Source organism: Cyanobium sp. Cruz-8D1, from assembly GCF_024345975.1.
Lineage (GTDB): Bacteria > Cyanobacteriota > Cyanobacteriia > PCC-6307 > Cyanobiaceae > Cyanobium.
The window spans coordinates 1-54,721 of the sequence record NZ_JAGQCD010000020.1; the positions used below are offsets into that span (position 1 = coordinate 1).

The 54,721-nt window shown below is 65.2% G+C and carries 55 protein-coding genes, 3 tRNA genes and 1 other RNA gene; 29 read left to right on the forward strand and 30 right to left on the reverse strand.

Annotated features, from left to right (window positions below; genetic code table 11):
• Nucleotides 1-121: 121 nt before the first annotated feature.
• Nucleotides 122-820 carry a hypothetical protein gene (locus tag KBZ33_RS12690; protein WP_255011789.1) on the reverse strand — a complete coding sequence of 233 codons (699 nt, stop codon included), beginning with the start codon at nucleotides 818-820 and terminating at the stop codon, nucleotides 122-124.
• Nucleotides 821-1,388: 568 nt separating this feature from the next.
• On the opposite strand from KBZ33_RS12690, the gene KBZ33_RS12695 reads away from it, so the two are divergent.
• Nucleotides 1,389-2,231: a sulfotransferase domain-containing protein gene (locus KBZ33_RS12695; protein WP_255011790.1), complete on the forward strand. Its 843-nt coding sequence runs from the start codon at nucleotides 1,389-1,391 to the stop codon at nucleotides 2,229-2,231.
• Nucleotides 2,232-3,174: 943 nt separating this feature from the next.
• Here KBZ33_RS12695 and KBZ33_RS12700 read toward each other — a convergent pair.
• Nucleotides 3,175-4,047 (reverse strand): hypothetical protein, encoded by an 873-nt coding sequence (locus KBZ33_RS12700; RefSeq protein ID WP_254953496.1) that lies wholly within the window; start codon nucleotides 4,045-4,047, stop codon nucleotides 3,175-3,177.
• A gap of 835 nt (nucleotides 4,048-4,882) precedes the next feature.
• Between KBZ33_RS12700 and KBZ33_RS12705 the strand changes: the two genes are divergently transcribed.
• Nucleotides 4,883-5,020, forward strand: a complete 138-nt coding sequence (locus KBZ33_RS12705; RefSeq protein WP_254953497.1) for a hypothetical protein — start codon at nucleotides 4,883-4,885, stop codon at nucleotides 5,018-5,020.
• Between the two features lie 354 nt (nucleotides 5,021-5,374).
• Here the strand turns inward: KBZ33_RS12705 and KBZ33_RS12710 are convergent, their stop codons facing one another.
• From KBZ33_RS12710 to KBZ33_RS12720, 3 genes are all read right to left on the reverse strand, one after another.
• Complete coding sequence (locus KBZ33_RS12710; protein ID WP_254953498.1) at nucleotides 5,375-5,974, reverse strand: hypothetical protein; 600 nt, start codon at nucleotides 5,972-5,974, stop codon at nucleotides 5,375-5,377.
• A 107-nt stretch (nucleotides 5,975-6,081) separates the two neighbouring features.
• Entirely contained in the window at nucleotides 6,082-6,954 is an 873-nt protein-coding gene (locus KBZ33_RS12715; RefSeq protein WP_254953499.1) for a glycosyltransferase family 2 protein, read from the reverse strand.
• Between the two features lie 32 nt (nucleotides 6,955-6,986).
• Complete coding sequence (locus KBZ33_RS12720; protein WP_254953500.1) at nucleotides 6,987-7,757, reverse strand: sulfotransferase; 771 nt, start codon at nucleotides 7,755-7,757, stop codon at nucleotides 6,987-6,989.
• Between the two features lie 28 nt (nucleotides 7,758-7,785).
• On the opposite strand from KBZ33_RS12720, the gene KBZ33_RS12725 reads away from it, so the two are divergent.
• The 3 genes from KBZ33_RS12725 to KBZ33_RS12735 all read left to right on the forward strand — a co-directional run bounded on the left by KBZ33_RS12725 (nucleotide 7,786) and on the right by KBZ33_RS12735 (nucleotide 11,291).
• Nucleotides 7,786-8,655 carry a sulfotransferase family 2 domain-containing protein gene (locus tag KBZ33_RS12725; protein WP_254953501.1) on the forward strand — a complete coding sequence of 290 codons (870 nt, stop codon included), beginning with the start codon at nucleotides 7,786-7,788 and terminating at the stop codon, nucleotides 8,653-8,655.
• A gap of 580 nt (nucleotides 8,656-9,235) precedes the next feature.
• Nucleotides 9,236-9,958, forward strand: a complete 723-nt coding sequence (locus KBZ33_RS12730) for a hypothetical protein (protein WP_254953503.1) — start codon at nucleotides 9,236-9,238, stop codon at nucleotides 9,956-9,958.
• Nucleotides 9,959-10,112: 154 nt separating this feature from the next.
• The gene (locus tag KBZ33_RS12735) at nucleotides 10,113-11,291 is read left to right on the forward strand and encodes an aminotransferase class V-fold PLP-dependent enzyme (RefSeq protein ID WP_254953504.1); all 1,179 of its coding nucleotides are present in this window, start codon (nucleotides 10,113-10,115) and stop codon (nucleotides 11,289-11,291) included.
• Here the strand turns inward: KBZ33_RS12735 and aqpZ are convergent.
• The 4 genes from aqpZ to yidD all read right to left on the reverse strand — a co-directional run bounded on the left by aqpZ (nucleotide 11,258) and on the right by yidD (nucleotide 14,185).
• Nucleotides 11,258-11,980 (reverse strand): aquaporin Z, encoded by a 723-nt coding sequence (gene aqpZ, locus KBZ33_RS12740; protein WP_254953506.1) that lies wholly within the window; start codon nucleotides 11,978-11,980, stop codon nucleotides 11,258-11,260. The genes KBZ33_RS12735 and aqpZ overlap by 34 nt on opposite strands.
• A gap of 114 nt (nucleotides 11,981-12,094) precedes the next feature.
• On the reverse strand, nucleotides 12,095-13,627 hold the full coding sequence (locus KBZ33_RS12745) for a UDP-N-acetylmuramoyl-L-alanyl-D-glutamate--2,6-diaminopimelate ligase (RefSeq protein ID WP_254953614.1): 1,533 nt from the start codon (nucleotides 13,625-13,627) through the stop codon (nucleotides 12,095-12,097).
• A 55-nt stretch (nucleotides 13,628-13,682) separates the two neighbouring features.
• Entirely contained in the window at nucleotides 13,683-13,949 is a 267-nt protein-coding gene (locus KBZ33_RS12750; protein ID WP_254953507.1) for a glutaredoxin family protein, read from the reverse strand.
• Entirely contained in the window at nucleotides 13,949-14,185 is a 237-nt protein-coding gene (yidD, locus tag KBZ33_RS12755; RefSeq protein ID WP_254953616.1) for a membrane protein insertion efficiency factor YidD, read from the reverse strand. Before yidD ends, KBZ33_RS12750 begins: the two co-directional genes overlap by 1 nt.
• 135 nt (nucleotides 14,186-14,320) lie before the next feature.
• Between yidD and rpsD the strand changes: the two genes are divergently transcribed.
• The 3 genes from rpsD to KBZ33_RS12770 all read left to right on the forward strand — a co-directional run bounded on the left by rpsD (nucleotide 14,321) and on the right by KBZ33_RS12770 (nucleotide 16,561).
• On the forward strand, nucleotides 14,321-14,929 hold the full coding sequence (gene rpsD, locus KBZ33_RS12760; protein WP_254953509.1) for a 30S ribosomal protein S4: 609 nt from the start codon (nucleotides 14,321-14,323) through the stop codon (nucleotides 14,927-14,929).
• A 150-nt stretch (nucleotides 14,930-15,079) separates the two neighbouring features.
• Nucleotides 15,080-15,778, forward strand: a complete 699-nt coding sequence (locus tag KBZ33_RS12765) for a hypothetical protein (RefSeq protein WP_254953510.1) — start codon at nucleotides 15,080-15,082, stop codon at nucleotides 15,776-15,778.
• A 111-nt stretch (nucleotides 15,779-15,889) separates the two neighbouring features.
• Nucleotides 15,890-16,561, forward strand: coding sequence for a class I SAM-dependent methyltransferase (locus tag KBZ33_RS12770; RefSeq protein WP_254953618.1), 672 nt, complete (start codon nucleotides 15,890-15,892; stop codon nucleotides 16,559-16,561).
• Here the strand turns inward: KBZ33_RS12770 and KBZ33_RS12775 are convergent.
• The 7 genes from KBZ33_RS12775 to KBZ33_RS12805 all read right to left on the reverse strand — a co-directional run bounded on the left by KBZ33_RS12775 (nucleotide 16,533) and on the right by KBZ33_RS12805 (nucleotide 24,078).
• Nucleotides 16,533-18,380, reverse strand: a complete 1,848-nt coding sequence (locus KBZ33_RS12775) for a V-type ATP synthase subunit A (protein WP_254953513.1) — start codon at nucleotides 18,378-18,380, stop codon at nucleotides 16,533-16,535. The two genes, KBZ33_RS12770 and KBZ33_RS12775, sit on opposite strands and share 29 nt — an antisense overlap.
• Nucleotides 18,377-19,060 (reverse strand): hypothetical protein, encoded by a 684-nt coding sequence (locus tag KBZ33_RS12780; protein ID WP_254953515.1) that lies wholly within the window; start codon nucleotides 19,058-19,060, stop codon nucleotides 18,377-18,379. The genes KBZ33_RS12775 and KBZ33_RS12780 overlap by 4 nt, the downstream gene beginning before the upstream one ends.
• Nucleotides 19,061-19,067: 7 nt before the next feature.
• A complete protein-coding gene (locus tag KBZ33_RS12785; RefSeq protein ID WP_254953516.1) occupies nucleotides 19,068-19,769 on the reverse strand; it encodes a hypothetical protein in 702 nt (233 codons plus the stop codon).
• Nucleotides 19,770-19,851: 82 nt separating this feature from the next.
• Entirely contained in the window at nucleotides 19,852-20,304 is a 453-nt protein-coding gene (locus KBZ33_RS12790; RefSeq protein ID WP_255011791.1) for an ATP synthase subunit C, read from the reverse strand.
• Complete coding sequence (locus tag KBZ33_RS12795; protein WP_254953519.1) at nucleotides 20,301-22,109, reverse strand: V-type ATP synthase subunit I; 1,809 nt, start codon at nucleotides 22,107-22,109, stop codon at nucleotides 20,301-20,303. Before KBZ33_RS12795 ends, KBZ33_RS12790 begins: the two co-directional genes overlap by 4 nt.
• Entirely contained in the window at nucleotides 22,106-22,708 is a 603-nt protein-coding gene (locus KBZ33_RS12800) for a V-type ATP synthase subunit D (protein WP_254953521.1), read from the reverse strand. The genes KBZ33_RS12795 and KBZ33_RS12800 overlap by 4 nt, the downstream gene beginning before the upstream one ends.
• A 5-nt stretch (nucleotides 22,709-22,713) precedes the next feature.
• Nucleotides 22,714-24,078, reverse strand: coding sequence for a V-type ATP synthase subunit B (locus KBZ33_RS12805; protein WP_254953523.1), 1,365 nt, complete (start codon nucleotides 24,076-24,078; stop codon nucleotides 22,714-22,716).
• A gap of 382 nt (nucleotides 24,079-24,460) precedes the next feature.
• Between KBZ33_RS12805 and KBZ33_RS12810 the strand changes: the two genes are divergently transcribed.
• Complete coding sequence (locus KBZ33_RS12810; RefSeq protein WP_254953524.1) at nucleotides 24,461-25,363, forward strand: polyphosphate kinase 2 family protein; 903 nt, start codon at nucleotides 24,461-24,463, stop codon at nucleotides 25,361-25,363.
• A gap of 19 nt (nucleotides 25,364-25,382) precedes the next feature.
• Here KBZ33_RS12810 and trpC read toward each other — a convergent pair whose 3' ends face one another.
• From trpC to KBZ33_RS12835, 5 genes are all read right to left on the reverse strand, one after another.
• Nucleotides 25,383-26,267, reverse strand: coding sequence for an indole-3-glycerol phosphate synthase TrpC (trpC, locus tag KBZ33_RS12815; protein ID WP_254953526.1), 885 nt, complete (start codon nucleotides 26,265-26,267; stop codon nucleotides 25,383-25,385).
• Nucleotide 26,268: 1 nt separating this feature from the next.
• Nucleotides 26,269-27,756, reverse strand: coding sequence for a dihydrolipoyl dehydrogenase (locus KBZ33_RS12820; protein ID WP_254953527.1), 1,488 nt, complete (start codon nucleotides 27,754-27,756; stop codon nucleotides 26,269-26,271).
• Nucleotides 27,757-27,777: 21 nt separating this feature from the next.
• Nucleotides 27,778-28,602 carry an RNA methyltransferase gene (locus KBZ33_RS12825; RefSeq protein ID WP_254953620.1) on the reverse strand — a complete coding sequence of 275 codons (825 nt, stop codon included), beginning with the start codon at nucleotides 28,600-28,602 and terminating at the stop codon, nucleotides 27,778-27,780.
• A 32-nt stretch (nucleotides 28,603-28,634) separates the two neighbouring features.
• Nucleotides 28,635-28,883 (reverse strand): hypothetical protein, encoded by a 249-nt coding sequence (locus tag KBZ33_RS12830; RefSeq protein ID WP_254953622.1) that lies wholly within the window; start codon nucleotides 28,881-28,883, stop codon nucleotides 28,635-28,637.
• Between the two features lie 10 nt (nucleotides 28,884-28,893).
• Nucleotides 28,894-28,977 (reverse strand) — tRNA-Leu (locus KBZ33_RS12835).
• Nucleotides 28,978-29,148: 171 nt separating this feature from the next.
• On the opposite strand from KBZ33_RS12835, the gene murA reads away from it, so the two are divergent.
• From murA to KBZ33_RS12860, 5 genes are all read left to right on the forward strand, one after another.
• On the forward strand, nucleotides 29,149-30,456 hold the full coding sequence (gene murA, locus KBZ33_RS12840; protein WP_254953529.1) for a UDP-N-acetylglucosamine 1-carboxyvinyltransferase: 1,308 nt from the start codon (nucleotides 29,149-29,151) through the stop codon (nucleotides 30,454-30,456).
• A 30-nt stretch (nucleotides 30,457-30,486) separates the two neighbouring features.
• A tRNA-Leu gene (locus KBZ33_RS12845) sits at nucleotides 30,487-30,568 on the forward strand.
• Nucleotides 30,569-30,579: 11 nt separating this feature from the next.
• Nucleotides 30,580-31,758 (forward strand): aspartate aminotransferase family protein, encoded by a 1,179-nt coding sequence (locus KBZ33_RS12850; protein WP_254953531.1) that lies wholly within the window; start codon nucleotides 30,580-30,582, stop codon nucleotides 31,756-31,758.
• Nucleotides 31,759-31,773: 15 nt separating this feature from the next.
• Nucleotides 31,774-33,090: a folylpolyglutamate synthase/dihydrofolate synthase family protein gene (locus KBZ33_RS12855; protein ID WP_254953533.1), complete on the forward strand. Its 1,317-nt coding sequence runs from the start codon at nucleotides 31,774-31,776 to the stop codon at nucleotides 33,088-33,090.
• Nucleotides 33,087-33,638 (forward strand): pentapeptide repeat-containing protein, encoded by a 552-nt coding sequence (locus KBZ33_RS12860; protein ID WP_254953534.1) that lies wholly within the window; start codon nucleotides 33,087-33,089, stop codon nucleotides 33,636-33,638. The genes KBZ33_RS12855 and KBZ33_RS12860 overlap by 4 nt, the downstream gene beginning before the upstream one ends.
• A gap of 28 nt (nucleotides 33,639-33,666) precedes the next feature.
• Here the strand turns inward: KBZ33_RS12860 and KBZ33_RS12865 are convergent, their stop codons facing one another.
• From KBZ33_RS12865 to KBZ33_RS12875, 3 genes are read right to left on the reverse strand one after another with little or no spacing between them, the layout of a single operon-like run.
• Nucleotides 33,667-35,046, reverse strand: coding sequence for an FAD-binding oxidoreductase (locus KBZ33_RS12865; RefSeq protein ID WP_254953535.1), 1,380 nt, complete (start codon nucleotides 35,044-35,046; stop codon nucleotides 33,667-33,669).
• Nucleotides 35,039-36,316 carry an amidohydrolase family protein gene (locus tag KBZ33_RS12870; RefSeq protein WP_254953624.1) on the reverse strand — a complete coding sequence of 426 codons (1,278 nt, stop codon included), beginning with the start codon at nucleotides 36,314-36,316 and terminating at the stop codon, nucleotides 35,039-35,041. Before KBZ33_RS12870 ends, KBZ33_RS12865 begins: the two co-directional genes overlap by 8 nt.
• Before the next feature lie 35 nt (nucleotides 36,317-36,351).
• Nucleotides 36,352-36,786, reverse strand: coding sequence for a DUF4359 domain-containing protein (locus KBZ33_RS12875; protein WP_254953537.1), 435 nt, complete (start codon nucleotides 36,784-36,786; stop codon nucleotides 36,352-36,354).
• A gap of 42 nt (nucleotides 36,787-36,828) precedes the next feature.
• On the opposite strand from KBZ33_RS12875, the gene KBZ33_RS12880 reads away from it, so the two are divergent.
• Nucleotides 36,829-36,901, forward strand: a tRNA-His gene (locus KBZ33_RS12880).
• 14 nt (nucleotides 36,902-36,915) lie between these two features.
• On the opposite strand, the gene KBZ33_RS12885 is transcribed toward KBZ33_RS12880, so the two are convergent.
• Together KBZ33_RS12885 and KBZ33_RS12890 are read right to left on the reverse strand one after the other, a co-directional pair.
• Complete coding sequence (locus KBZ33_RS12885) at nucleotides 36,916-37,995, reverse strand: DUF1611 domain-containing protein (protein WP_254953538.1); 1,080 nt, start codon at nucleotides 37,993-37,995, stop codon at nucleotides 36,916-36,918.
• Entirely contained in the window at nucleotides 37,982-39,061 is a 1,080-nt protein-coding gene (locus KBZ33_RS12890) for a dipeptide epimerase (RefSeq protein WP_254953539.1), read from the reverse strand. The genes KBZ33_RS12885 and KBZ33_RS12890 overlap by 14 nt, the downstream gene beginning before the upstream one ends.
• Before the next feature lie 79 nt (nucleotides 39,062-39,140).
• Between KBZ33_RS12890 and miaB the strand changes: the two genes are divergently transcribed.
• From miaB to ftsZ, 5 genes are all read left to right on the forward strand, one after another.
• Entirely contained in the window at nucleotides 39,141-40,550 is a 1,410-nt protein-coding gene (gene miaB / locus KBZ33_RS12895; protein WP_254953541.1) for a tRNA (N6-isopentenyl adenosine(37)-C2)-methylthiotransferase MiaB, read from the forward strand.
• Nucleotides 40,551-40,576: 26 nt separating this feature from the next.
• Nucleotides 40,577-41,695 carry a D-alanine--D-alanine ligase family protein gene (locus KBZ33_RS12900; RefSeq protein ID WP_254953544.1) on the forward strand — a complete coding sequence of 373 codons (1,119 nt, stop codon included), beginning with the start codon at nucleotides 40,577-40,579 and terminating at the stop codon, nucleotides 41,693-41,695.
• The gene (locus tag KBZ33_RS12905; RefSeq protein WP_254953545.1) at nucleotides 41,692-42,102 is read left to right on the forward strand and encodes a hypothetical protein; all 411 of its coding nucleotides are present in this window, start codon (nucleotides 41,692-41,694) and stop codon (nucleotides 42,100-42,102) included. The genes KBZ33_RS12900 and KBZ33_RS12905 overlap by 4 nt, the downstream gene beginning before the upstream one ends.
• Nucleotides 42,099-42,965: an FtsQ-type POTRA domain-containing protein gene (locus tag KBZ33_RS12910; RefSeq protein ID WP_254953547.1), complete on the forward strand. Its 867-nt coding sequence runs from the start codon at nucleotides 42,099-42,101 to the stop codon at nucleotides 42,963-42,965. Before KBZ33_RS12905 ends, KBZ33_RS12910 begins: the two co-directional genes overlap by 4 nt.
• 227 nt (nucleotides 42,966-43,192) lie before the next feature.
• Complete coding sequence (gene ftsZ / locus KBZ33_RS12915; RefSeq protein WP_254953552.1) at nucleotides 43,193-44,284, forward strand: cell division protein FtsZ; 1,092 nt, start codon at nucleotides 43,193-43,195, stop codon at nucleotides 44,282-44,284.
• A 17-nt stretch (nucleotides 44,285-44,301) separates the two neighbouring features.
• Here the strand turns inward: ftsZ and ffs are convergent.
• Nucleotides 44,302-44,398, reverse strand: an RNA gene (gene ffs, locus KBZ33_RS12920) — signal recognition particle sRNA small type.
• Between the two features lie 44 nt (nucleotides 44,399-44,442).
• Between ffs and panB the strand changes: the two genes are divergently transcribed.
• A complete protein-coding gene (gene panB / locus KBZ33_RS12925) occupies nucleotides 44,443-45,288 on the forward strand; it encodes a 3-methyl-2-oxobutanoate hydroxymethyltransferase (RefSeq protein ID WP_254953626.1) in 846 nt (281 codons plus the stop codon).
• Here panB and hemW read toward each other — a convergent pair.
• Nucleotides 45,197-46,432: a radical SAM family heme chaperone HemW gene (gene hemW / locus KBZ33_RS12930; protein WP_254953555.1), complete on the reverse strand. Its 1,236-nt coding sequence runs from the start codon at nucleotides 46,430-46,432 to the stop codon at nucleotides 45,197-45,199. The two genes, panB and hemW, sit on opposite strands and share 92 nt — an antisense overlap.
• 93 nt (nucleotides 46,433-46,525) lie before the next feature.
• Between hemW and KBZ33_RS12935 the strand changes: the two genes are divergently transcribed.
• The 6 genes from KBZ33_RS12935 to cbiB all read left to right on the forward strand — a co-directional run bounded on the left by KBZ33_RS12935 (nucleotide 46,526) and on the right by cbiB (nucleotide 51,970).
• Nucleotides 46,526-47,689, forward strand: a complete 1,164-nt coding sequence (locus tag KBZ33_RS12935) for a PIN/TRAM domain-containing protein (RefSeq protein WP_254953556.1) — start codon at nucleotides 46,526-46,528, stop codon at nucleotides 47,687-47,689.
• Between the two features lie 31 nt (nucleotides 47,690-47,720).
• On the forward strand, nucleotides 47,721-48,392 hold the full coding sequence (locus KBZ33_RS12940) for an ATP-dependent Clp protease proteolytic subunit (RefSeq protein ID WP_254953557.1): 672 nt from the start codon (nucleotides 47,721-47,723) through the stop codon (nucleotides 48,390-48,392).
• 93 nt (nucleotides 48,393-48,485) lie between these two features.
• A complete protein-coding gene (locus KBZ33_RS12945) occupies nucleotides 48,486-49,097 on the forward strand; it encodes an ATP-dependent Clp protease proteolytic subunit (RefSeq protein ID WP_254953558.1) in 612 nt (203 codons plus the stop codon).
• A 53-nt stretch (nucleotides 49,098-49,150) separates the two neighbouring features.
• Complete coding sequence (ilvC, locus tag KBZ33_RS12950) at nucleotides 49,151-50,146, forward strand: ketol-acid reductoisomerase (protein WP_254953560.1); 996 nt, start codon at nucleotides 49,151-49,153, stop codon at nucleotides 50,144-50,146.
• Between the two features lie 10 nt (nucleotides 50,147-50,156).
• Nucleotides 50,157-50,963, forward strand: coding sequence for a hypothetical protein (locus KBZ33_RS12955; protein ID WP_254953562.1), 807 nt, complete (start codon nucleotides 50,157-50,159; stop codon nucleotides 50,961-50,963).
• Nucleotides 50,960-51,970, forward strand: coding sequence for an adenosylcobinamide-phosphate synthase CbiB (gene cbiB / locus KBZ33_RS12960; RefSeq protein ID WP_254953563.1), 1,011 nt, complete (start codon nucleotides 50,960-50,962; stop codon nucleotides 51,968-51,970). Before KBZ33_RS12955 ends, cbiB begins: the two co-directional genes overlap by 4 nt.
• Here the strand turns inward: cbiB and KBZ33_RS12965 are convergent.
• The gene (locus tag KBZ33_RS12965; protein ID WP_254953565.1) at nucleotides 51,964-52,680 is read right to left on the reverse strand and encodes a sugar transferase; all 717 of its coding nucleotides are present in this window, start codon (nucleotides 52,678-52,680) and stop codon (nucleotides 51,964-51,966) included. The two genes, cbiB and KBZ33_RS12965, sit on opposite strands and share 7 nt — an antisense overlap.
• Nucleotides 52,681-52,745: 65 nt before the next feature.
• Nucleotides 52,746-53,939 carry a glycosyltransferase gene (locus KBZ33_RS12970; protein ID WP_254953567.1) on the reverse strand — a complete coding sequence of 398 codons (1,194 nt, stop codon included), beginning with the start codon at nucleotides 53,937-53,939 and terminating at the stop codon, nucleotides 52,746-52,748.
• A 108-nt stretch (nucleotides 53,940-54,047) separates the two neighbouring features.
• Between KBZ33_RS12970 and KBZ33_RS12975 the strand changes: the two genes are divergently transcribed.
• Both KBZ33_RS12975 and KBZ33_RS12980 read left to right on the forward strand, forming a co-directional pair.
• Nucleotides 54,048-54,290, forward strand: a complete 243-nt coding sequence (locus KBZ33_RS12975; RefSeq protein ID WP_254953568.1) for a hypothetical protein — start codon at nucleotides 54,048-54,050, stop codon at nucleotides 54,288-54,290.
• A gap of 118 nt (nucleotides 54,291-54,408) precedes the next feature.
• Nucleotides 54,409-54,702: a DUF1311 domain-containing protein gene (locus KBZ33_RS12980; protein WP_254953570.1), complete on the forward strand. Its 294-nt coding sequence runs from the start codon at nucleotides 54,409-54,411 to the stop codon at nucleotides 54,700-54,702.
• Nucleotides 54,703-54,721 lie beyond the last annotated feature (19 nt).

Genomic DNA, 54,721 nt, shown 5'->3' on the forward strand with positions numbered 1-54,721 from the left:
GCTGAAACTCCGGTAAGGAGAGGCCCTTCTGAAATTGGATGCCGTTGCGCGCCATGAGCTGACTGGTATATGTGTACCAATCTACGCGGTCGCATCAGCCTGGACGGAGCGAGCTGGGTAATCAAGAAATGTAATGGATTGAAGCATTGGATGTATAGACATGCTCACGCTCCATAACATCGTTCACGATCTTTTGAGTGCTTTCACAGTCACGCCCAAATACCTTGTCGCCTTTTGAAGCAGGATGCGGCTTCACCACAAGGTCAAGACTATTATTACCAGCCCAGTCTCTCACAGCTTCATAAAATCTGAAGTGTTCGATCCTACTTAACTTCATTACACTGTCAAAGCTAAGCTGCAGGGGCAGAAACACAAAAGATCTAGGAGGAGGTGAGAATGGCTCTTCCGACTGAGGAGCTTTTGATATATTAACTGCTACTGTATCTGCGTAGAGATTGCAAAAGAATGCGTCAGCAACTGCTTGCTCCGTCCCCAATGCTTTCGTGAATAGGTTTACGTCATTGGCCATTTCAGCCCAACCCGAATATCCAGTGCGATCGAAATAGAAATAATTAGGCAGATAAGCCTTCTTGACATTCCAGCAGTTGTCTCTATTAAGCCGAGTATGCTTTCCAATAAAGATTCCATCCATATTTTGTGGCAGTGGAGTACCCCGTGGAACGACATCCAACGGGATTCCGTAAGCAGAGATAGCCTCGATGAGTTGTTCGTGTATCGACAACCAGCCTGAGGCGGGATTCATTCTTTCGAGCTCTTTAACATCATGCAGAATAAAGTATGGCAGCTCTTTGTGCTGCATAATCGATTTTTTCGGATCATTGCATGATAACATGTTTACGGCTGAAATGATTGTTCAGCAGTGCCCAGTCGCTCTAAGTGATCTTACTTGCCTAACGATTATGGATAGATCGTGCGCAGCCACGATCTATCCGAAGTTGAACAAGCCGGCAACTCCGGGGATCATCTGGGCCTACTGCAGAAACATCAAGCCATAGTTTAGGCTTTCTTTTGCTTCTTCTCTAAGTGAAATAACCTACTGCTGAAGTCTTGGCGTCATTGAGCTGTCAGCCAAACAGTGCAAAGGGGCCATCCGGTCCATTCTCTTGTCAAACAAACCTACATCGTCTCCATTTGCTACGCGTTAAGGCCAATAGATGGATGTGGCGGCTCTCTGCGCCGCCACCGTCCTCAGAGCATGGAGGGCGGCAGCGGCCAGGTCGCATGTGGCACGCTTTGAATCCGCATTGCTGCGGAGCGCGCTGGGTAATCAAGTCGAGTGAATTGGCTAAAGCGGCCACCAAACCGCAAGTCCCTGACAAGAGCATGAAAGGGATTGTCTTCTCCATACGCAAGAGATGATCTCTTAGATGAGCAACGAGAAACCCAAAATAGCGCCGACACGGTTTATGCTGATTATTGGGGCCATGAAAAGCGGTACAACCAAGCTTATTCATGATCTTGATTGCATTCCCGAGATTTGCCTGAGTGCACGGAAAGAGACCAACTTCTTTATCAAAGCTATCAAAGAAGATCGACTGAGCCAAACCAACGAGAGCAGCCTGCTAGCCAAATACCAGAATGGTTGGCCTAGCTTGAATCCATTAAAACATCAATACGCACTAGAAGTATCAACCAGTTATGCCAAGGTTCCAGTACAGCCAATGGCAGCGGGTCTCATCAGAAGAGTATCGGAGTCAACGAGCTCATCATTCAAGGTAATATACATACCAAGAATTCCGATCGATGCTGTTTCGCCATTCTATCGTCATGCATTCACAAGCTACTTGGCCTGGGCTCGAAATCACCGAATAGCGGTGCTTAGCCACGACATACTCAGCAGGCATCTTCTTGCCATTTACTCTTATGCAAAGCAGCTAGAAAAGTTCTCAAGCTGGCTATCTCGCGAATCGCTTCTTCTAATCAATTTCAGTATGTTTACTCAGGCGCCAGCGGAGATTGCTCGAGAAGTGGCACGGTTTCTTGGGCTTGACAGTTGCTTTGAATTCGAAGATAGTGGTGTGAGGCACTCATCAGATGCGCGCCTAGAAAGTTACAGAGATATTGCCGAGTACACGCTCCCACCAGACCTAGCGAACTGGAAGTTGAGTTCAAGTCAACGTGAAACTATTATCCACTTGCTACGCGAAGATATCAAGAGGTTACGAGAGGTATATGAGTTTGACACGTCAGAATGGACTGAGTTTAACTAGATATAGATAGGATCGGTAGCAACTCAATGAATGGAACAAGTCCTCCCGCCTGTGCAACAGTTGCTAAGCATCGTCCTACCCTCCTGACAGGGCGAGAAGATCTGCTGTAGGCATGAGTCACAACTGAAAGGGCTGAATAGGGGGTCCAGAAATAGGCATATCAACTGCGCTGCAACTGGCCTCAGGTTGCAATCAAAGCTTTCCATGTGCCTTTTGATGGCACACTCACCGCTGACAAACCGCTGGAAGCTACGTGCAACGCGTATCTCTTGGCAAGAGCTTAAGAGGCCTCTGGCCATCAGTTCAGTGCAAGGATTGATGCTCTTGCCAAGCCCGTTCGAATAGCGTTCGGATCACTCTACATCAAGCAACGTTTAGACTCACAGACGAAGAGACTGTTCTGTAGATCTATGAGAACGTCTACATGGTGTAAGTTCTTCCTTGCGCTTTTCACTTACTCCTGCAAGATCAAATTACTGAATAGACTATGGTCGAATTCTGCTAGGCTCAGCCTTCTCGAAGAGTAGCGTTTCTCCGATATAGGCTTGAAGTCAATTAATATGTTCGTGGTTAAGAGAGGCAAGAAGAAGTATTGATTGGAGTTTCCGTTACTCAGTCCCATTACGATGGAGATACAAGCAAGAATGATAAAGACGACAGCAGTAAGCTCTTACTCAATAGTCTGATCAATCTTGCAGACTGGCCAAAAGGATGAATTAATGCACGCTCAGGAATAAAGCCTCCTTCACGCATGCAGATATGGTCGAACCTGCACGCAGATACAAATTCACCGCTGCCTCAACTCCATTCCTGCTCGGCTTTCGATTGCGGTGGGAAAGCTCTCGAATTGTGTCTATTATTGAAGGACAGATAGATTCGAGCTGAATTCATCGTCAAAAAAAATCCTGGCATGGAAGCCAGGAAATATTAAACAATAACAAAACTAGCAAGCTTTTTTAAGAATTCTAGTGCGAAGCTTGCGGCTATAGGCGAAAGCAGCACCTGCTCCTAAAAGAGGAAGAGGACCGGGAACGGAAGCTTCAGGAGCAAGTTCAACCTGCAGGTTGGTAAGCCTGAATACACCACTTTGGCCATCAGGCGCTCCAGTGGTAGTCACGAGTATTGTCGACCCCGCACTAGCAAGAAATGGATTGATAAATGTTTGTGGACCGTTGCCAGTAAAGTTGAATAGCTCAGAGCCGAAGGCAATGCTACCGCCGGTTATATTCTGCAAACCAGCGATATCAAATTGACGAAGATAAACTGACTTGTCGAAACTCAGTGAAAATCCGTTGATGACACTATTAGAACCTGCAAGGTACCCGCATCGGCCATTTGAATTTCCAACAAGAGCAAAGGCACAAAAACCTGAAGAATTGGTATTCAAAGAGTTAGCGGGGAGGTTGGAGCCTTGGGGATTGGATAGAGTGAGAATAATATTATCAACACCGATTGGGCCGAAACTTAATGGCGATGGAGAGTTTACGACTGACGACGTAGTGAGATTAAAAGTTGTTATTGATGCTTGTGCCGCTGGCACCAGTGCAATAGATGAGGCGGCGACCATGCCAGCCACAACACCTCCCATAGCATAAGTTGATGACTTTTTCGAGAGCAGCGAAAATGACATGACACTGATAAAACCTATTAACAGCCTACCAATGAAGTGCCGACCTGTCAACCCCCCCCCTCTCTCCTTGCTGAGGAGGCCCCTAACCGCAAAAGCCACGCCTGTCTGTCTTCGCCTGATCCAGCTTGTAGTGTCTGCTTTTTGATCCGACTTGATCGCCGCCTGCATCGCGATGGCCGTGGCCACCAGGACGGCGACGATTGAGCCCGCAGGCTGGCCGTTAAGAGCCTCCCGGGCAAAGAGCAGTGTCCGCCTTCACCAGAGAGACACCAGTCTCTGCCCAGATCGCAGTGGCTGCAATGGGTCTGCTCGATGGGCTGGCTCATGAGCAAGGCTGAGCCGAAGGCTTGCGCGCAGCGGTAGACCTTCCGTCCCTTGAACCCGGCGCAGACGTTGGCCTTGCCGCCTTCACCGTTGGAATCGCTTCCGCCGGACAGCCATCTGGTGTTCTTCCTGCTGGATCTGGCGGCTGTGCTGGATCTGACAGGCATCTCCGACGTTGATGCTCCCCCACAGGGCTCCCCGTGGGGTGAAGGCCTACGAGCCGCGGATGATGGAGGTGGTGCTGCTGTGCTCATGCCGCCTTCCGCGGGCTCACCGGCGACCAGCAGCAGGACCACAGCCGGATCATTGACTTCTGCCATAGGCACCTCAATGCACTGCAGCAAGCCCGGGAAGCCAACTGACAGGCGGACGCTGCCAGTGCCGAAGGCAGAACGCCGAGCCAGAGCCGCCCGTAAACGAGCGTAGTCGGCAAAGGCACTGGCGATCCTGAGGGCTGAGGCGTCGGGCCAGCAGACTCCGAATCCCCCAGGCAGCGTTGATCACATGGCGATGCCCAATCGCAACCTGCCCAGCAGGGCCGACGGCAATGCCAGGGGAAAGGGCCGGCGGAACTTCACGCATCCCGACAGGACCATCCTCAAAGGAGGAGAGGGGTGGATTCAGGGGTACAACTACTTGGCCGCCGTCGCTGGCGACCAGCAGGTGATCATGGCGGTCGGACTCAGCAACCAGGCTGGTGACGCCAGCCACCTCCTCCCCATGGTGGAGCCAGCTGCCAGACAAGCCCATCGCTGATGCGGGCTACTGCAGCACCGACAACATCGAGAACTGCGCGCGGCGGACGCTTGATGACCACGTCTCCAACTGCCGTTAGGCGCACGGCCAACGGCCATCGAGGGGGCCCGCACCAAGACATCTGGATGCCTGCGGGCGGATGTACCGGAAGACCCGCTCGAAAGCCCACCGACTTCAGGCGAACGATGGCCTGCGCAAGCCGAAGGCATCTCAGCTGGAGCAGACCATCCTAAAACCGATCTTTGGACAAACCAAAGGTGCCAGATGACTGGATCGCTTCCAGTTGCGAGGCATGGAGAAGGTGAGTGGGTAGTGACACCTGATCGCCACCACCTACAACATCCTGAAGATGTTCAGGGCAGAACTGGCAGCATCCTGAGGGAGGGGCTGCGCAGTTCTGTCGACTTTGTTTTCAAGGCTCCGAGACAAGAAACTAGTTGAGTGGTGGGTGCCCATCCAGTACCCACTGATGGAATGATGCTTCATAGTCAGGCCGTGGTTGACAGGTTTCAGGCACGGGGTGCTTCATCAGCCGGTAAAGACCCTCTTTTCCGCACCGATAATTCACCGTAGGAGCAGAAACGTGCGCCAGTGTCAGACCCGATTGTCGAACATGATGATGCATGATTCTGTCACCGATCAGATGGCCGTACCCTGGCATCAGCACCCAGTTGTGCAAAAGAGCAAAGGCCTCCCTGCCAAAGAGCATGCAATTGGTGTCAATAAAACGCCCTGGATCAGTCAGCGGACAGGCACCCATCGGATGATCATCGAGGCTCCAGAGCATCCGTCCGCTGGAAACGAACGCAGCACCATGTTGATGGCGGGCCTGCATGAGCCCGGCAACGTGTTCAGGAGAATACCAGTTGTCGGCATCAAGGAAAGCAACGGCCTCCACACCAAGGCCAATGGAGTGGAAACAGCCAACCAGTCGCGGTGTTGAGCCGATGTCGTGGTGACTCACAGGCAAAACCACATGATGAGCCTCCCAAAGGTTAAGTTCGGCGTGCGGTTTACCATCGGCCACAAGCACATGGAGACAGGGGCATGTCTGGCTTCGCACACTGCGATGGCAACGCTCAAGAGTGGCGATGTCTTCTCCATGGTATGGAGTAATGACAGCAACTACTGGCAAAGGACTCATTCTGGAATTAGATCACTAGGATGTTCTTTCAGTCTGCGTAGTGCTTTCTGGAGCCGCAGGTCCCTGATTAAGTCTCCACCCTGAAGAAGTGCATCAAGAGCAGGGTCTGTTGGACGTAGCGACAAGTAGTAGCTTTCAAGCGTTCCATTGAGAAGATGATCCTGATAAAGCTGGCGCCACGTACTTCCTATCCCCGTATTGGCGATGCGTTGATTGCGCAGAAGGGCTTCGGCCCCTTGACGAATCTTGCGCTCAAACTGCTGGTAGCTCCGCACAGGAAAATGCAAGATCTCGATATCGTTGAAGGCTTGAGTGGATATAACGCTTCCTGCATGGCGAACAGCATGGTTTCCATCATCGACGCTGATCTGGCTAAGGCCACGATGGCAGACTTTGGGAGGGAGAGGGCTGCCAAGGCTATTCAGTGACTGTTTTTCTCGCATCGTCATCGACTCATAAAAGGGCCGCTGAGAGTCAGTAGTGTACGAGGGTGGTAGAAAATTGAACCGGTCGATGCTTAGCGCCTCGACATCATCAGAAAGGTTAGAGAAATGCGATTTAAGATTTCCGCTTTGAGGCCACCAGAACTCATCAGCATCAGCATTGATAACCCAGTCAGCTGCGAACTGCTCCGCAGCCATTCGTGCCATGCGAGTGACCCATGGAGCTTGATCGTGGGTATGGCTGGGTTCGTCCAATAGAACGACAGATCCTGAACTAGCGTGCTTTGCCAGTATGCTCCTAGTGGAGTCGGTTGAATGATTGTCTGTTGCAATCACTAAATCAACGCCTCGACTTAGGTGGAAAGTGATCATTTCTTCGATCACATCCTCTTCGTCACGGCAGAGTAGTGTAAGTACTAGTCGCATCGGAATGACTGTGGCTCCATATGTAGAGATTGCTACTCGAAGTCAAGGCTTTCCATAAAAGCGTAGGTGTCCTGCAGTATCTGGCAAATCCGTTGCTTCAACTCAGAAGACACAGTAGCAGCCTCTCCTTGGCCAGCATGAATCCGCCCAAAGGCATGCGCAGGGAACGGCACAGTAGACAAGCCCAGAAAGGTCTGCAGTCTATCCCACACCTTCTGAGGCTCAGTAAATAGGCTTTCACTTCTCAGGACGAGGATCTGCGTAGCAGGGAAAAGATGCTGCCATGCATTGAGTTGCAGCTCGTAGCGACTCCTGCTTAAATAGCTGTGCTCCTGATGACTTTGATGCCGATATCCGGGATTGGCAAGGTGTTCCTCCGCGCCTCGTAAACGTTCCTCTTCTGAAGCCAGAGCAAGTTCAATTTCCAAGGGCTCCAGTCCGAGTCGACGAGAATGGAAGTACTGCGACAAGGTCCGCTCCAATGGATCCCTAAGCAGGATTAAGATCTTAATGTCTGGACATAGGGCATGCAAGCGTTCCGGGGCGTGGGGGTGGAAAATGTAGTACGGGGTAATCTCTGCGCGAAGGCCATCAGCCGAGGGCCATTGACTAAGATACCATTCAAGACCTCGATCATAGTTGTAGGTGAAATACTGAAGTTCCTTTGTTCGCGGCATCACTAGCTCTGGATGATGAGAAAGTAGGCGATGCAATGTCGTGGTACCGCCTTTTTGCACACCAATGCATACAAAGCCTGGGACAGGCAGTTGCCCTTTGCTAGAATCAACAATACCGCTGTTCATCTTGGATCCCGAAGGACGGTCATTCTAAATGCTGATTTGCCACGATTGGAAACTGGTCTTTTTGCATGTTCCCAAATGCGCAGGTACTTCGATACGACGCCTGCTGGAACAGGAAGCACCACTAGGAAGTGCAATCTCGTTTTTTGACTTTGAGTACAATCATATACTTAAACGGCATGTGGACATGGCCCATCTGCCACTCATGGACTTAAGGCATTATGCTGAATGGAAATTACTAAATGATTATCACACAGTTGCCGTCATACGCCACCCCTATTCTAGGCTTGTTTCTGCCTGTAGAGAATATTATAGGCAGAAGAGCCGCGAAACTGAAGTTCAGATGCGAAATCACCCTCCGACGTCTGAGCAGTTACTCGATTATCTACGTGCATTGCCAGCAGCGCTAGACGCTCATGATTTGCGCTATGTGCATGCGTTTCCAGCCGTGTGGTTCACTCACTATGGATCGGAGCCGATGGTTGATACCTTATTAGACTGTCATAGTTTATCGAGGGATCTAGAGGAGTTTCGCGCGGCAGAAATTTTGCCACAGCAGGTCATGGATAAACTGGTGTCTTCAGCGGTTAGGATACCTCAGACATCTGCGCCTGCAATGACCCAGTTAGAGACAGATTCAAATCTTCAGGCCATGGCAAACCTTCTCTATCAGGAAGACTTCAACACATTCGGGTTTTCGCGCAACAATGCAAATTTCAATGATTCGGTTTTACAGCAAATAGTCGAACAGTCTCTCTGTACCACCGCATCTCATTGCATTTCCTGCCTCGGCCTCGCTCCAAAAGTGCGTTGGTACTGGGGACGCGATAGCAATCGAATACCTCCCCAAATGGAAAGGGTTAGACATGGTAATAGGCGCAAGATCAACCCTCAGGAATGAAAGTCAAGCTTGTCAATCTTGCCAATGAAGACAAGGCACTTCTCCCCGTGCATTTGGCCAAACATACTGAGCCTTGAGGCCTTCGGCTGCTCGTCCTAGAATCCACTTATTCCTATAGTCGGACTGAGATGACTTGCCACACTCCAAAACAAATTCGCAGCGCATTCAAGATACGTTGCATAGATTTCTAGGCGCCCTTATGAATGCAGCCATCACGCTATGATTTGTTTATGCTGACTTTGACCTAGGGATCCGTTCTCCCGCAGATCGCCTGGATTATCCAAAATCTCCTTTAATTTCACAACTTCGAAATAGCTTTCCATGCCTGCACTGGATCGGGACGCGTATCTGTCCAGCCGGGTCGATGATCAGCGCAGTTTATTTGCCTTTTTCAGGAATCCCTCAGTGAGGTCATGGTTCTAGCTGATCCATCCCGCCCTCTGAACGGTTACAGAACAGATTGCTAACGAGATCTTTGATGCCCACTGCCATGACCAACCAAACGTGCTTCAACACAACATGACCAAAGTCGCCACCTCGGCGCAGCTGGCTGGAGTGGATTCAAGACGGGACTCAGGCCATGCAGCTTCTGCCACCTTCCTGTTCAATCGCAAGCAACGCGACGCATCGACTTTATAGTTTCATCAATACTGCAGTCAATGCGCAGCAGAGGTATGACTTCAATGAAGAAGTTGCAATTGATAGAATTGCGGTTCCATGCGGAAGTGACGGCGATCTACAGACACCAGCTTTCCAAGGTCACTTTAGGGCGATCGTGATGCCAAGCAGACTCCCGACAAGACGGAAGATGCTTCCAGCCAACCACGCGTGTATCAAGAATTGTCCCTTTGGGATGAGCAAAGCTTGCAAAAAGCCAGTTCCTTATCTTTGGGCCTTGCCCCTGACAGATCGCTATTTTGGGAAGCTGAAGAGTTCAACCGCATGCACAACTCAGTCTACCCGACCCATCATGGAAATTTCACAGAGCCTGATTCACGCGCTTCAAGAGGCCAAAACACCTGAAGAAGCCTATAAGGTCTTTGCCTCCACAGCCTCCCAGCTGATGCAGGATTCCATGACAAAAGAGTTGGCCGACGCCATTGGAAGAGCCAAAGCAGCCACAGATGGGAATCCTGAGATTGCGGGATGGGAAGCGTACATCAACGGCATTACGCAGACTGGATGCTGGGGAACGCCTGGACTATTTACCTCTGCAACGGATCAAAACAGCTTTTCAACTTTCAGGGTGAACGGCAATCTGCTTGGCAATTCAATATCCATTGCAGGATCTTGGTCCTTTTGATCCACTCGAATGAGTGGGGTGGGGAGCCCCCGAATCCGCTGCCATGCTGGCGGAACGCCATTCCCACCACCCCTTGAGCAGCGATCTTGGGCCCCGACCCAGCGGCCCAGCCTCACCCTCCCATCCTGCGAGGCCCATCCCCCTGCGGGATCTGATGCCTGCCCTGGCCAACAAGACGTACTTCAATTACGGCGGCCAGGGGCCCCTGCCCTCGCCATCGCTGGTGGCGATCAACGAAGCCTTCGCCACCATCCAGGAGCTGGGCCCCTTCAGCGACAACGTCTGGCCCTACGTCAATCGCACCGTCTCAGCACTGCGCCAGCGGCTGGCGGCCTGGTTTGGCGTCGACACGGCGCGGGTGGCCTTCACCGAGAACGTCACATCAGGGTGCGTGCTCCCCCTCTGGGGCCTGCCCTGGCAGGCGGGCGATGAGCTGCTGGTGGGCGACGCCGAGCACTACGGGGTGGTGGCCGCCCTCGAAGAGCTGGCCCGGCGCCACCAACTGCGGATCACCACGCTGGCGGTGGCCGATCTGGCCGGCGAAGCCAAAGCCACCGCCGCCGCGGTGAGCGAGCGGCTGGAGGCCGCCCTGACCCCCCACACCCGCCTGGTGGTGCTCTCCCACCTGCTCTGGAACACCGGCCAGACGATGCCGATCGCGGCGGTGTCGGCCCAGCTGGCCGCCCATCCCGGCCATCCCTGGCTGCTGGTGGATGGGGCCCAGTCGCTGGGGAGTTTGCCGGTGGCGCAAGCGGCTTCCGCCGCCGACATCTATGCCTGCACCGGCCACAAGTGGTGCTGCGGCCCGGAAGGCCTCGGGGCCGTGGCCCTCTCCGAACGGCTGCTGGCAGAGAGCAGCCCGACGCTGATCGGCTGGCGCAGCCTGGAGCACGACGGGCCCGGTGCAGGCAGCTTCCACCAGGACGCCCGCCGCTTCGAGGTGGCCACCTCCTGCACACCCCTGTTCGCGGGGCTCAACTGCTCCCTGGAGCTGCTGGAGGCCGAGGGGAATGCCGAAGGGCGGCTGCTGGCAATCCGGAAACGCAGCGTCCAACTGTGGGAAGGCCTGCAACGGCTTGCTGGGGTCCGCACCCTGTTGGAGGTACCCCCGCCGGCGGGCCTGGTGAGTTTCACCATCGCGGGCCCCACAGGAGACCCCATGGATCCGGCCGCCATCGTGAAGCGATTGGGGGATCAGGGCACCTGGTTGCGCACCCTGGAATCCCCCGCCTGCATTCGCGCCTGCACCCACCTGGTCAGCACGGCTGACGAGGTGGAGCGGCTGCTGGCTCAGCTGGTTCAGCTTTCGGTGGGCTGGAAGAAGGCCTTGTAGAACCAGCCGGCCAGCAGGGCCCCCACGATCGGGGCCAGCCAGAACAGCCACAGCTGGCCGATGGCCTCACCACCCACCCACAGAGCCACGCCGGTGCTGCGGGCCGGGTTCACCGAGGTGTTGGTGACCGGGATGCTGATCAGGTGAATCAGGGTGAGGGACAGGCCGATCGGCACACCGGCGATGGCGCCGAGCTCCTGCTTGTGGGTGGCCCCCAGGATCACCAGCAGGAAGATGAAGGTGAGGATCACCTCGATCACCAGGGCAGCCAGCAGGCCATAGCCGCCGGGGGAGTGGGCGCCGAAACCATTGGTGGCCAAGGGGTTGGAGCCCACCAGCTCAAAACCGGGACGGCCACTGGCCACCAGCTTGATCACACCGCCGGCGATCACGCCGCCCAGCACCTGGGCGACGATGTAAGGCAGCAGGCCGGAACCTGGGAACTTGCCGCCGGCCCAGAGGCCGAAGCTGACGGCCGGGTTGATGTGGCAGCCGGAGATGTGGCCGATGGCATAGACGGCCGTGAGCAGGGTCAGGCCGAAAGCCAGGGAGACGCCCAGGAAGCCCAGGCCCAGGGGGTTGGCGGCGGCGTTGTCGTAGGGGAACACGGCCGCCAGGACGGCGCTGCCGCAGCCGCCGAGCACCAGCCAGAAGGTGCCGATCAGTTCCGCCAGGAACTTCTTCGGCATGGGAATGGAAGCAGACATGAAAACGGTTGGGGGAAAGGGGTGGGTTGCGCAGACAAAATGACACACCAAGGCACCCACTTCTGGCGGATGTCTTCATCACATGGCCAAGCCTTTTCAGCTGGCGGCCCGTGCCAGCAGGGCCCGGGCGGCCTGCTCCCGGTCATCGAAGTGCACCTTGGTGGTGCCGAGGATCTGGTAATCCTCGTGGCCCTTGCCGGCGATCAGCACCAGATCCTGCGGCGCCGCGGCGGCAATGGCGGCGGCGATGGCGGCGGCCCGGTCCCCCTCCACCACCAGCTCGGTGCCGGCGGGGATGCCGGCCACCACGTCGTCAAGAATCCGCTGAGGGTCCTCAGTGCGGGGGTTGTCGGAGGTGACCACCACCGCATCGGCCAGGCGGGCGGCGATGGCCGCCATCTGGGGCCGTTTGCTGCGGTCGCGGTCACCGCCGCAGCCGAACACGCAGATCAGCCGACCCTCGGTGAAGGGACGGCAGGCCGCCAGGGCATTCTCAAGGCCATCGGGCGTATGCGCGTAATCCACCAGCACCGCCGGCAGGGCCACCCCCGCCGGGCCGTCCACCCGCTCCATGCGTCCCGGCACGCCCCGGAAGCTGGCCAGGCCGTCGAGCAGCTGGGCCAGGGGCAATCCCTGCTGCAGCAGGACCCCCACCGCCTGCAACAGGTTCATCAGGTTGAAGCGACCCACCAGAGGCGAGCGGAAGGGCCCCTCCCCTGACGGGCTGTGCAGCCGGCCGCTCACCCCATCGGCGCCCATCACCAATTCGCTGATGTGCAGCTCCACCGCCGGATCCTCCAGGGAGCAGCGCCAGCAGGCGGCGGCACCAGTGGCTCCAGGGCCAGCCTCCCGCAGCCGCTCCGCCAGCCTGGCGCCCCAGGGGTCATCCACATTCACCACGGCGCCGCCTGCAAGCAGCTCCGGGGCGAACAGCCGGGCCTTGGCCTCGAAGTAGGCCTGCATCGACGGGTGGTAGTCGAGGTGGTCCTGGGTGAGGTTGGTGAACACCGCGCCGGCGAAGCGGCAGCCGGCCACCCGCTGCTGATCGAGGGCGTGGGAGCTCACCTCCATCGCGGCGATGGCGCTGCCGGCCGCTGCCGCCTGGGCCAGATCGGCCTGCAGCAGATCGGCGAAGGCGGTGGTGTGGGTGGCTGTGGCGCTGTATCCCGGCCAGCGGTTCTGCAGGGTGCCGAACAGGGCCGCCGGCCGGCCGGCCGCCGCCGCCAGGTGCTCGATCAGGTAGGTGGTGGTGGTTTTGCCGTTGGTGCCGGTGACGCCGATCAGCGCCAGACGCCCGCTGGGCTGGCCCCAGAACTCCGCCGCCAGCCGGCCGGCCCACAGGGCCAGGGGCGGCTCCACCACCAGCACCGGATCGCCCGGGGCCGGGGGCCGGGCCGCCGCCGCCGCCGGCCCGATCACCGCCGCCACGGCGCCGGCGGCCAGCACCTCGGGCCAGAAGCTGCCGCCGTCCACGGCCGTGCCGGGCAGGCCCACGAACAGGCTGCCGGGTCCGACCCGGCGGGAATCGCAGCTGACGCCGCCCACTTCCATCTGCGCCAGGGCACCGGTGGGGTCGGGGAGCGGCGGCAGACCCACCTGACGCAGGAGCGACTGAAGCAGCGGTGACATGGCGGCGCCGGCGGCGTCCGGCGGGACGAAGCTGGCGCCTTTCATAGCGTGACGCTCAGCGGACGCCCTGTTTGGTCAGCCAGGCCCGTAGCTGGGCTCCCGCCAGCCGGGGCGACACCCGCGGCAGCTCGCGGAGGGGAGCCTCGCCGCTGGCCGCCACCGCCAGCACCGGGACGGCCAGCCCGTAGCGACCCTGCAGGGCCGGATCGGTGTCCACGTCGATCAGCTGCAGGGGCTGGGGCGGATCCAGGGCACGAAGCTTGTCCTCGAGGCCCTCGCAGAGGCAGCAGCCCTGGCGGGTGAACAGCAGCAGCTCCTGCATCAATCGGGAACCGGGTCGCAGCCGCAGGGGGTGAAGGGGTGGCAACGGCCCACTCGCTTCAAGGTGAGCCAACCCCCGCGCCAGGGGCCATGGCGACCGATCGCCTCCAGCCCATAGGCGCTGCAGCTGGGAATGAAGCGGCAGCGGGGGCCCAGCAGGGGCGAGAGCCAGCGGCGATAGGCGCCGATCAGGGCCAGCAGCAGGGCGGCCACGGCGGCCGAGAAGGCCGCTGGGATCGCTGTGGGACGGTCGACGCTTAGGGTGGGTGGTTGGCGCTGCACGCGCAAGGCATCCGGGATTCCCCAGCATGCCGCAACCGTGAACCGCGCCGCCGGCCCCTGGGCCACACACCACCACCGTCACCTTCCCTTATGTCTCGCTACCGCGGCCCTCGCCTGAGGATCACGCGGCGCTTGGGGGACCTTCCCGGTCTCACCCGTAAGGCCGCCAAACGGTCTTATCCCCCCGGTCAGCACGGCCAAGCCCGTCGCAAGCGCTCCGAATACGCGATCCGTCTCGAAGAAAAACAGAAACTGCGTTTCAATTACGGCATTTCCGAACGTCAGCTGGTGCGCTACGTGAAGAAAGCCCGTGCCCAGGAGGGTTCCACCGGAACCAACCTGCTCAAGCTGCTCGAAGGCCGACTGGACAACATCTGCTTCCGCCTCGGCCTCGGTCCCACCGTCCCCGGCGCCCGCCAGCTGGTGAACCATGGCCACGTGACCGTGAACGGCCGCGTTGTGGACATCCCCAGCTTCCAGTGCAGGGCCGGCGACGTGGTCGCCATTCGCGAGCGCAAGTGCAGCAAGACCCTGGCCGAAGCCAACATGGCCTTCCCCGGTCTGGCCAACATCCCTCCCCACCTGGAGTTCGACAAGGCCAAGATGACCGCCAAGGTGGGCGGCCGCATCGAGCGCGAATGGGTCGCCCTTGAGATCAACGAACTGCTGGTGGTGGAGTTCTACAGCCGCAAGGTCTGAACCGCTTCCATAGCAAACCCTCCCAGCCCTCGCCCAACGGCGGGGGCTTTTTTTGTAGCCAGCCCCTGAAGAAACTCAGCATGGCGAGCAGATTTGCAGCCTATTATCCCAACAAATCAGAAAGAGCGTATAGACAAACGAATTGTCCTGGTGGCCAATCTTCCGTGTTCGGCGGGGACCTATCTCTTTCACTACGTCGCTAAAGCGCTGGACGCTAACGCCTGGCACACCGGTGAAACCAACCCCTACTCTTACAACCCACCAGCCACATACGTCCCGGAGGATCCCCTGCATCGGGTTCGAGCTCTGGAGTTGTTTTCCAGACAAGAGGCGTTTAAGGAATACTCAAGACGACTTGAGTTGCTCGTCGACACCTTCCTCACCAACGACGCCGCCTCGGTCTTGATGATCCGCGACCACAACTTTGGTGAGGGCTGGAGATTCCGCCATTTCCCTGATAGCTCAGCCACTCCAGCTCTGGTTGAGATTCTGGACAGCCGTCAGATTCCCCACACCTGCTGCTACACCCATCGCGACCCGTTCGACACCTGGCTGGCCATGCGCCGCTCCTTCTCCTCGATGGCGAAAGCGTTCAAGCGCCTGGATGACTACGCCGACTTCTCTTTCAATAGCTGGCTGGCCTGGAAGAACCACAGCCATCCACTCAACGACCTTCACATGCAGACACTCGGCTTGCATGAGCAGCGGGAGAAAGATCGGATCCGCTCATCTGTTCTTGGAGCGCCACCCCTTCACCACAGAGGTCTTTCGCGAAGCCGTGCACTCACCGTCACGGCACAGATGGCGCCTTCAGCAGGGAGTCTCTTCATGGCACTTGATAGCTTCTGATTCCCCCGTTCAATCCCTGTGATGAGCGAAGCCTTCATGGATCACTTCGGCTCCGTCTCGGCGGCCTACGCCCACTTCCGCCCCACCTACCCGCCGCCCCTGTTCGACTAGCTGGCCGCGGTAGCCCCCGCCCGACAACGGGCCTGGGACTGCGCCACCGGCACGGGCCAGGCCGGCGTGGCCCTGGCCGCCCACTTCAGCGAGGTGGTGGCCTCCGATGCCAGCGCCGCCCAGCTCGAGGCCGCCAGCCCCCACCCCCGCGTGCACTACCGACTGGCGGCGGCGGAGGGCTCCGGACTGGAAGCGGACAGCATCGATCTGGTCACGGTGGCCCAGGCCCTGCACTGGTTCGATCGGCCCCGCTTCTTCGCGGAAGTGGCGCGGGTGCTGCGACCCGGAGGCGTTCTGGCCGTCTGGAGCTACGGCCTCCCCCACCTGGCAGGGGAGGCGGCCGACGCCCTGCTGCAGCACTTCTATGCCGACATCGTCGGTCCCTACTGGCCTGCCGAGAAAGCCCTGGTGGACAACGGCTACCGCGACCTGGTGCTGCCCGGCGCGAACCTGGCGGCCCCGTCGTTCGCCATGGAAACCGTCTGGAGCCTGGAGCAACTGCTCGGCTACGGCTCCAGCTGGTCGGCCAGTGCCCGGTACCGCGCCGCCCTGGGCAGCGACCCCATCGACTGGCTCCGTCCAGCCCTGGCCGCCGTCTGGGGGGAGGCGCAGACGCCACGGCGCCTTCACTGGCCGCTGACGATCAAGGCGTCGCGACTGGGATCGCCCTAGGGGCTCCGGAGAGGGCCTGGATCTGCTGCAGATAGCTCTTGTAGGTGGGCGAACCGGAGGCGGCGTAATTCAGGTTCCGGTACAGACCCGTGAGTTGGGTGTAATAATCCCTGGCGGCCGTCTTGTCGGCGAAGGTGTGGTCACGGTGCAGCAGATCGAAGACCAGATCAAAGGAGGTCTTCTGCCGTTCCAGGGGGGTGGTGGAGTCGACGGCATCAAAGGCATCCTGCTGCAGATACACCATGTCCAGAAACAGAGCCTTCTGGAACACGAGGAAGTCCTCCATGCTGACGCCTTCCTCGCCGGTCACCTGAATCATCTGGCCGACCCGATCGCCCTGCTTGAGCAACCCATTCATCTGGGCGACGCGTCCCACCCACTCCGGTGAAAGGTGCTGGGAGAACCAACCCTCGAGCTGCTGGAAATAGCGCGTCCAGGAGAGCAGGATGTCGACGGCTGGATAGAAGCGCTTGTAGGCCCGCTCCGCACTCAGCCCCAGGAAAGCCTTGACGGTGCCCAGGGTGCATTGGGTGACCGGCTCTTCGAAATTGCCCCCCGCCGGCGACACCGTACCGATCATGGTGAGACTGCCAACGGAGCCGTCGTTGGTGCGGATGATGCCGGCCCGCTCATAGACGCTCTTGATCGAGGAATCGAGATAAGCGGGAAACGCCTCTTCACCCGGAATCTCCTCCAGCCGGCCGGAGGTTTCCCGCATCGCCTGGGCCCAGCGGGAGGTGGAGTCGGCAATCAGAAGCACGTTGTATCCCATCTGGCGGTAATACTCACCCAGGGTGAGACCGGTGTAGATGGAGGCCTCCCTGGCCGCCACCGGCATCGAGGAGGTGTTGCAGATGATGATGGTGCGATCCATCAGCGATCCGCCGGTCTTCGGGTCAGAAAGCTTGGGGAATTCGGTGATGGTTTCGACCACTTCCCCCGCCCGCTCCCCGCAGGCCACCACCAGCACGATGTCCACATCGGAGTGGCGCGAGATCAGGTTCTGGAGCACGGTCTTGCCGGCGCCGAAGGGCCCCGGAATGCAGCCGGTACCACCACGGGCGATGGGCAGAAAGGTGTCGATGATCCGCTGGGTGGTGATCATCGGCTCCTGTGGATAGAGGCGCTCGCAGCGGTTTGCTTCCAGCAGTGCCTGGGGAAGGGCGCGACGCACCGGCCACTGCTGCGTCAGCGTGAGCGAGCGGGTGGCGCCGCTGCCATCACGGATCCGGGCCACGGCGGTGTCGATGGTGAAACTTCCCTGCTGAATCCAGTCAAGGGTGGTCACCCCCTGCTGATCAAAGGGAACCATGATCTTGTGGGTGAAGCGACCCTCCTGGACGGTGCCGATCACATCCCCAGCATGGAGGGTGTCACCGATCTTGGCCCTGGACTGAAACGACCACTTCTTCTCCGTATCCAGGGGCGACACATCGGCACCACGGGGAAGAAACGTGCCATAGCCCGCGGCCAGCTGGGCCAGGGGATTCTGCAGTCCGTCATAGACCTGACTCAGCAGGCCAGGGCCGAGAGTGACAGAGAGTTGCTCGCCCGTCTGCTCAACCGGATCGCCGATGCCGACACCCTTGGTGCTTTCGAAGACCTGGGCATCGGCCAGCCTGCCACGCACCCGCAGCACCTCGGCTTTCAGCTTTTCCTGGCGATCTCCACTACGGCGCTGCAGACAGATATAGATCACTTCATTCTTGAGCAGAGGCCGAGGCTTGCGCTCCGCCATCTGGATCGTGACAAGATCATCCTGCACAGCAACAACGCTGGCGGGATGGAACTCAGACAGGGACTCAATGCTGCTGTTCATTGAGCTACACCCGAAAAGAGTTCTCTGTGATTGGCGAGGCCCGCATCCACGAGCTCTCGAAAACGTGCGACGGCCGTCTCACCTTTGTAGCATGACCAACGGCTGACCAGACTCCAGCGCGCCAGATAAATGATCAGCGCCTCGAAATCAAACGCATGGCCGGCTCCAAGGCGATTCAACATCGTCCAGACGACGGAGAACTGCAATTTCTCGAAGCCGATCAGGTCATCCTCCTCCAGTAGGTCGTGAGCCTGCCTGACCCAAGGAAAGATCACGTCCAGCTTGAACGTCGGCGCACTCCAGTTGCGCTCGATCAAGCCCACCCACTCGCCGAATCCCCAGACCTCACCGTCGGGGGGCTGGGCTTCCCCTCGACGCCGCCGGCGAAACGCCGCCACGACCGTGCGCATGTCCAGACGCTGCGTCACCAGACGGCGCAGGGTGGGGTTGCGGTTGGACGCCAAGAAGCGATGGGCCTCAACAAGGAAGGCCGCATCGGTGCGCTCCAATGGCTGTGACGGCCAGGCGATCAGATTGGCAATCTGCTCGAGCGTGTGCCGATCGCTGGACTCCAGCAGACCCAGTCGGCTTTCCAGCTTGAGCCTGGAGATCGGCGGCGTCGCCGCTTCAAACAGCGACCCGAGGGGCGGCAGGCTGGCCATCAGCACGACGTATTTCATGGGGCGCTCACTTCACCACCCCCTCCAGCAGGGCGCGGAACCGCGGTTGCAGGTGGGCCAGCAGGGATTGGGCGATCGCCGCATCCGTGAGGTCGAGCACCACATCACGGTCCACCAGCCGCAGCTTCAACCCGGCCTCGGGGCCCTTCGAGACACCGAAGCTGACCCCTTGCCGCAGCAGGCCCCGGGCGGTGAGGCGCACGAAGCGGCTGAGGATGCCCTGCTCCAGCTCCTCCGGGTGCTGGCTGAGCTCGGCCAGGCCGACCACCCGCCGTGGCAGCAGCACCTCCACCTGCTGCGACTGGTCGGCCTCCGGACGCAGCGTGCCGACGATCTCCAGGATCATCCGCTCCAGAATTTCCTGCTTTTGCTGTTCTTCGCCAACGAGCTGGCGCACCTCACCGGTGAAGCGATCGCTGAGCTGGGCCTTGAGGGCCAGGTTGGCATCGCGGAAGGCCAGTTCCAGGGCCTGCTGCCCGGAGGTCTGGAGCGTTTCGGCCTCCTTCCTGGCCCGATCGACGATCTGCCTGGCCTGCTCCTCGGCTTCGGCGAGCAGGGCCGCCGCCTTCGCCTGGGCCTGGTGCAGCAGGCCCTCGGCCTCGGCGCGGCCCTTTTCGACGCCCTGATCGCGCAGGCGTGCAATCAAATCCTCCACACCGGAGGCCACCGCCAGGGGAGTGTCGTGCCGGAGCTTCTTCGGGTTGGCCATGGGATCTGCCCGGCTGGGGAGGAACGACGGAAAAGAAGTGACGAAGGCAGGCGCCGGAGGCGTGGGAGCGCTGCAGGGAGCCCTACTTAGGGATCCCCCCGGCCGCCACCAGGGCAAACACGAAGGCAAACACGGCGAAACCCTCCACAATCGCGGCCGGCGCCAGGGAAAGGCCGAAAATCTCGGGCTTGGCCTTGGATCCGGAAATGGCGGAGGCGCAGCACAACCCCTGGTAGATCGCCGCCATCAGAAAGGCCAGACCCGAGAGCAGGCCGATGCCGAAGAGCCCGCCGGAATTCTCCGGAGTCACCGGTCGGTTGAGGATGAACATCACGACGATGCCGTAGATCGACATCGACGAGGGCAGCGCGGACAGGCCGACGAAGCGTCCATAGCCACTGTTGACCTCCATCATGGCGCCGATCGCCGCCTGACCCGCCGTGGTGCAGCCGATGGAGGCGCCGATCGCCCCCAACGCCACCGGCGCATAGATACCGATCCAGCCAAGGACCAAAACAGATGTGTCGTTGCTCACAATGCCGTCTCCTTTTTGCTGAAGGGTGCGAAGGGATAGCCTTCCTCGTTGAGGCTCCAGTTGAAAAACTCGATGAAGTTGAGCCGCAGGCCGTGGACAAATCCGCTGATGATGGCCAGCAACAGATTAATGCCATGACCCAGGATCAGGATCAGCAGCGAAATGACCACCGCAAGGGGCACATCGGAGCGGTAAACTTCGCCGGCCAACTGATTGAAGGTCAGGGCCAGAGAGGCACTGGCCAAGCCTAGGGCAAACAGTCGCAAGTAACTCATCACATCGCCAAAAAGTTTGGAGAGTTCAGCCAGTGAGGCAAGCCCATCGAACAGTCGCAACAGCAGGGAACCGAGCGAATCGAGGCGACGCTCGCTGCTCAGCAGCAGGATGGTGAGCAGCCCGCCGCTGCCGAGGCCTAGGCCCAGATCACGGCCTGCCGCAGTACCAGCACCGAGGTAGAGGCTGAGGCCCGCGAGAAGGATCGCGATCCAGCCGATCGGCTTGGCGCGATCGGCGAGCGTCACACCGCGCAGCGCCACGACCCCATTGGCCAGGATCAGATGCAGGGCACCCACCACCAGCGAGAGCTTCATCATTCCCTCGAAATCATCCAGATTCAGGACCTGAAGATGGGCCAGCACGGATCCACTCGGGGGGGGAGCACCGAAATAACTCCCGGCCAGCATCCCGTAGAGGAGCGAGAACAGCAGACCGACCGCCGCCAGGACGCGGAACCGGCGCGAGGACGGCCTGGTTCCCATCCCTTTCCAGAACAATGCCAGCAGCGCCCCCAGCACCAGGGCATAGCCGGCATCCGCCAGGATCATGGCGAAAAAGATGGCGAAGGAAAAGAACACCACGACCGAGGGATCCCAATCGCGATAGCCCGGTGTCTCATAGAACGTCACCAGATCTGCACCACCCGCCAGCACATCCGGATTCGTCATCAAGGTGGGAGGGGTGTCGTCTGAGGCGGGACTCTCGGCCCACGACGCCAGCCCCATGCGCTCGACAAAGGACGTGAGCTTGGGAAGATCCTGACGCGGCATCCAGCCCTGCACCTGAAAGACGCGGCCACGATCAGCCGTTTTATCGCCGGCCTGCCTCAGGGCCACCTGCTCATCGGCACGGATCAGGTGCTTCGAGAGCAGAAAGATCCAGCGGCTGAGGGCTTCGTGCTCCGCCTCGCAGTCATCGCGTTCGACATGGGCCTGGTCCAGCTCGGCCCTGAGATCCTCCGGAGACTCGGAACCCACGTGGGCACGCTCGACCGGCAGCAGGTTCTGGTCCGGTTCCTGCTCGGCGATCAGCACCACATAGGCATGCCTGGGGCTGGCATGGATCTGCTGCCACGGCAGTGCCAGCCCTGCAAGCGCCTGCTGGAAGGGCTCAAACTTGGGATGGGCAACCCGGTAGAACCAAAGGCGCTGGCCGCCCAGCTCCCCCAGATCAGGCAGCCGGAAGTTCCCCCACGGAGCCAGTTCAGCAAGATGGTGGCGGAGCGTGAGGATCCTGTCCTCGGCAGCCCGCTTGCGAGCCCGGTTCGCCAGTGTCTTGGCCACCACGGCCTCGAGCTGGAACGTGGGATCGACCTTCAATTGATAGCGGCGATGGCGCACATCCATCAGATAGCGCAAGGCCTCGCGGGCCTCGACAGCCGGCTGGGGAGCGCTGAAATCAGCAGGGCCATCCTGGGCTCCCAGATCAATCAGATGCAGACACCCAAGGGCCTGCAGTCCTTCCAGCACAGCCTGCTTCTCCGCAGCAAGACCGAAGATCGAGACTTTGGCGAGCGCGATGATCGTCATAGCACCTGGTGCTCCTTCTTGCGTTTGGCAATCTTGGAATTGACTACACCAGCCCGTTCCGCATCGGCCAGATAGATGGAGATTTTGCGAATGTTCTGCCTGGCTCTTGGAATCAGAACCTTGTCAAACAAGTTATAGCGTTGTGTCACGATCCGCTCGGCCTGTTCAAGCTGTTCCACGCGGCGCCTGGCCACCTGGATGCGAATCGACTGCTCCATGGCCTGCTGGAGCACAACCACCAGGGCGTCGACCCAGAACGGTTTGGTGAGCACGCCATAGGGGATGACCCGGAACGCGAGACTCTGAAGCACCGGCAGCCGGGTGCCCATCAGATTCTCTTCGCCGATCTCCAGGCTGGAAACGGCCACAAGATCTGTCAGATCGATCGATTTGTTGGCGACCATCGGCAACCTGACCGCCACATCCGGCTCGATCGCCGCCGCCTTCTCGATGGCCTCGGCCAGCAGCCGGCGGGCCTTCTCGCGTGCGGCACCGATCTGGCGGCGCTTCATGTCCAGCGATGGCAGGACATCCTGAAAGGTCCGCAGCAGGGACTTCTCCTTCGTCAGGGAGGCCTTGGTGAGCGAGAGCCTGGCCATGGGAACTACGCGGAGGGAAGGCGAAGTGGCGTGTCGCCAGGGAAGTACTTATCGAGCAGCTCCTGCTTCATCAGCAGCTCACTGGCCTGGAAGCATTCGGCCAGGGTTTTCCAGGCCAGATCCAGCGCGTCCTCTAGGGAGATATCCACATTGATGTCCATGAATCTGGCTTTGAACAGTCCACCAAATTTGATCAGGCGCTGGTCGTAATCGGACAGTTCGAAGGCCATGGCCTGCTTCTGCTCCGCATCCCGCGCACCGGAGTAGAGGCGGATGCAGGTGTTCATGATCTGGTTATGGTCCTCACGGGTGACCTTGCCGATCACGTTCTGCTTGAGGCGGGACAGGGAACCGAAAGGATCAATGACCCCATCGTGCAGATAGAACTGTCCTTCCGTGATGTAACCCGTGTTATCCGGCACGGGATGGGTGATGTCGTCCCCAGGCATGGTGGTGACCGTAAGCAGCGTCACCGAGCCACCCTTGGCGTAATCGGCGGCCTTTTCATAGCGGCGGGCCAGCTGGGAATAGAGATCGCCTGGATAACCGCGGTTGGCAGGCACCTGATCCATGGCGATGCTGATTTCCTTGAGGGCATCGGCAAACGAGGTCATGTCCGTGAGCAACACCAGCACCCGCTTGCCCTCCTCCACGGCGAACCGCTCGGCCACCGCCAAGGCCATGTCCGGAATCAGCAAGCGCTCCACGATCGGATCGGAGGCCAGGTTCACGAACATCACGGTGCGTGCGAAAACACCGGCATCTTCGAAGGTCTTGCGAAACGCGTAGTAGTCGTCAAAGATCAGCCCCAGCCCCCCGAAGACGACCACATCGGCATCGGCCTGAATCCCAATGCGGGCCAGGAAGGCGTTGAAGGGCTCGCCCGAGACCGAAAAGATCGGGATCTTCTGGCTCTCCACCAGACAGTTGAACACGTCGATCATCGGCACGTTCGTGCGGATCATCTTGGAGGCCAGAATGCGGCACATCGGATTGACGGAAGGCCCTCCGATCGGAATCTTTGGATCCTCCCCAAGGCCTGGGCCACCATCAATCGGTTCACCCGTGCCTCGAAACACCCGACCCAGAATGTTGTTGGAGTAGGTGGCCTCCATCGGGTGGCCAAGAAAATGCACGGCAGAATCGGTAGCCACCCCCTTGGTGCCTCGAAACACCTGCAACGACACGGAATCCTGCTTCAGGGCAATCACCTGCGCCAGGGAAGAAGTGCCATTGCGGTTCTGCACGACCGCCAGATCGTTGAACCGTGGTGCCGCCTCCCTCTGGCTGGCATCGGCGGGGACCTCAACCCGGAGAATGTCGCCGACGATTTCGAGAATCTTCGAATAACTGACCAGGGACGCAGGCATGGGAAGGGCGATCAGAGGATCAGGACCGGTGCCGAAGGGATGGCAGAACCTGCTGAGGGGAGAAGCTGCTGAGGGGAGAAGCTGCTGAGGGGAATTGTCGCGAAGCCAGGCTGTCCTCCCCTGCCATTGTAATCAAAGACAGAGGAACGTCCATGTTCATAAGTTTTCTGACATGCTGGCCCTCACCAGAGGCTGTGGCTAAAATAGGCTCAATGTTTTGTCGAGCCAGCTCTCTTTTTCTCGCAATCGATTGGCAGCTTGGCGCCCTCTGATCCACGGCATTCAGCCAAGTCAGGTTGCCTCGTTTTACGAATGATGCTGATGGCCCCAGTAGCCGCAGGGCGCCGACCTATCAGTGGAAGATCTTCAAGGGGCAAGGCGCGTGGACAAGAAAGACTTCCTGGAGCGGGCCAGAAGTTTCTCCAAACCCTTCCGGATTGAGGATGGAGACGGTTTTCAACTGAAGGATTATGACCCTGACGACACACTGCATCTCGACAAAAAGGACAAGGACCGGGCCCAGGAAGCCCTGACGATGGGGGTGCAGATGCTGGCGGACTTCCAGGGTCTGCTCTATGCCCAGGATCGCTACGCCCTGCTGCTGATCTTCCAGGCGATGGATGCAGCCGGCAAGGACGGCACCATCAAGCATGTGATGAGTGGCGTCAATCCCCAGGGATGCCAGGTGAGCTCATTCAAAGCGCCCTCCTCGGTGGATCTGGACCATGATTTTCTCTGGCGATCCAACAATGCCCTGCCGGAAAGGGGGCGGATCGGCATCTTCAACCGCAGCTATTACGAAGAAACCTTGGTGGTTCGAGTGCATCCCGAGATGCTGGCCAGGCAAACACTTCCGCCCGAGCGCCTCACGAAGGGCATCTGGAAAGAGCGCTTTCGCGACATCAGAAACTACGAAGAGTATCTGAGTAACAATGGGATCATCATCCGAAAGTTCTTTCTGAACGTCTCCAAGAAGGAGCAGCGCAAGCGCTTTCTCGCCCGCCTTGACCGTCCGGAAAAGAACTGGAAGTTTTCTGCCAACGACATCAAGGAACGCGCCTTCTGGGATGACTACATGGACGCCTACACCGCAACCATCCGGCACACCTCCAGCCGCCATGCCCCCTGGTATGTGGTGCCGGCTGACAACAAGTGGTTCACCCGCATGGCCGTGGCGGCCGCCATCATCGAAACGCTGGATTCCCTGCACCTCCACTATCCAGAGGTCAGCCCGGACGCCCGCGCCCAACTCGATGCCGCCAGGGCCCTGCTGGAGAAGGAGTAGCCCCTGCCCCCAGGCAGGCTCAGCCCCCGATCAGGATCTCCAGGGCCTCCGTCACGTTCTCCTGCCGCATCAGGGCCTCCCCCACCAGCACCGCATCGGCACCGGCCCCGACGGCCCGGTCGAGGTCGGCACGGCTGAACAGGCCCGATTCGCTCACCAGCAGGGCTCCGCAAGCACGCACCCGTTCGCCGAAGGCGTCCATCAGCCGTTCGGTCGTGGCCAGGTCCACGGTGAAGCTGGCCAGGTCGCGGTTGTTGATGCCGATCAGGTTGACGCCCTGCAGCTGCAGCACCCGCTCCATCTCGGCTGCGTTGTGCACCTCCACCAGCACCGCCAGCCCCAGGCCCCTGGCCACCTTGAGCAGGTAGGCCAGATCCTGGTCGGTGAGGATCGCCGCGATCAACAGGGCCGCGTCGGCCCCGGCGGCCCGGGCCTGGAACAGCTGGTAGGGGCTGAGGATGAAGTCCTTGCAGAGCAGGGGCAGCGCCACCGCTTCGCGCACGGCCACCAGGACATCGAAGCCCCCCTGGAAGAAACGCTTGTCGGTCAGCACCGACAGGCAGCTGGCGCCACCATCCCGGTAGCCCCGGGCGATGGCGACGGGGTCGAAGTCCTCGCGGATCACCCCCTTGCTGGGGCTGGCCTTCTTGATCTCAGCGATCACCGCCGGTTTGCGGCAGCTGGCCCGCAGGGCCGCGCAGAAATCCAGGCTGGGCGGCAGGTCCGACACCTGTTGCTTGAGCGACTCCAGGTTCACCCGCTCTCGGGCCGCCGTCACCTCCTTGTCCTTTTCCCAGAGGATCTCCTCAAGGATGTGGCGGGGGCTCTGCTCAGGATGGGGGGTGCCGAATTCCAGATGGGCCACCCGGACCGAAGGGTTGGGGGGGCGGCGACGGATGTCCATCTCAGGCACCCACCGCCGTGGCCAGGCTGGCGGCAGCCTGCTTGTAGGCCACTTCCACCACCTCGCTCAAGGTGGGGTGGGTGTGCACCTCGCTGGCCAGTTGCCGCACCCCCTGGCGGCGGGCCACCGCGTTGGCGATCTCCTGGATCAGGTCGGCCGCATGCAGGCCATAGATATGCGCCCCCAGCACTTCGCCGGTGTCCTTGCGGTAAAGGAGCTTCAGCAGTCCATCGCTCTCCAGCTCGGCCAGGGCCTTGGAGTTGGCCTTGAAATAACTGCGCACGCTGCCAAGGGCAAAGCCTTCCTTTTCCGCCAGGTCCTTGGCGTCCGCTTCCGAAAGCCCCACCGAACTGATCTCCGGATGGGTGAAGGTCGCGGCGGGGATCGAGCGGTAGTCGATGCGGCGGGCGTGGCCGAGGATGTTTTCGATCGCCACCGTGCCCTGGGCGGCGGCAGTGTGGGCCAGCATCATTTTTCCGGTCACGTCGCCGACGGCCCAGAGGTGGGGCACCGGCTCACCGCCGGAGAGCACCCGCAGTCCATCGTCCACAGGGATGAAGCCCCGGTTGGTCTCCACGCCGACGCTGGCCAGGTTGAGCTCCTTGCTCACCGGCACCCGGCCGGTGGCCACCAGCACCGCATCCACCTCCAGGGTTTCCACCGGCTCGCGGCTGGCCATGTCCACCAGTTCGATTGTCACCGGGCAGCCGGGAGTGATCTTGCTGGCGAGCACGCCGGCGCGGGCGTCGATGTCGCGGCCGTCAATCAGATGGCGAGCGGCGATCTTGGCGATGTCCGGGTCGAAGGTGGGCATCACCCGATCGAGCGCCTCGATCATGGTGACCTCGCAGCCCAGGGCCGTGTACACATCGGCGAACTCCAGGCCGATGTAGCCGCTGCCGATGATCGTGATCCAGCGGGGCAGCCACTCCAGATTGATGGCCTCGTCACTGGTGAACACGGTGCGGCCGTCGGTTTCGATGCCGGGCGGCACGAAGGGGTCGGAGCCGGTGGCGATGATCACCTCGCGGGCCGCGTAGACGCGCTCCACCCCGCTGGCCTCGCGCACCGCCACCCGCTGGGGACCGTCGAGGCGTCCCTTGCCCCGCAGGATCGTGGTGCCGGAACGCTCCAGGGTCTTGGTGAGGTTGGTGCGGATCGTCGCCACCAGCTGGGCCGCGTGGTCGGCGATCTTCTGGCGCTCGAAGCGCACCGGCGCCGCATGGATGCCGAACCCCTTGAGGTGCTCGGCGTCGGCGAGTTCCCGCACCCGGCCGCTGGCCGCCAGCAGGGCCTTGGAGGGCACACAGCCCCGGTTGACGCAGGTGCCGCCCATGTCGCGGGACTCCACGATCGCCACCTTCAGGCCGTGGTCGGCCCCGTGCTTGGCCGCATCGAAACCGCCATACCCGGCGCCGATCACGATCACGTCGAAATCGAACCCGGAGGGGGGGGGGGCGGGTGCTGCGGTCACCGGATGGGGCTGCATGGATGGAGGCATTCTCCCCTGTCAGGGCGCGGGCCGGCCGTGGGCCTGGCGGGGGCGCTCCAGCAGCAGCAGGGCGGCGGCGGCCGCCACATTGAGCGATTCCACGGCGGAGCTATGGGGGATCGTCACCCAGCGGTCGGCCAGCTGGGCGAGGTCCGGCGCCAGCCCCGCCCCCTCGTTACCCAGCAACAGGGCCGTGGGGCGACACCAGTCCAGTTCCCAGTAGGGCCGCACATCGCCCGCCGCCTCGGGCACCATCGCCGCCACCAGCTGCACCCCGCAGGCCCGGGCCGCTTCCAGTCGGGAGTGCAGGTCTGGGGACGTCATCCGCTCGATCGGCAGAGCGAGGGCCGCTCCGCTGGAGGCCCGCAGCACCTTGGGCTGCAGCGGATCGGCCCCCTCCGCCAGCCACACCCGCTCCACCCCCGCCGCCAGGGCGGTGCGCAGCAGGGTGCCGAGGTTGCCCGGATCCTGAAGCCGGTCGAGGGCCAGCACGAAACCCGGCGGCGACGTGGCAGCCACCGGGAGCTCGGTGACGGCCAGGATCAGCAGTACTCCGTCGGGATGGCGGGTGGTGGCGGCGGCGGCCAGGACCTCGGCACTGGCGCTCCGCAGGCGGCTGGCGTCCGGCAGCCGCTCGCACAGAGCGCCATGGCGGTCCAGCCAGTCGGAGGTGGCCAGCACCAGCTCCGGGCACAGATCCAGGCGCAGGGCTTCCTGCAGCAGGTGGGTTCCCTCCAGCAGAATCAGGCCCTGCTCCAACCGGCCACTGGGCCGGTGCAGGCGCCGCACCGCCTGGATGAGGGGATTGCGGACACTGCGGATCCACTCCCCGCCCGCGGGCAGGCCGTGGAGATCAGGGGAGGAACCCGTCGGTGTCAGATGCTCTTGCGGCGACGGAGTTTGAGGTGATCGTGAATGACCAGGTCGTCGTCGTTGAGATCGAGACCCTTGAAGGCCGCCACCTCCCCTTTGATGCCCTCGGCCTTGAGGTTTTCCACCAAGCGATCGATCACAATGTCTTCGATTTTGCTCTGATCAAAGCCGTCGGGAGTCAGACGTTCCAGAAATCTGCCGATGTTCGCTGCGACGACATCAGAAGCGTTGGTGATCTTGAGAACAATCATGAAGTCAATATGCGGATGGGGAGACTTGAACTCCCACGACATTGCTGCCACTAGTACCTGAAACTAGCGCGTCTACCAATTCCGCCACATCCGCGGGCGTTAGCCGCCACGGAAGCCGCGGCGCTCGAAGGAGCATAAATCATCACCGGTGCCGCCACCCCACGCACAGGGCCATGGCCGCAAGCCAGTTTGAACGGCGACCCCCTAGACGACGGGATCATTCGTTGTCAAGATGCCCCAGAAATTGATACCAGGACTTCCGTCCATGACCGTATCCCCCATGCCAGTCCAGGTCATCGCCGGCACCAGGCTGGAGATCAGTGGTGGAGGGCGACTGGACGGGGAACTGAGGGTCAGCGGCGCCAAGAATTCGGCCCTGGTGCTGATGGCCGCCTGCCTGCTCACCGAAGACGGGCTGAGGCTCAGCAATGTGCCCCCGCTCACCGACATCACGGCGATGGGGGAGATCCTGTCCGCCCTGGGGGTGCGGGTGCAGCGGGGGGGCGATGCCATTGTTCTGCACGGTGACCACATCACCACCGCAGCCCCCCCCTACGAGCTGGTCAACAGCCTGCGGGCCAGCTTCTTCTGCATCGGCCCCCTGCTGGCCCGCATGGGCATGGCCAAGGTGCCCCTGCCCGGCGGCTGTCAGATCGGCACCCGGCCCGTCGTGGAGCACGTCAAGGGGCTCAAGGCCCTCGGCGCCCAGGTCACGATCGAGCACGGCGTGGTCACCGCCGTGGTTCCTGGCCGTCAGCGCCGTCTCACCGGCGGCCACATCCACCTGGATTGCCCCAGCGTCGGCGCCACCGAGACCCTGATGATGGCGGCCGCCCTCGCCGACGGCGAAACGGTGATCGACAACGCGGCCCAGGAGCCCGAGGTGATCGACCTGGCCCGGCTGCTGCTGGCCATGGGGGCCAAGGTGCGCGGCGCCGGCACCCCCACGATCACCATCCTCGGCGTGGAGCGCCTGCACGGCGCCGACTACGCCGTCATCCCCGACCGCATCGAAGCGGGCACCTTCCTGCTGGCGGGGGCCATCACCCGCTCCAAGCTGCGGGTGTTCCCCGCCCTGCCCGAGCACCTGGGTGCCGTGATCACCAAACTCGAGGAGGCCGGCTGCCGCATCGAAGCCGACGGCCAGGGCCTGACCATCACCGCCAACAAGGTGCGGGCGGTGGATCTGCGCACCCAGCCCTTCCCCGGCTTCCCCACCGATCTCCAGGCCCCGTTCATGGCCCTGCTGGCCACCGCCGAGGGCACCAGCATGGTGGTGGAGAACATCTTCGAGAATCGCCTCCAGCACGTGGCTGAGCTGCAGCGCATGGGGGCGTCGATCCGCATGCAGGGCAACACCGCCTGCGTCGAGGGGGTCGCCCGGCTCAGCGGCGCCCCGGTGCATGGCACCGACCTGCGCGCCTCCGCCGCCATGGTGCTGGCTGGGCTCGCTGCCGATGGCATCACCACCGTGCGGGGCCTGGAATACCTCGATCGGGGCTATGCCGATCTGGAGGGCAAACTCAACGCCGCCGGGGCTTCGATCCGCAGGCTGCCATCCGTCGCGGCCTAGCCACCCCCCGCGGCCTAGAGTCGCGCCATCGGGAGCGTGCCGGAATTGGTAGACGGACTCGACTCAAAATCGAGCGCCTTCGGGCATGTGGGTTCAAGTCCCACCGCTCCCATCCAGCCGGTGATGGACACCTACGCCCGCTACCCCCTCGCGCTGACGAAGGGCCGCGGCGTATGGCTCTGGGATCAGCAGGGCCGGCGCTACCTCGACATGGTGGCCGGCATCGCCGTCTGCACCCTCGGCCACAGCGACCCGGTGTTGCGGCGGCGCCTTTGCGACCAGCTGGGTCGCCTCCAGCACGTCTCCAACCTCTACCGAATTCCGGAACAGGAGGCCCTGGCCGCAGCGATCACGGCGCGCAGTTGCACCGACCGGGTCTTCTTCTGCAATTCCGGCGCCGAAGCCAACGAGGCCGCCATCAAGCTGGCCCGCAAGCACGGCCACCAGGTGCGCGGCATCGCCGAGCCCCTGATCCTCACCGCCGAGGCCAGCTTCCATGGGCGCACCCTGGCGGCGGTGACCGCCACCGGCCAGCCCAAGTACCACCAGGGCTTCGAGCCCATGGTGTCGGGCTTCCGGTACTTCCCCTACAACGACACCGCCGGCTTCGAAGCGCTTCTGGCCGCCTGTGAAGCCGAGGGTCCCCGGGTGGCGGCGGTGCTGCTTGAGCCCCTCCAGGGGGAGGGCGGGGTGAACCCCGGTGATCCGGCCTTCTTCCGGCGGGTGCGGGACCTCTGCGACGCCCACCAGATCCTGCTGATCTTCGACGAGGTGCAGATCGGCGTCGGCCGCAGCGGCCGCTGGTGGGGCTACGAACAGCTGGGGGTCGAACCCGACGCCCTGACCATGGCCAAGGGCCTGGGCGGTGGCATCCCCATCGGCGCCCTGGCGGTGAAGGCCTCCGTCGACCACTTCCGCCCCGGCGACCACGCCAGCACCTTCGGTGGCAACCCCTTCGCCTGCCGGGCCGGCCTCACGGTCATCGAAGAGATCGAACGCCGAGGCCTGCTGGCCAAGGTGAGCGCCAACGGTGCCTTGCTGCAGTCCCAGCTCCAGGAGCTGGTGGCCCGCCATCCCGACAAGCTGGCCGGCGAGCGGGGCTGGGGGCTGCTGCGGGGGCTGGTGCTGCGGGAGGGCGGGTTCACGGCCCCGGACATCGTCAAGAAGGCCATGGCCGAAGGTCTGCTGCTGGTGCCCGCCGGCCCCGGTGTGGTCCGCTTCGTGCCGCCGCTGGTGATCAAGCCCCGCCAGCTGCGCAAGGCGGTGAAGCGCCTGGAGAAGGCCCTCCACAGCCTGGCCTGAACCGTCGCCCCGCCCGTGTCGTCCCTGCTGCCCCCCCCGGTCGACCTGGGCGACCTGCTCGAGCCCTTCGCCCGCCGGGGTGTCGACCTGGGGCTGGAGCGGCTGGGCCGCGCCCTGGCTGCCGGGGGACACCCGGAACAGCGCTACGCCGCTGCCCAGGTGGCCGGCACCAACGGCAAGGGCTCGATCTGCACCTTTCTGCACGCCATCCTGCGGGCCGCCCAGGTGCATGTGGGCACCTACCGCTCCCCCCATCTGGTCAGCTGGTGCGAACGGATCGCGATCGATGACGCCTGGATCCCAGCCGCCACCCTGCGCAACGACCTGGCCCGCTGGCAGCCCCTCGGCCGCCGCCACCGGCTCACCCCCTTCGAGCTGATCACGGCCGCGGCCTTCGACCGCTTCGCCCGCGAGCGGGTGGATCTGGCGGTGCTGGAGGTGGGCCTGGGGGGCCGCCTCGATGCCACCACCCTGCATCCGCACCGGCCGGTGATCGGCTTCGGGGCCATCGGCCTCGACCATCGCGAACACCTGGGCGACACCCTGGCGGCCATCGCCGCCGAGAAGGCCGCCGTGATGGGAGCGGGCTGCCGGGCGTTCAGCGCCGCCCAGGAGCCCGAGGCCCGCCGGGTGCTGGAGGCCGAAGCGCTGCGCTGCGGCGCCAGCCTGGAGTGGCTGGATCCCCTGCCCGCCCCGACCGATGGCGGCCCCGCGCTGGGCCTGGCCGGGGAGCTGCAGCGCCACAACGGGGCCGTGGCGGTGGCCATGGCCCGGGCCCTGACGGCCCCGGACGGTCCTCTGGCCGGCAGGCCCCTCGACGACGGCATGATCCGCGCCGGCCTGGCGGCGGCCCGCTGGCCCGGACGGCTGGAGAGGCACCGCTGGCGGGGCCGCGAGCTGCTGATCGATGGCGCCCATAACCCCCAGGCCGCGGCGGGCCTGCGCCGGGAACTCGACCGGCTCGACAGTGCTCTCGCGGGCAGCCGGGGGCGCCGCTGGCTGCTGGGCATCCAACGCCACAAGCAGGGGGCGGCGATGCTGGAGCTGCTGTTGCGCCCTGGTGATCGGGCGGTGCTGGTGGCGGTGCCGGAGCATGCCAGCTGGTCGCGGCAGGAGCTGGCCGCCGCCTGTCCCGGCCTCGCCGACCAGCTCGAGGAGGCCGGCAGCCTGGCCGCCGGGCTGGACAGCCTGCTGGCCCCCGGCCCGGTGCCGGTGGTGGCGGGCTCCCTGTTCCTGCTGGGCGCTGTCCTTCCGCTGCTCAACGCGCCCCGGGCTGACGAAGCCCCGGCGCTGGGCCAGCCTGGGGAGATCCCTGGCAGCCACGGCCCATGACGACGGCCTTCGGATCCGATGCCCCCAGGCCCGAGGGCAGCCCCAGGCGGCCCCTTGGCAACGCGCTCCTGGGGGGACTCCTGCCACTCCTGCTGGCCCTGCTGCTGCTGGCCGCCCCCAGCGCCCGGGCCGACGACCAGGATCGGGTCGACTACACCCTCACCAACCAGAGCGGCAAGGACTTCAGCGGCCAGCAGCTGGCCGGCAGCTCCTTCGCCGGGGCCACGGCCCGCCAGGCCAGCTTCAGGGAGGCCGATCTGCACGGGGCGATCCTCACCCAGGCGGCCTTTCCCGACGCCGACTTCCGCGGCGCCGATCTCAGTGACGCCCTGATGGACAAGGTGGACATGAGCGGCACCGACCTGACCGGCGCGGTGCTGCGGGGAGCGATCGCCTCCGGCAGCAACTTCACCGGCGCCACGGTCACCGATGCCGACTTCACCGATGCCCTGCTCGACCGGGTGGACCAGCGCCTCCTCTGCCGCGACGCCCGCGGCACCAACCCGGTGACCGGCGCCGACACCCGCCTCAGCCTGGATTGCGGCTGAGGCGGGTGTCGGCGCTGCCGGGGCGCCCCTAACCCATCCAGCCCCGCAGCTTGCCCGGATTCATCAGTCCGCCCGGGTCGTAGGCGGCCTTGGCCGCCACCTGGTCGGCATCCACCACCCCGAGGCCGCCGTCCTCGACGGTGATCACGTGGGGATTGAAGGGCACCGCCCCCAGCTCACAGCACTGGGCAACGAGGTCGGCCAGGGCCTGGGGCCCCTGCCAGCGCACCAGGGGCAGGGCCGTCAGCCGCGGTGCCCCCTGGTAACGCACCCCCTCCAGGTGCCAGAGCACGTCGCTGCCCCAGCGCTGGCGCACGGCCTCCAGCAGCGGCGCCTCCTGCCGGGGCAGCAGCAGTTGCAGGTAGGTCCAGTCGGGCGCCTGGGCCCGCCAGTGCAGGGTGGTGTGGTTCCAGGTGAGCTCCCCCAGGGGCAGGCCCCGCCCCCGCCCCGCCTCCGGGCGGGAGCCCTGCCAGCGGAGCTGGCCGCCCCGGGCCGCCAGCCAGCTTGGCAACAGCTCCAGGGTGTCGGGGGCGGCATGGAGCAGCAGCCGGTGCTCCCCTGGATCAGCGGCGGGGCAGCCGGTCGGCCAGGGCATCCGGGCTGCCACCGGCGCCTCCAGCAGACAGAGGGCCTGCAGCAGCAGGGCGGTGGTCGGCAGCTGGCGGGAGGCCTCCAGGGCCTCCTCCCAGCGGCTGAATCCCACCACCAGCTGCTGCCAGGCCACCGCCTCGGTGCTGGCCAGCCGCAGGGCGGTGATGATGCCGTTGGTGCCGTAGGCATGGTTGAGGGGCGCACTGGCGGCGGCATCGAGCCGCAGCAGCCTGGGTTCGGCTTCCAGCGTCACCACCTCCAGCCCCAGCAGATGGCCGGGATCGCGCAGAAAGCCCCAGCGCAGCGAGCCGAGGCCGCCCGATCCCCCGGCGATGAAGCCCCCCAGGGTGGCGCTGCGGTAGGTGCTCGGGGCCAGCCGCAGGGCCCGGCCATGGGCCGCCAGCTGGCCGTCCAGGTGGGCCAGGATGCAGCCGGCCTCCGCTTCCACAATGCCGCTGTCAGGATCCACTGCCCGCAGCCGGTTCAGGCCACTGAGGTCGAGCACCAGACCGCCGGCCAGAGGCACGCACTGGCCGTAGTTGCCGGTGCCGGCGCCCCGCAGCGTCAGCGGCACCCGGTGGCGGGCGCAGGCCCCGGCCACCGCCATCACCTGCTCCAGCCGGTCCACCTTCAGCGCCAGCTGGGCGCAGCGGCCCTTGAGCAGCGGCTCCAGAACGGGAGAGTAGTCGTGGAAGTCGGCCGAGAGCCGGCTCAACTCGGCGGCCGAAAGGATCGGCGTCAACCCCAGCGGGCTGGCGCTCAGTTCGGCAACCAGGGCCCGGATCCGATCGGGTTCGACTGGACTGAAGTCATCCATGGCAGGCGGCCAGCAGTGGGGACGGTTCTTCGCTGGAGGGCGGGTCCAGCCAGCGGCCGGCCCGCAGCACCCGCCGCCGGGGGGGACGGGCCAGCAGCTCGCCCCAGGAGGAGGCCCCCAGCACCAGCAGATCGGCCGGGGAGCCCTCCCGCAGCACTCCGTCCCAGTCGAGGCCCAGCAGCTGGGCCGCGGCGGTGCTGAAGGGACTCAAGCCCAGCCGTCGCCAGGGCACCAGGTGACTGGCCGCCAGGCTGAAGCGCAGCAGGGCGATCGGATCGAAATCCCCCCCCGGAAACCAGGGATCCTGCACGTTGTCGCCCCCCACCGCCACGGTCACGCCAGCCTCCTGCAGCTGGCGGATCGGGGCCTGGGGCCGCAGGGACGGGGTGCGGCGGGGGTGTTTGCCGAGCAGCCAGAGGTTGGTGCTGGGCAGGGCCACCACCCCCACCGCCGCGGCCGCCATCGCCTCCGCCAGGCGGCAGCAGCGCCGATCGGCCAGCAGGGCCATGCTGCTGGCATGGCTGCAGGTGAGCGGCAGCGCCAGGCGCTGCCGCAGCAGCAGCTCGCTCACCAGGGCCACGCCCCGGCCGGGGTCCTCGGCGCTCTCATCGACGTGCAGATCCACAGCGCAGCCAAGGCGCTCCGCCAGCCGCAGCAGGGCCAGCAGGGCGGCGCGATCGGCCGGGGTGGAGCGGAAGGGGGCACCGAGCACCCCGCCCAGCAGGCCGCCCCGGGCAGCCACCCAGGCGGCGAAGGCCTCGCCCTCGGGGGTACGCCAGTGGCCCACCGGCACCAGGGCCACCAGCTGCAGCTCCACCCGGCCCTGCCAGTGGCGGCGGAGCTCCAGCAGCACCTCCCAGCTGGGGAGGGCCCAGGGGCCGAGGCTGTCGATGTGACTGCGAATCGCCCGCAATCCATAGCGCCAGGCCCGCTCCAGGGCCCGCTCGCCCCGCCGTCGCACCGCCTCGGCCTGGCGCTCAGCCGCTTCCCGCCCGTTCGCCGCCATGGCCCCGGCCATGGTGCCGTCGGGATTGGGGAAGTCCTCGCCGCTGAAAGCCTTGTCGAGGTGGGCATGGGGCTCCACCAGAGGCGTCAGCGCCAGGGGCAGGGGGGTGCCACCTCCCGTCCCATCACCCACGAAGCCATTGGCCAGGCCATGAATGGCGCGGATCCGGCCGTCGGCCTGCTCCAGCCGCACCGCCACCAGCCCCTGGTCGTCGGCGGCCGGCAGCCGCAGCTGGGGATCCAGCAGGGCCCTGGGCAGGCGCATCGGCGGCAGCAGGCCAGCCGGCAACGGCGCGACGCTCACGGCATCGGGCTCCCAGGCGCGCTCTCACCGGCGGAGAGCAGCACGAAATGGCCCGCGACCGCCAGGGTGACCGCGTCGTAGCGGGGGATGCTCCAGTTGGGCAGCACCTTTTCCCCGCCCAGCCGGGTGCCGTAGAGGCTCAGCAGGCCGAAGTTGTAGCGACGTGAGCTCTCCCGGGCCAGGCGCCCCAGCACCTTGCGCTGGGATCGCACCAGTTCCGGACAGTTCTGGATCAGCAACCGGGCCAGCAGCGGCAGGCCCTCGTTCTGGCACAGCTCCTCGCTGGCCATCTCGGTGAGCTTGTCGGCGGCGAACTCCTCGAAGGCGTCGGGGCCGGGGTTGGTGACGGCCAGGCCGATCAGGCCCGCCGAGACGGCGGTCAGGCCCAGGAGGCCCGAAACGGTGCGGCTGGCGGTGGTCGGCGGTGGCAAGGGGGGCCGGCGGGCTCACTTGATACATTGGCAAAGACAGCGGCGGGCGTCGCCAAGTGGTTAAGGCAGTGGCTTGTGGCGCCACCATTCGGGGGTTCAAGTCCCCTCGCTCGCCCTTCAGGCCCGGCGCTACGGCGTCGGGCTTCTTTCTTGGCCCAGCAGCAGGTCCAGCAGGGCCTCGCCGCCCTGCCGCACCGGATCGACGCAGGGCAGCCCCGTGTCCGCTGCCGTGGCCCTCAGCGCCGCCGCCGCCGCCGGCCCGTCCAGGAGGGCAGTGTTGAGGGCGATGGCGGCCACCCGGGGGGGCGGACCGGAGCCCGCCGGCCGGGCCAGGGCCGCCAGGGCCTCGACGGCGGCGATCAGCTGGGCCAGGGGGGGGAGGGGGAACGCCTCCAACCGCTGAATCGTGCGTTGCCCGGCCCGGTGCACCAGCAGCAGATCGGTGGGTTGGCTGCCGCGGATCAACGGCAAGGTGGCACTGGAGCCTGGGTGGCAGAGGGAGCCCTGCCCTTCGATCAGCACCAGGGTGTCCGGGCCGGCGCCGGCACCGGCAGCCAGCACCGCCGCTTCCACGGCGCCGGCCGCGTAGTCGATGCGGACGGCGTCGAGGGCCACCCCGCCGCCACTGATCAGGATGCCGGCCTGGCCGGTGCCGACAAAGCGGGCCTCGCGGCCGCGGCGTCGGGCGGCGGCCTGCAGCTCCAGACAGGCGCTCATCTTGCCCACCGACATGTCCGTCCCCACCACCAGCAAGCGGCGGCCCGGCAGCCCGGCGGCCCGGCCGGAAGCCACCGTGAGGTCGGGGGGCTCCCGGCGCAGATCCCAGATCCACCGTCCCGGCTGCACCAGGGCCGCCAGGGCCGGATCGTCGCCCAGGCGGCTGTGCAGACCACTCGCCAGCGACAGCCCCGCTGCCAGGGCGGCCGCCACATCGGCGCCTATCCCCTCCGGCAGGCGGCCGCCGGAGGGGGCGAGCCCCACCACCGCCACCTGCGGGCCGTAGGGGAGGGCCTCCGCCAGGGAGCCCACCACCGGCACGGCCCGCTCGATTCCCGTGATCTGCCGCAGATCAGCGCCGGGGTGGGCCGGATCCACCACCGCCACGATCGGACCCTGGCGGTAGCGGAGCATGGCCAGGCCCGTCTTGCCACTGAGGTTGTCGAGGCCCCCGTGCTGCAGCAGCACGATCGGGACATCAGCCCCGAGCACGGATCACCCCCAGTCCCGGGGACGGGGCGGGCCGCAGCCGATCGCCCTCGAGGACGGGCCCGGTGAAGGGGTCGTCGACCAGATTCAGGTGACTGTCGAGGTCCGGCCAGCGCACCAGCGGCAGCAGCTGGGCGGCGGCGCCGTTGAGCAGGGCGCTGTCGGAATAGCAGCCGAGCATCACGCCCAGCCCCAGGCGTTGCGCCGCCCTGGCCATCAGCAGGGCCTCCGCCAGCCCGCCGCTCTTGAGCAGCTTGATGTTCACCCCATCGACATAGGGGGCGAGCCGCACCAGGTCGGCCAGGTTCCAGCAGCTCTCATCGGCCACCAGAGCAATGGGGCAGTGGAATTCCAGTGCGGCGAAGGCGGCGCCGTCGGCTTCCGGATCCTCCAGGGGGGCCAGGGGCTGCTCCACCAGCACCACGCCCTGGGCGTCCAGCCAGCCCAGCATCGGCAGGGCCTGCTCCAGGCTCCAGCCGCCGTTGGCATCCACCTGCAGCTCACAGGCCACCCCATGGCTCTGCTGGCGCCGCTCCAGCGCCTGCGCCACCGCCCGCACCAGCGCCCGGTCGTGGTCGAGACCCTCCGGGCTGCCCAGCTTGAGCTTGATGCGGCTGGCGGGCAGCTGGCCCCACCAGCGCTCCAGCCGCGCCAGCACCGCCGCCTCACTGCCCAGGCCGAGGGTGACGCTGGTGGGGCGGATGGCGCCGTCGTCGAGGCCCCAGAGCCGCCACAGCGGCTGCCCCAGGCGCCGCCCCCACCAATCGTGCAGGGCCAGATCGACGGCGCAGCGGGCCGGGGGCGACAGCGTCTGCAGCAGGGGCTCGAGGGCCTGGAGCGGTTCCGGCTCACGGGCTTCGAGAGCCGGCAAAAAGGCCTCCAGTTCGGCCTCCAGGGCTTCGGTGCTGTAGGCCCTGGGGCCGGTGTCGAAGCCACCGGTTTCGCCGAGGCCGGTGCAGCCGTCATGCTCCAGCTCCAGCAACAGATGCTGCACGGCGCCGGTGGTGCCGCGGCTGATGGCCAGGGGCACCGCCTTGGTGAGGGGAAAGCGGCTCAGGCGGCAGCGCATTCCAGAAAACAGCCGGGGCGTTCACGCTGCCACAACCGCCCGGTTGGCGGCGACGGGGCGATAGCGGAAACTGGATCCCATGACAGCCACCGTTTCCGGCCCGCCGGCCGACCAGGCGCCCTCGGCACGGCGCGGCAGCTACTGGATCACCACGTTCGGCTGCCAGATGAACAAGGCCGATTCCGAGCGCATGGCCGGAATCCTCGAAGCCATGGGATACACCCCGGGCGTCGACGAACACACGGCCGATCTGGTGCTTTACAACACCTGCACGATCCGGGACAACGCCGAGCAGAAGGTCTACAGCTACCTGGGGCGGCAGGCCCAGCGCAAACGGACCAACCCCGGTCTCACTTTGGTGGTGGCCGGCTGCGTGGCCCAGCAGGAGGGGGAATCCCTGCTTCGCCGGGTGCCGGAACTGGATCTGGTCATGGGTCCCCAGCACGCCAACCGGCTCGAGACCCTGCTCACCCGGGTGGAGAGCGGCCAGCAGGTGGTGGCCACCGACGAGCACCACATCCTCGAGGACATCACGGCGGCCCGGCGGGACAGCGCCGTCTGCGCCTGGGTGAACGTCATCTACGGCTGCAACGAGCACTGCACCTACTGCGTGGTGCCGGCGGTGCGGGGCCGGGAGCAATCCCGCCTGCCCGAGGCCATCCGCCAGGAAATGGAGGGGCTGGCGGCCCGGGGCTTCCGGGAGGTGACCCTGCTGGGCCAGAACATCGACGCCTACGGCCGCGACCTGCCTGGCATCACCGCCGAGGGCCGGCGGGCCCACACCCTCACCGATCTGCTGCGGGCGGTGCATGACGTGCGGGGCCTGGAGAGGATCCGCTTCGCCACCAGCCACCCGCGCTACTTCACCGACCGGCTGATCGACGCCTGCGCCGACCTGCCCAAGCTGTGCGAGCACTTCCACATCCCTTTCCAGAGCGGCGACGACGCCGTGCTGCGGGCCATGGCGCGCGGCTACACCGTGGAGCGCTACCGGCGCATCATCGACCGCATCCGCCAGCGCCTCCCCGATGCGGCCATCAGCGCCGACGTGATCGTGGCCTTCCCCGGCGAAACCGACGCCCAGTACCGCCGCACCCTCGACCTGATCGAGACGATCGGCTTCGACCAGGTCAACACGGCCGCCTATTCGCCGCGACCGGGCACCCCGGCGGCCGACTGGCCCGACCAGCTGCCGGAAGCGGTGAAGGTGGAACGGCTGCAGGAGCTGAACGCCCTGGTGGAGAGAGTCGCCGCGGAGCGCAGCGCCCGCTACCTGGGCCGCCGCGAGCAGGTGCTGGCCGAGGGGGTCAACCCCCGGGATCCGGATCAGCTGATGGGCCGCACCCGCACCAACCGCCTCACCTTCTTCGCCGCCGACCCCGGCGATGGCCGGCCCCATGTGCCGGGGGATCTGGTTGACGTGCTGATCGAGACGGTGCGGCCGTTCAGCCTCAGCGGCCGGCCCCTGGGCCGGCCGCCGGTTCACTGATACGTTTGGCCCTCTTTCCTGTGCCGATGGCCCCCCACCCCACCCGCGTCGGCCTGGTGTTCGGGGGAGCCTCCGGCGAACACGCTGTCTCGATTCGCTCGGCCCAGACCGTGCTGCGGGCACTGCGCAGCGGCGCCAATGCCGAGCGCTATCGGGTCCGTTGCTTCTACATCGATCGCCGTGGCGGCTGGTGGCCGGAGACCGTGGCGACGGCAGTCCTGGAGCGGGGCCTGCCCGCCGAACCCGCCGATCTGCCGGGCCAGCCGGAGGCGGGTGGCTTCCGGGGCTTTCCGGAGGGGGCCCTGGAGATGGAGGTGTGGTTTCCGGTGCTGCATGGCCCCAACGGGGAGGACGGCACGGTCCAGGGGCTGTTCACCCTGATGGGGGTGCCCTTCGTGGGCTCCGGCGTGCTGGGGTCGGCCCTGGGAATGGACAAGCAGGCCATGAAGGCCGCCTTCGCCGCCGCCGGCCTGCCCCAGGTGCCCTACGCCTGTATCGAGGCGTCTGAGCTGGCCGCCTCCAGCCCCGGCGCCCGGGAGGCCCTGCTGGAGCGGCTGGAGGGCCAGCTCGGCTATCCCTGCTTCGTCAAGCCGGCCAACATGGGCTCCTCGGTGGGCATCAGCAAGGCCGGCGACCGTGCCGCCCTGCTCATGGGCCTGGAGCTGGCCGCGGGCCTCGACCGTCGTCTGGTGGTGGAGCAGGGCGTCAAGGCCCGGGAACTGGAATGCGCCGTGCTGCAGTGCAGCGATGGCCAGGGGGACGGGCTGAGGGCCTCGGTGCTGGGCGAAATCCGCTTCGATGCCGACTGGTACGACTACGAGACCAAGTACAGCGAGGGCCTCAGCCACACCGTGATCCCCGCCGTGGTGAGCGAGGTCGTGAGCGAACGGGCCCGGGCGATGGCCCTCGACGCCTGCCGGGCGGTGGCGGCCGGAGGGCTGGCCCGGGTTGATTTCTTCTACGACGAGGGCACGGGCAGCCTCTGGTTGAACGAGATCAACACCCTGCCGGGCTTCACGAGCCAGAGCATGTACCCCATGCTGTGGGAGGCCAGTGGATGTCCACTCCCCGACCTGGTGCACCAATTGGTGCTGGCCGCGGGAAGATCGGTGCATGGGATGAACGTGGAGGGAACGGCGGCATGATCCATGGCCTGCTGTGGCTGCCCCTGCTGGCGGCCTTCGTGCTCCTGGTGGCCCTCGGCTGGATAGAGCGGCGGCGGCAGCAGCTGTTCCGCGACTGGGCCAGTGGCGCCGAACTGGCCAAGCTGGATGGCTGTGGAGCCGCCCGGCTGCTGGACGGGGAACTGAGCTGGAGCCGGTTTGTGGCCGGCAGCTTCCAACCGATGGGCTGCTTCAGCATCAAACGCCTGGAAATGGTCGAGCTGCTCTCGCTCAGCTCCGGGGAGGCCCCCCTGACCGAGGAGAGCGAAGGGGCCTGCCGGCTGCGGCTGGTGGGGGGTGGTCAGCAGGAGGAACTGCCCTTCGCCGACGCCCGTCGGGCCCGCAGCTGGATGGGCGAACTCATGGCCCGCTCCCGCTGCGAGCTGTGAAGCAGGCCCCCTCTTCGCCGGGAGCGCCCCTGCCGGCGGGAGTGCTGCGCCGCAAGGAACTGCGCCGTCAGCGCCGCAGCGAGAGGCTGCGCCTGCTCTGGCGCATCCTGGTCTTCAGTGCCCTCTCCGCCGGCCTGGGCTACGTGCTGCTGCGGCAGGGCTGGACCCTGGGGGAGCCGGCCCAGGTGGAGGTCATCGGCAGCGCCGTGGTCAGTCGCGACCAGGTGATCACAGCCGCCGGACTGCGCTTCCCCCAGCCCCTGATGGCCCTGCAGCCCCGCCAGGTGGCCAGCAACCTGATGGGGGCCCTGCCGGTGGAGCAGGTGAAGGTGAGCCGGCTGATGCTGCCGCCGCGACTTCGGGTGGAGCTGAAGGACAGGGAGGCGGTGGCCCGAGCTGAGCGCCGCACCGACCGCGGACCGGACATGGGCTTCGTGGATCGGCTGGGCAACTGGATCAGCATCCGCCAACACATGGGAGTGCTCCGCCAGGGCGACCTGTCCCTGCTGGTCGTCGGCTGGAACGCCCGCCACCGGGCCGTGCTGGCCAGGGTGCTGAAGGAGCGGGAGGCGCTGGGTCCCGGGCTTCGCGAAATCCGCTTCGAACCGGACGGCAGCCTCTGGCTCACGATCACCCAGCTGGGCCGGGTGCGGCTGGGCCCCCCCGACGCCCGCCTGCCCCGGCGGCTGGAGGTGGTCGCCCACCTCAGCCGCATCCTGCCGACCAGTATGAAAGGAAGCCCGCCGCTGCTGATCGATTTGAGCGATCCCGAACAGCCCGAGCTCAGCATGGGCAGCAAGGGCAGAACCGCCGCACCGGCCCGACTTCTGAAGCCCCGGCTCTCTCCAGCCGGCGCCCAGTGAGGGATCTCAGCCCTCGCCAGGCAGCCATCCACCCAGCCAGACAATCCTCACAGGCCGTTGCGCCCTGAGCCGATTCCGTCCAATGTGATTTATCGGCAACTCTGGCTGAGCTGGCCACCGACATAATGCAGCCGCAGATCAACGGCCACGTCTCCCCTCCCGCGATGTCGCGCGATCAGGACCGCCTTCACCATGTCGATCTTTCGTCCCCGCAGGAGCCCCACGCGATGAGCCAGACCTCGCCCAGCAGCAATGGGATCGTCCCGAGCCAATCGGCCCGGATCGAGGTGATCGGCGTGGGGGGAGGCGGCAGCAACGCGGTCAACCGGATGATCGCCACCGACCTCAAAGGAGTGGGCTATCGGGTGCTCAACACCGACGCCCAGGCCCTGCTGCAGTCGGCGGCTGGCCAGCGCATCCAGCTGGGCCAGAAGCTCACCCGGGGCCTGGGGGCCGGCGGCAACCCGGTGATCGGCCAGAAGGCGGCGGAGGAATCCAGGGCCGATCTGCAGCAATCGCTCGAGGGCGCCGATCTCGTCTTCATCGCCGCCGGCATGGGCGGTGGCACCGGCACCGGTGCGGCGCCGATCGTGGCGGAGGTGGCCAAGGAATGTGGCGCCCTCACCGTGGGCATCGTCACCAAACCGTTCGGCTTCGAGGGCCGCAAACGGCTGCGTCAGGCGGAGGAGGGCATCGCCCGCCTGGCCGAGCATGTCGACACCCTGATCATCATTCCCAACGATCGCCTGCGGGACGCCATCGCCGGGGCGCCGCTCCAGGAGGCCTTCCGGGCCGCCGACGACGTCCTGCGCATGGGCGTGAAGGGCATCACCGACATCATCACCAGGCCGGGTCTGGTGAACGTCGACTTCGCCGACATCCGTTCGGTGATGGCCGATGCCGGCACCGCCCTGCTGGGCATCGGCGTGGGCTCCGGCCGTTCACGGGCCATCGAGGCGGCCCAGGCCGCCATGAGCAGCCCCCTGCTGGAGTCGGCCCGCATCGACGGCGCCAACGGCTGCGTCATCAACATCAGCGGCGGCAAGGACATGACCCTGGAGGACATGACCACCGCTTCTGAGGTCATCTACGACGTGGTGGACCCGGACGCCAACATCATCGTGGGGGCCGTGGTGGACGAATCCCTCGAGGGCGAGATCCACGTCACCGTGATCGCCACCGGCTTCCAGAGCGGCGGCCACTACCGGCCGGAGCGCACGAGCACCGCGAGCTTCGCCGACAACCTCACCCACACCCCTGAGGAGCGCGGAGCCATGATCCCGCCATTTCTGATCAATCGCCAGAACCGGATCGACTGATCGTCCTGTTTCAAGAGGGTGACCCGGAGTCCACGCCTGCCCTGAGCATCCCGTGTGGCTGCTCCCTTCCGGTCCTGACCAGATTTGGGCGTCAGAGCCGCGTGGGTCCGAGTCGAGTTGATGCTAGCAATGCCCCCTCCGCCCACCGTGCCGTGCCCCTGCGACCCCCTGATCTGACACGGCGCAAGCAGGCGGGTCTGCCGATCACCGTGCTGACCGCCTGGGACGCGCTCTCCGCCGCCGTGGTGGCCGGCGCCGGGGTGGAGGCGGTCCTGGTGGGCGACTCCCTGGCGATGGTGGTGCTCGGCCACGCCACCACCCTGCCGGTCACCCTCGAGGAGATGCTGCACCACTGCCGCGCCGTTGGCCGGGGGCTGGCGGCGGCAGCGGTGCCCCATCCGCCGCTGCTGATCTGCGATCTCCCCTTTCTGAGCTACCAGTGCGGCGCCGATGCGGCGATGGCCGCCGCGGGACGGGTGCTGAAGGAAACGCCGGCGGTGGCGGTGAAGCTGGAAGGGGCCGAGCCCGAGACGCTCACCGTGATCGACCGGATGGTGCGCAGTGGGATTCCGGTGATGGGCCACCTGGGGCTGACCCCCCAGTCGGTGCATCTGCTGGGCTACCGGCGCCAGGCCGGCGATCCGGTCAGCCAGGAACGGCTGCGGAGGCGGGCCCTGGCCCTGCAGGAGGCCGGCTGTTTCGCCCTGGTGCTCGAGCATGTTCCGGCGGAGCTGGCCGGTGAGCTGAGCGCCGCCCTGGTGATTCCAGTGATCGGCATCGGCGCCGGAGAGGGCTGCGACGGCCAGGTGCGGGTGACCGCCGATCTGCTGGGGCTCACCAGTCGCCAACCCCCCTTCAGCCCCCCCCTGATCGAGGGCCGGGCCCTGGCGGTGGAGGTCCTCGGCCGCTGGGTCAGGGAGCAGGGGCCCGCAGCGGTTCCAGGGCCTGCTCCAGCTCAAGGTCCTGCCACCAGGCCAGCATCTCCCGCAGCACCCCATTGCTGAGGGCCAGCCCCGCCGGATCCGCCAGGCGCCAACGGGGTCCCTCGATGCAGAGCAGACCGCGTCGCTCATAGGCCGCGAGCCGCTCCCGCAGACCCTCCAGCTGGGGCGCCTCCAGGCGCTCCTGGCGGGCCAGCTGTTCCATGTTCACCCCCTCCCGGCGGCGCAGGCCCACCATCAACCGTTCCTCGAAGGGCATGCCCGGCTCAGCTTCAGCCGGCTCGTCCACCTGGGCCGGCGGGGACACGCCTGCCGCCAGGGACTCCGCGTAGCCGGCACGGGTGCGGGGGTGGGCCCGGCGACGACCGCGGGGGGCAGCGGTGGCGCCCATGCCGAACCCCCACCAGCCGGCTCCGCTCCAGTAGACGCGGTTGTGGCGCGAGGCGTGGCCGGGCAAGGCGTAGTTCGACACCTCGTAGTGGCCGTAGCCGGCGGCCGTGAGCCGGGCCCAGGTCAGGTCCATCAGATCGGCGGCCAGATCCTCGGGCGGCAGATCCAGCTCCCCCCGCGCCAGGCGCCGCTCAAAGACCGTGCCCGGCTCGATGCTCAGGTCGTACACCGACAGATGGGGGGGCTCCAGGGCGATGGCCGCGCCGAGCTGGTCGTCCCAGTGGGCGGCGTCCTGCCGCGGCAGCCCCTGGATCAGATCCAGGCTCCAGCTGGCCAGCTCCCCCCGCCGGCGGGCCCGGCGCAACCAGCCAGCCGCCTCCCGCAGGTCGGCCCCCCGGTGGCGGCGGCCCAGGTCCGCCAGCACGGCGTCGTCAAAGCTCTGGCCCCCCAGGCTGACGCGGTTGATGCCGGCGGCCAGATAGCCCGCCAGGCGAGCCTCGTCAAAACTGGCCGGATCCAGCTCCAGGCTCAGCTCCGCCCCCGACGCCAGGCCGAAGCGGCTGGCCAGGGCCTCCAGAATCGCCGCCACCTGGACGCTACTCAGCATCGAAGGAGTGCCACCGCCCAGATACACCGTTGCCAGCGGTGGGCCGCCGGGGGAAGTGGCGATCTCCTGATGCAGCAGGGCCAGGTAGGCGGCGATCGAGCCGGAGGTGGCCCCATCGGCCCTGTCGCCGAGGGGCACCACCGGGAAATCGCAGTAGAAACAGCGCCGGTGACAAAAGGGGATGTGGACGTAGGCGGATCGGGGATCCATCACGGGCGGTAATCCCAGGGACCCAAACGGCGGAAGATCGGCCAAGCTGCTTTGAAGACCTGCTGGGCGGCCAAGGCGTCGGGACTTCGAAGCATGGTGGACACCCTCATCTTGCTCCTGTTCCTGATCTCAGGGGGAGCCACCGGCTGGCTCGGCGTTGACCTGCTGCCGGAGCAGCTGCTGCTGGAGGTCACCAACCAGGAAGGGCTGCGGACGGTGATGGGGGGCTTCGGCGCCTTCTTCGGGCTGATCGCCGGCATCTTCTTCCAGCAACTGCGCCGGCGGCTGATGGCCCAGGTGCGCAGCATGCCCACCGACCTGCTGATCAGCCGGGCGGTGGGACTGATCCTCGGCCTGCTGGTGGCCAACCTGCTGCTGGCGCCGATCCTGCTGCTGCCCCTGCCCTGGGAGGTGGTGCTGGTGAAGCCGCTGGCGGCGGTGCTCAGCAACGTCTTCTTCGGGGTGCTGGGGTACAACCTGGCGGAGGTGCATGGCCGCACCCTGCTGCGGCTGTTCAATCCGGCCAGCACCGAGGCCCTGCTGGTGGCCGATGGGGTTCTGCTGCCCGCCACCGCCAAGATCCTCGACACCAGCGTGATCATCGACGGCCGCATCCGTGCCCTGCTGGCCTCCGGCCTGCTGGAAGGTCAGGTGATCGTGGCCCAGGCCGTGATCGACGAACTTCAGGCCCTGGCCGATTCCTCCAACAGCGAGAAGCGCGCCAAGGGACGCCGGGGCCTGAAGCTGCTCACCGAACTGCGCGAGAACTACGGTCGCCGGCTGGTGCTGAACAGCACCCGCTACAGCGGCAACGGCGCCGATGACAAATTGCTCAAGCTCACCGCCGACACCGGCGGAACCCTGCTCACCGCCGACTTCAACCTGGCCCAGGTGGCCCAGGTGCAGGAGCTGCGGGTGCTCAACCTCAGCGAACTGGTCATTGCCCTGCGGCCCGAGGTGCAGCCCGGTGATGCTCTCCAGCTCAAGATCGTGCGCGAGGGCAAGGAGGCCGACCAGGGCGTCGGTTACCTGGAGGACGGCACGATGGTGGTGGTGGAGGATGCCCGGCGCCGGATTGGCGAACGTCTGCCCGTCACCGTCACCGGTGCCCTGCAGACACCCACCGGCCGCATGGTGTTCGCCCGCTGCGACCGCAACCAGGACCGCCCCGGCGAGCTGGCCAATGGCCGCGGCCTCGACAAGCAGGGAGGGAAACCCGTCGCCCTGCGGGAGCACCAGCCTCCTGGCCCCGGCTAGGCTCCTGCCTCAAGAGTGCTGGTGAGCGCGGATGACGGTGTCGGCCCCCTACTACGGCGATTCCGCAGCGATGCGCACGCCGCCGCCGGATCTGCCGTCCCTGCTGCTCAAGGAGCGGATCGTCTACCTGGGCCTGCCCCTGTTCTCCGACGATGAAGCCAAGCGTCAGATGGGCATCGACGTCACCGAGCTGATCATTGCCCAGCTGCTTTACCTCGAGTTCGACAATCCAGAGAAGCCGATCTTCTTCTACATCAACTCCACCGGCACCAGCTGGTACTCCGGCGACGCCATCGGTTTCGAGACCGAAGCCTTCGCCATCTGCGACACCCTGCGCTACGTGAAACCGCCGGTGCACACCATCTGCATCGGCCAGGCCATGGGCACCGCCGCGATGATCCTTTCAGCCGGCACCAAGGGACAGCGGGCCGCCCTGCCCCACGCCTCGATTGTGCTGCACCAGCCCCGCTCCGGCGCCCGTGGCCAGGCCAGCGACATCCAGATCCGGGCCAAGGAAGTGCTGCACAACAAACACAGCATGCTGGAAATCCTCTCCGAGAACACCGGCAAGAGCGTCGAGGACCTCTCCCGCGACTCCGACCGGATGACCTATCTCACCGCCAAGGAGGCCATGGCCTACGGCCTGATCGACCGGGTGCTCACCAGCCGCAAGGACCTGCCGACGGCCGCCCCCGTGGCGTGATGCACCAGGTGGGCTGAACCCAGTGCCCACCGGCTTCCGGCCGACCCTTTCCACCAACTCTTCTCCCCGGCTCCGAACGAGAGCCTTCCCGCCATGCCCATCGGCACCCCCAGCGTTCCCTACCGCCTCCCCGGCAGCCAGTACGAGCGCTGGGTCGACATTTACACCCGCCTCGGGGTGGAGCGCATTCTCTTCCTGGGCCAGGAAGTCACCGACGGCATCGCCAACAGCCTGGTGGCCCAGATGTTGTACCTCGACGCTGATGACAGCTCCAAGCCGATCTATCTGTACATCAACTCGCCAGGCGGGTCGGTGACGGCCGGACTGGCGATCTTCGACACGATGCAATACGTCAAATCGGACGTGGTGACGATCTGCGTCGGGCTGGCGGCCTCCATGGGGGCTTTCCTGCTGGCGGCCGGCACCAAGGGCAAGCGTCTGGCCCTGCCCCACAGCCGGATCATGATCCACCAGCCCCTGGGCGGCACCAGTCAGCGCCAGGCCAGCGACATCGAGATCGAGGCGCGGGAGATCCTGCGCATCAAGGACATGCTCAACCAGTCGCTGGCCGGCATGTGCGACCAGCCGCTGGAGAAAGTCACCAAGGACACCGACCGCGACTACTTCCTCAGCGCCGCCGAAGCCAGGGACTACGGCCTGATCGACCGGGTGATCGCCCACCCCTCGGAAGCAGCAGGCGGCTGAAGACGGTGCGGACGCACGCCTAAAGTCTGCGTTTGCCCTGCCCGCCGCCCGGAATGGCCCAGCTCTTCTACGACTCCGACGCCGACCTCGGCCTGCTGACCGGCAAGACGGTGGCCATCATCGGCTACGGCTCCCAGGGCCATGCCCACGCCCTCAACCTCAAGGACAGCGGTGTCAATGTGGTGGTGGGCCTCTACGACGGCAGCCGCTCGGCCGCCAAGGCCCGGGCCGACGGCCTCGAGGTGCTGAGCGTCGCCGACGCCTGCGCCAAGGCCGACTGGATCATGGTGCTGCTGCCCGATGAGGCCCAGAAGGCCGTCTACGCCACTGAGATCGCGCCCCATCTGAGCGCCGGCAAGGTGCTGAGCTTCGCCCACGGCTTCAACATCCGCTTCGGCCTGATCCAGCCGCCCGCCGACGTGGACGTGGTGATGATCGCCCCCAAGGGCCCCGGCCACACCGTGCGCTGGGAGTTCCAGAACGGCCAGGGCGTGCCCGCCCTGTTCGCCATCGAGCAGGACGCCTCCGGCAACGCCCGCGCCCTGGCGATGGCCTACGCCAAGGGGATCGGCGGCACCCGCGCCGGCATCCTCGAAACCAACTTCAAAGAAGAAACCGAAACCGACCTGTTCGGGGAGCAGGCCGTGCTCTGCGGCGGTCTGAGCGAACTGGTGAAGGCCGGCTTCGAGACCCTGGTGGAAGCGGGCTACCAGCCCGAGCTGGCCTACTTCGAGTGCCTGCACGAGGTGAAGCTGATCGTCGATCTGATGGTCAAGGGCGGCCTCACCGCCATGCGCGATTCGATCTCCAACACCGCCGAATACGGCGACTACGTGAGCGGCCCGCGGCTGATCACCGCCGACACCAAGGCGGAGATGCGGCGCATTCTGGCCGACATTCAGGACGGCACCTTCGCCCGCAACTTCGTGGCCGAGTGCGAAGCGGGCAAGCCGGAGATGGCCAAGGCGCGCGAGCGCGATGCCGCCCATCCGATCGAACAGGTGGGCAAGGGCCTCCGCTCCATGTTCAGCTGGCTCAAGGCCGCCTGATCTCCAGCCGATGCACAGGCGCCTGCTGACCCTGGCCTGGAGCAGCAGCCAGGGCGGCGGCACCCTCGCCATTGGCGCCACCGCCAGGTTGCTCAGCCGCCTCACCCCCTCACCCCTGCTGAACGGGGTGCTGCCCGCCCTGGCCACCCTGCCGCTGCTGGTACCCCTGCCCCAGCGCATCCGCCTCGGCTACCTGATCCAGCTGCTCAGCCTGCTGCTGCTGCTGCTGCCCTTGGTGCCGGTGATCGGCGTGCTCCAGGCCGGCGACCGCCCCCAGCCAGACCCCAGCACCGATCAGGGCGGTGAGGCCCTGCGGCTGGAGCCCGGCGGCGTCCTGCAGGGGCTGTTGTTCGGGGGCCTGTTCGCCCTGCTGCCCCTGTGGGTGCGCCAGGAGGCGGCAGGCAACTGCTTTGATTTCGGGCTGGTGCTGACGGCCTACGGCCTGGGCCGCACCGGTGCGGAAGCCTGGGGCCTGCGGCTGCCGCCGCGCCTGCCTTACCTGCTGATGGCCGCCGTGCTGGTGGCGACCCAGTGGGTGGACGGCTGGGGGGCCGTGGTCCTGGTCCTGTTCGTGCCCTTGGGCCTGCTGGCGGCCCTGGCGGACGCCAGCCTGGCGATCGGCATGGGTCCGGCCGGTGACCTGCAGCGCAACTGGAACCGCCTGGAGCGCTCCTCGGCCCTGGGGGGCCTGATGGGAAGCCTGGGGATGGGCCTGGTCGCCCAGGTGATCGGCCTGGCCGGCAGCCTGCCGATCCAGTTGGTGGCCTTCCTGGGGGCCGGAGCCCTGCTGCCCCTGCTGCAACGTCGCCGGCGTTGACCCCCGCCCTGCTCGTGCTGCTCGCCTGCGGGCTGGATCGGCTGCTGGGGGACCCCCTGTGGTGGCCGCACCCGGTGCAGGCCATGGGCTGGGCCATCGGCGTGCTGCGCCGGGCCGTGGAAGCCTGGGCCGGTGATGTCCCCCGGCGCCTGCGCCTGGGCGGGGCGCTGCTGGCCCTGGTGGTGATCGCCGGCAGCGGCCTGGCGGGCTGGGGGATCGAGGCCCTGGCCAGGCGCGCCCCCCTGGTGGGCACCCCCCTGCTGCTGCTGGGCCTGGCCAGTGCCCTGGCGGGCGGCAGCCTGGCCCGGGCCGTGCGCGCGGTGCTGGTGGCGCTACCGGATGTCCCCTTGGCAAGGGCGCGGCTGGCCCGGATCGTGGGCCGCCAGGTGAGCCAGCTGCCGGAGGCGGAGATCCTGCGGGCCGCCGCCGAGACCGCCGCTGAAAACGCCGTCGACGGTCTGTTCGCGCCGCTGTTCTGGATGCTGGTGGGGGCGGCGCTGCAGCTGGGGCCGGCACTGCCTGCGTTGCCACTGCCGGGACCCCTCGCCCTGGCCTGGAGCTTCAAGGCGGCCAGCACCCTCGATTCGATGCTCGGCTACCGCCACGGGCGCCTGCGCTGGCTGGGCACCGCCGGCGCCCGCCTCGACGATCTGCTCACCTGGCTGCCCGCCCGCCTGGTGGCCCTGACCCTGCCCCTAGCCGCGGGGCACCCCGGTCAGACCCTGCGCTTGTTTCGGGCGGCCCTGCGGGACGGCGCCCCCGACCCTTCCCCCAACGCCGGGGTTTCGGAGGCGGCCTTCGCCCACGCCGCCGGCGTGCGCCTGGGAGGCGCCAACACCTACGCCGATGGCGTTCGGATCAAGCCGATCCTGGCGGCCGCAGGGCGAGCACCCGATGCGGACGCGGTGGAGCGGATCCTGGCCCTGGGGGATCGGCTGCAGCGGCTCTGGCTGCTGGTGGCGCTGCCGGCCCTCTGGGCACTCAGCGCAACGGCAGCGCTTCAGTAGGCGCCGCGGTCGCGGGGATCCAGCATCACGCTGATCGTGCGCAGGATGATGCGCAGATCCATCAGCAGGTTGCGGCGGCGGGCATAGCGCACATCCAGCCGAACACGCTCGGGGTAGCTGAGGTTGTTGCGGCCGGACACCTGCCACAGGCCGGTCAGGCCGGGGCGGACGGCGAGCACCTCGTCCATGCGGTTGCCGTAGCGAACCAGCTCACTGGTGACGATGGGACGGGGCCCGACCACACTCATCTCGCCGCGAAGCACATTGAGGAACTGGGGCAGTTCATCCAGGCTGGAACGACGCAGGAACTTGCCCAGACGGGTGATGCGGGGATCGTTCTTGAGCTTGAAATCGTTGCGGAACTCTTCGTCGAGATCGGGCGATTCCGCCAGCAGCGTGGAGAGCAGTCGATCGGCGTCCCGGCGCATGGTGCGGAACTTGATGCACCCGAAACTGCGGTAATCGCGGCCGACCCGTTGCTGCACGTAGAACACGGGGCCCCTGGAGGTGACTTTCACCAGCAGGGCCAGGGTGAGCAGCACCGGAGCTCCGAGCGTCAGCACCGTCAACGAAAAAAGGATGTCGCCACTTCGCTTGACGACGCGATCCCGCTTGGACTGAATGGCGATCAACTCTTCAGCGGTGAACACCTGCGCCGGAGCCGTCACGAGCTGACCAGAGGCGTAGGGGGTCCCGATGGAAGAGAGCATGGGGGCCTGCTTCGATAGATGAAGTTAAGGATCAGCAGGACCGGAACTCCATGGCGGGGGGCCACTCAGATCAGAGGCACAGGACCGTGAAGGCGCCGACGCTGCTGCCGCCACAGCTTGTCCAGCAGCGTGTCCATGCGTCGCCGGAAGACCGCCGGGGCGAAGCCCTCCGCCCGGCGCCGCTGCTCCTCCGCCGGCAGGGATCGCCACAGCCGGCCTACCTCGAAGTGCTCCAGCGCCGCCGCCAGGCTGGCGGCGCTCTGCTCTGGGAACAGCAGGCCAGTGGCGCCCCGCTCGCCTTCCCTGAGGCAGCGCACGCTGTCGAGCACCCCGCCCTGCCCGAAGGCGATCACCGGGGCACCGGCCGCCATCGCCTCCACCGGCGCGATGCCGAAATCCTCCAGGCCCGCGTACACATAGGCCCGGGCCCGCTCCAGCCAGGCGGCGCTCTGCTGATCCGACAGGCGACCGAGGAAGCGGACCTGGGGCCCCGCCATCGCCTCCAGCCGCCGCCTTTCCGGGCCGTCGCCGAGCACCACCAGGGGCAGCCCGGTGCGGTTGAAGGCTTCCACCACCACATCCACCCGTTTGTTGGGCACCAGCCGGCAGAGGCTCACGTAGACGTCGTCCCGGGGCTGATCCCAACGGAACCGCTCCACGGCCACGGGGGGATGCAGCACATGGGCACGCCGGCGCCAGAAACAGCGGATCCGACGGGCGGTGAAGCGGGAATTGGCCACCAGGGCATCCACCCGGGCGCTGCTGACCACGTCCCATTGACGCAGCTGGTGCAGCTGCAGCCGCACCAGGGGTCCCAGGGGCCCGCGGGCCAGGGCGGAACGGGCCAGGTAGGGATGCATCTGGTCCCAGGCGTAGCGGGCCGGGGTGTGCACATAACTGACGTGCAACTGGTCCGGGCCCGTGATCACCCCTTTGGCCACCAGATGGCTGCTGCTGATCACCAGGGGATGGCCGGACAGGTCGAGTTGCTCGATCGCCAGGGGCAGCAGCGGCAGGTACTGCTGGACGTGGCTCACCCCCCAGGGCAGCCGCTGGATGAAGCTGGTCTGGATCCTGCGCCCTGACAGCCAACTGCCGGGCCGGCCGCTCTCCCCATCCACCAGGGCGTAGAGCTCGGGCGGGCTGCCCCGCTGCGCCAGAAGCCGGTCGAGTTCTGCCACCACCTGCTCGGACCCACCCACCGACCGGGGTGTGAACCACTCGTGCACCAGGGCGACAGGGGTGGGAAAGGCCTCCATGCCAGGCACCGTAAGGCGCCAGTATCACGAAAACTCTCAGGCGATTGCCCTTGTGGGGCTCCCTGCCGAAGCTAAGGCGACGACTGGGATGGCGAGAGCCGCAGAACGATGGCGATCCGCGAGCTCCTCGAAGACGCCTTGCAGGAGCCTTCCATCGGCGAGACCGCCTGCTTCCGCTGGCATGCCACCTCGGTGGGCATTGCGGCACTCTGGTGCGACGGCAAACCGCCGCCGGCCCCACCGTTCGATGTGGCGCTCCGGGAGGGGTTGCTGGTGGGCCTGGATCTGAGCCGGGAGGAACGGGAGTTTCACCAGGTGAAATCGGGCCTGGTGCTGCTGTTCCATTCCTGAGCAGACCCATGGCATTGACGCGCCGGTGTCAACCGCAACGCCCGGTGCTAGGCAAAAACGTCCACAACCAGGGATCTGGATGACTTGTTTTCGGTCTCGATGGGCACTGCTGCTGCTGGTGCTCCCCACAGCCATCCACGCCCAGGAAGCCAGGATCCAGTGTCCTGGCGAAAACACCGTGGAGATGCGCTACTGCGCTGCTCAATCCTGGCGGCAATCCACCGACCAGTTGAAGCGCAAGCTGCCCAAGCCACGCTTTGAGCAGTGGCAGGAGGCCACAAGGGCGGTCTGTGCCCACGCCTATGCCTCCTACAAGGACGGCACCATCTATCCGCAGTTGGTGGTGGGATGTGATGACCGCCTCAATCGGGCACTGCTGAAGGCGTTCCAGCCGCTCAACGACCTCCCCTAGATCCTGCTTCCAGCACCAT

What these genes read in the sequence shown, in the direction of transcription:
- KBZ33_RS12725 (WP_254953501.1), top strand. Translation starts at nt 7,786, where the DNA reads ATGCTGATTTGCCACGATTGGAAACTGGTCTTTTTGCATGTTCCCAAA.
- KBZ33_RS12690 (WP_255011789.1), bottom strand. Translation starts at nt 820, where the DNA reads ATGCAGCACAAAGAGCTGCCATACTTTATTCTGCATGATGTTAAAGAG.
- KBZ33_RS12965 (WP_254953565.1), bottom strand. Translation starts at nt 52,680, where the DNA reads ATGCTCTCTTCCATCGGGACCCCCTACGCCTCTGGTCAGCTCGTGACG.
- KBZ33_RS12800 (WP_254953521.1), bottom strand. Translation starts at nt 22,708, where the DNA reads ATGGCCAGGCTCTCGCTCACCAAGGCCTCCCTGACGAAGGAGAAGTCC.
- KBZ33_RS12750 (WP_254953507.1), bottom strand. Translation starts at nt 13,949, where the DNA reads ATGCAGGAGCTGCTGCTGTTCACCCGCCAGGGCTGCTGCCTCTGCGAG.
- KBZ33_RS12735 (WP_254953504.1), top strand. Translation starts at nt 10,113, where the DNA reads ATGCCTGCCCTGGCCAACAAGACGTACTTCAATTACGGCGGCCAGGGG.
- rpsD (WP_254953509.1), top strand. Translation starts at nt 14,321, where the DNA reads ATGTCTCGCTACCGCGGCCCTCGCCTGAGGATCACGCGGCGCTTGGGG.
- miaB (WP_254953541.1), top strand. Translation starts at nt 39,141, where the DNA reads ATGACAGCCACCGTTTCCGGCCCGCCGGCCGACCAGGCGCCCTCGGCA.
- KBZ33_RS12805 (WP_254953523.1), bottom strand. Translation starts at nt 24,078, where the DNA reads ATGCCTGCGTCCCTGGTCAGTTATTCGAAGATTCTCGAAATCGTCGGC.
- KBZ33_RS12745 (WP_254953614.1), bottom strand. Translation starts at nt 13,627, where the DNA reads ATGTCACCGCTGCTTCAGTCGCTCCTGCGTCAGGTGGGTCTGCCGCCG.
- ftsZ (WP_254953552.1), top strand. Translation starts at nt 43,193, where the DNA reads ATGAGCCAGACCTCGCCCAGCAGCAATGGGATCGTCCCGAGCCAATCG.
- KBZ33_RS12830 (WP_254953622.1), bottom strand. Translation starts at nt 28,883, where the DNA reads ATGATTGTTCTCAAGATCACCAACGCTTCTGATGTCGTCGCAGCGAAC.
- KBZ33_RS12695 (WP_255011790.1), top strand. Translation starts at nt 1,389, where the DNA reads ATGAGCAACGAGAAACCCAAAATAGCGCCGACACGGTTTATGCTGATT.
- KBZ33_RS12820 (WP_254953527.1), bottom strand. Translation starts at nt 27,756, where the DNA reads ATGCAGCCCCATCCGGTGACCGCAGCACCCGCCCCCCCCCCCTCCGGG.
- KBZ33_RS12935 (WP_254953556.1), top strand. Translation starts at nt 46,526, where the DNA reads ATGGTGGACACCCTCATCTTGCTCCTGTTCCTGATCTCAGGGGGAGCC.
- KBZ33_RS12785 (WP_254953516.1), bottom strand. Translation starts at nt 19,769, where the DNA reads ATGGCCAACCCGAAGAAGCTCCGGCACGACACTCCCCTGGCGGTGGCC.
- hemW (WP_254953555.1), bottom strand. Translation starts at nt 46,432, where the DNA reads ATGGATCCCCGATCCGCCTACGTCCACATCCCCTTTTGTCACCGGCGC.
- aqpZ (WP_254953506.1), bottom strand. Translation starts at nt 11,980, where the DNA reads ATGCCGAAGAAGTTCCTGGCGGAACTGATCGGCACCTTCTGGCTGGTG.
- ilvC (WP_254953560.1), top strand. Translation starts at nt 49,151, where the DNA reads ATGGCCCAGCTCTTCTACGACTCCGACGCCGACCTCGGCCTGCTGACC.
- KBZ33_RS12865 (WP_254953535.1), bottom strand. Translation starts at nt 35,046, where the DNA reads ATGGATGACTTCAGTCCAGTCGAACCCGATCGGATCCGGGCCCTGGTT.
- KBZ33_RS12970 (WP_254953567.1), bottom strand. Translation starts at nt 53,939, where the DNA reads ATGGAGGCCTTTCCCACCCCTGTCGCCCTGGTGCACGAGTGGTTCACA.
- KBZ33_RS12715 (WP_254953499.1), bottom strand. Translation starts at nt 6,954, where the DNA reads ATGCGACTAGTACTTACACTACTCTGCCGTGACGAAGAGGATGTGATC.
- KBZ33_RS12775 (WP_254953513.1), bottom strand. Translation starts at nt 18,380, where the DNA reads ATGAACAGCAGCATTGAGTCCCTGTCTGAGTTCCATCCCGCCAGCGTT.
- KBZ33_RS12900 (WP_254953544.1), top strand. Translation starts at nt 40,577, where the DNA reads ATGGCCCCCCACCCCACCCGCGTCGGCCTGGTGTTCGGGGGAGCCTCC.
- KBZ33_RS12890 (WP_254953539.1), bottom strand. Translation starts at nt 39,061, where the DNA reads ATGCGCTGCCGCCTGAGCCGCTTTCCCCTCACCAAGGCGGTGCCCCTG.
- murA (WP_254953529.1), top strand. Translation starts at nt 29,149, where the DNA reads ATGACCGTATCCCCCATGCCAGTCCAGGTCATCGCCGGCACCAGGCTG.
- KBZ33_RS12780 (WP_254953515.1), bottom strand. Translation starts at nt 19,060, where the DNA reads ATGAAATACGTCGTGCTGATGGCCAGCCTGCCGCCCCTCGGGTCGCTG.
- trpC (WP_254953526.1), bottom strand. Translation starts at nt 26,267, where the DNA reads ATGGACATCCGTCGCCGCCCCCCCAACCCTTCGGTCCGGGTGGCCCAT.
- KBZ33_RS12870 (WP_254953624.1), bottom strand. Translation starts at nt 36,316, where the DNA reads ATGCGCCTGCCCAGGGCCCTGCTGGATCCCCAGCTGCGGCTGCCGGCC.
- KBZ33_RS12860 (WP_254953534.1), top strand. Translation starts at nt 33,087, where the DNA reads ATGACGACGGCCTTCGGATCCGATGCCCCCAGGCCCGAGGGCAGCCCC.
- KBZ33_RS12720 (WP_254953500.1), bottom strand. Translation starts at nt 7,757, where the DNA reads ATGAACAGCGGTATTGTTGATTCTAGCAAAGGGCAACTGCCTGTCCCA.
- KBZ33_RS12730 (WP_254953503.1), top strand. Translation starts at nt 9,236, where the DNA reads ATGCAGCTTCTGCCACCTTCCTGTTCAATCGCAAGCAACGCGACGCAT.
- KBZ33_RS12945 (WP_254953558.1), top strand. Translation starts at nt 48,486, where the DNA reads ATGCCCATCGGCACCCCCAGCGTTCCCTACCGCCTCCCCGGCAGCCAG.
- KBZ33_RS12795 (WP_254953519.1), bottom strand. Translation starts at nt 22,109, where the DNA reads ATGACGATCATCGCGCTCGCCAAAGTCTCGATCTTCGGTCTTGCTGCG.
- KBZ33_RS12955 (WP_254953562.1), top strand. Translation starts at nt 50,157, where the DNA reads ATGCACAGGCGCCTGCTGACCCTGGCCTGGAGCAGCAGCCAGGGCGGC.
- KBZ33_RS12975 (WP_254953568.1), top strand. Translation starts at nt 54,048, where the DNA reads ATGGCGATCCGCGAGCTCCTCGAAGACGCCTTGCAGGAGCCTTCCATC.
- KBZ33_RS12905 (WP_254953545.1), top strand. Translation starts at nt 41,692, where the DNA reads ATGATCCATGGCCTGCTGTGGCTGCCCCTGCTGGCGGCCTTCGTGCTC.
- KBZ33_RS12940 (WP_254953557.1), top strand. Translation starts at nt 47,721, where the DNA reads ATGACGGTGTCGGCCCCCTACTACGGCGATTCCGCAGCGATGCGCACG.
- KBZ33_RS12850 (WP_254953531.1), top strand. Translation starts at nt 30,580, where the DNA reads ATGGACACCTACGCCCGCTACCCCCTCGCGCTGACGAAGGGCCGCGGC.